Origin of the sequence: Citrobacter sp. Cb080, from assembly GCF_030334745.1 — a bacterium.
GTDB lineage: Bacteria > Pseudomonadota > Gammaproteobacteria > Enterobacterales > Enterobacteriaceae > Citrobacter > Citrobacter braakii.
This window is the reverse complement of the sequence record NZ_JAOWDG010000032.1, coordinates 1-41,390: the sequence shown is the minus strand read 5'-3', so window position 1 is coordinate 41,390 and position 41,390 is coordinate 1. Positions and strand designations below refer to the sequence as shown.

General features: G+C 53.9%; 32 protein-coding genes and 2 pseudogenes. 16 read left to right on the top strand and 18 right to left on the bottom strand.

The genetic code is table 11. The features are described from left to right. Positions 1–126: 126 nt before the first annotated feature. From cstA to entC, 6 genes are all read right to left on the bottom strand, one after another. Positions 127–2,232 (bottom strand): pyruvate/proton symporter CstA, encoded by a 2,106-nt coding sequence (gene cstA, locus OGV38_RS06625; RefSeq protein ID WP_016152202.1) that lies wholly within the window; start codon positions 2,230–2,232, stop codon positions 127–129. A 185-nt stretch (positions 2,233–2,417) separates the two neighbouring features. Then, on the bottom strand, positions 2,418–2,831 hold the full coding sequence (gene entH / locus OGV38_RS06620) for a proofreading thioesterase EntH (protein ID WP_029139447.1): 414 nt from the start codon (positions 2,829–2,831) through the stop codon (positions 2,418–2,420). Positions 2,832–2,833: 2 nt separating this feature from the next. After that, positions 2,834–3,589, bottom strand: coding sequence for a 2,3-dihydro-2,3-dihydroxybenzoate dehydrogenase EntA (entA, locus tag OGV38_RS06615; protein WP_016155947.1), 756 nt, complete (start codon positions 3,587–3,589; stop codon positions 2,834–2,836). Beyond that, the gene (locus OGV38_RS06610) at positions 3,589–4,446 is read right to left on the bottom strand and encodes an isochorismatase (RefSeq protein ID WP_286473078.1); all 858 of its coding nucleotides are present in this window, start codon (positions 4,444–4,446) and stop codon (positions 3,589–3,591) included. Before OGV38_RS06610 ends, entA begins: the two co-directional genes overlap by 1 nt. Before the next feature lie 13 nt (positions 4,447–4,459). After that, complete coding sequence (gene entE, locus OGV38_RS06605; RefSeq protein ID WP_269518563.1) at positions 4,460–6,070, bottom strand: (2,3-dihydroxybenzoyl)adenylate synthase EntE; 1,611 nt, start codon at positions 6,068–6,070, stop codon at positions 4,460–4,462. A 33-nt stretch (positions 6,071–6,103) separates the two neighbouring features. Beyond that, on the bottom strand, positions 6,104–7,279 hold the full coding sequence (gene entC / locus OGV38_RS06600) for an isochorismate synthase EntC (RefSeq protein ID WP_016152197.1): 1,176 nt from the start codon (positions 7,277–7,279) through the stop codon (positions 6,104–6,106). Between the two features lie 187 nt (positions 7,280–7,466). On the opposite strand from entC, the gene fepB reads away from it, so the two are divergent. After that, entirely contained in the window at positions 7,467–8,423 is a 957-nt protein-coding gene (fepB, locus tag OGV38_RS06595) for a Fe2+-enterobactin ABC transporter substrate-binding protein (protein WP_016152196.1), read from the top strand. A gap of 58 nt (positions 8,424–8,481) precedes the next feature. Here fepB and entS read toward each other — a convergent pair whose 3' ends face one another. Then, a complete protein-coding gene (gene entS, locus OGV38_RS06590; protein WP_016152195.1) occupies positions 8,482–9,720 on the bottom strand; it encodes an enterobactin transporter EntS in 1,239 nt (412 codons plus the stop codon). Positions 9,721–9,829: 109 nt separating this feature from the next. On the opposite strand from entS, the gene fepD reads away from it, so the two are divergent. From fepD to fepC, 3 genes are read left to right on the top strand one after another with little or no spacing between them, the layout of a single operon-like run. After that, positions 9,830–10,837: a Fe(3+)-siderophore ABC transporter permease gene (gene fepD / locus OGV38_RS06585; protein ID WP_103283605.1), complete on the top strand. Its 1,008-nt coding sequence runs from the start codon at positions 9,830–9,832 to the stop codon at positions 10,835–10,837. Beyond that, entirely contained in the window at positions 10,834–11,826 is a 993-nt protein-coding gene (fepG, locus tag OGV38_RS06580) for an iron-enterobactin ABC transporter permease (RefSeq protein WP_286473077.1), read from the top strand. The genes fepD and fepG overlap by 4 nt, the downstream gene beginning before the upstream one ends. Beyond that, a complete protein-coding gene (fepC, locus tag OGV38_RS06575; RefSeq protein WP_016152192.1) occupies positions 11,823–12,644 on the top strand; it encodes an iron-enterobactin ABC transporter ATP-binding protein in 822 nt (273 codons plus the stop codon). Before fepG ends, fepC begins: the two co-directional genes overlap by 4 nt. Positions 12,645–12,689: 45 nt before the next feature. On the opposite strand, the gene entF is transcribed toward fepC, so the two are convergent. The 3 genes from entF to fes are packed head-to-tail and all read right to left on the bottom strand — an operon-like array spanning position 12,690 to position 18,043. Next, positions 12,690–16,580, bottom strand: coding sequence for an enterobactin non-ribosomal peptide synthetase EntF (entF, locus tag OGV38_RS06570; protein WP_269518568.1), 3,891 nt, complete (start codon positions 16,578–16,580; stop codon positions 12,690–12,692). Then, positions 16,577–16,795 carry an MbtH family protein gene (locus OGV38_RS06565; RefSeq protein WP_286473075.1) on the bottom strand — a complete coding sequence of 73 codons (219 nt, stop codon included), beginning with the start codon at positions 16,793–16,795 and terminating at the stop codon, positions 16,577–16,579. Before OGV38_RS06565 ends, entF begins: the two co-directional genes overlap by 4 nt. Positions 16,796–16,825: 30 nt before the next feature. After that, positions 16,826–18,043, bottom strand: a complete 1,218-nt coding sequence (gene fes, locus OGV38_RS06560) for an enterochelin esterase (RefSeq protein WP_269518570.1) — start codon at positions 18,041–18,043, stop codon at positions 16,826–16,828. Between the two features lie 253 nt (positions 18,044–18,296). On the opposite strand from fes, the gene OGV38_RS06555 reads away from it, so the two are divergent. Together OGV38_RS06555 and entD are read left to right on the top strand one after the other, a co-directional pair. Further along, on the top strand, positions 18,297–20,570 hold the full coding sequence (locus OGV38_RS06555; protein WP_286473074.1) for a TonB-dependent siderophore receptor: 2,274 nt from the start codon (positions 18,297–18,299) through the stop codon (positions 20,568–20,570). Between the two features lie 50 nt (positions 20,571–20,620). Next, the gene (gene entD, locus OGV38_RS06550; protein WP_269518572.1) at positions 20,621–21,298 is read left to right on the top strand and encodes an enterobactin synthase subunit EntD; all 678 of its coding nucleotides are present in this window, start codon (positions 20,621–20,623) and stop codon (positions 21,296–21,298) included. On the opposite strand, the gene OGV38_RS06545 is transcribed toward entD, so the two are convergent. Next, entirely contained in the window at positions 21,278–22,021 is a 744-nt protein-coding gene (locus OGV38_RS06545; RefSeq protein ID WP_232585112.1) for a GNAT family N-acetyltransferase, read from the bottom strand. The genes entD and OGV38_RS06545 overlap by 21 nt on opposite strands. 169 nt (positions 22,022–22,190) lie before the next feature. On the opposite strand from OGV38_RS06545, the gene OGV38_RS06540 reads away from it, so the two are divergent. Continuing rightward, entirely contained in the window at positions 22,191–23,309 is a 1,119-nt protein-coding gene (locus OGV38_RS06540) for a YbdK family carboxylate-amine ligase (protein WP_137367285.1), read from the top strand. A 66-nt stretch (positions 23,310–23,375) separates the two neighbouring features. Continuing rightward, positions 23,376–23,624: a DUF1158 domain-containing protein gene (locus tag OGV38_RS06535; RefSeq protein WP_016152175.1), complete on the top strand. Its 249-nt coding sequence runs from the start codon at positions 23,376–23,378 to the stop codon at positions 23,622–23,624. A gap of 21 nt (positions 23,625–23,645) precedes the next feature. Here the strand turns inward: OGV38_RS06535 and OGV38_RS06530 are convergent, their stop codons facing one another. After that, positions 23,646–23,987, bottom strand: a complete 342-nt coding sequence (locus OGV38_RS06530) for a RamA family antibiotic efflux transcriptional regulator (protein WP_003021996.1) — start codon at positions 23,985–23,987, stop codon at positions 23,646–23,648. A 17-nt stretch (positions 23,988–24,004) separates the two neighbouring features. Beyond that, positions 24,005–25,117, bottom strand: a pseudogene (locus tag OGV38_RS06525) (MBL fold metallo-hydrolase). Positions 25,118–25,306: 189 nt separating this feature from the next. Here OGV38_RS06525 and OGV38_RS06520 point away from each other — a divergent pair. The 4 genes from OGV38_RS06520 to OGV38_RS06505 all read left to right on the top strand — a co-directional run bounded on the left by OGV38_RS06520 (position 25,307) and on the right by OGV38_RS06505 (position 28,338). After that, entirely contained in the window at positions 25,307–25,888 is a 582-nt protein-coding gene (locus tag OGV38_RS06520) for a TetR/AcrR family transcriptional regulator (RefSeq protein WP_286473072.1), read from the top strand. Beyond that, complete coding sequence (locus tag OGV38_RS06515; RefSeq protein ID WP_016152172.1) at positions 25,888–26,256, top strand: MmcQ/YjbR family DNA-binding protein; 369 nt, start codon at positions 25,888–25,890, stop codon at positions 26,254–26,256. The genes OGV38_RS06520 and OGV38_RS06515 overlap by 1 nt, the downstream gene beginning before the upstream one ends. Positions 26,257–26,375: 119 nt before the next feature. Further along, on the top strand, positions 26,376–27,029 hold the full coding sequence (nfsB, locus tag OGV38_RS06510; protein WP_016152171.1) for an oxygen-insensitive NAD(P)H nitroreductase: 654 nt from the start codon (positions 26,376–26,378) through the stop codon (positions 27,027–27,029). Positions 27,030–27,093: 64 nt separating this feature from the next. After that, a complete protein-coding gene (locus OGV38_RS06505; protein ID WP_016152170.1) occupies positions 27,094–28,338 on the top strand; it encodes a mechanosensitive ion channel family protein in 1,245 nt (414 codons plus the stop codon). 3 nt (positions 28,339–28,341) lie between these two features. On the opposite strand, the gene OGV38_RS06500 is transcribed toward OGV38_RS06505, so the two are convergent. From OGV38_RS06500 to pheP, 5 genes are all read right to left on the bottom strand, one after another. After that, complete coding sequence (locus OGV38_RS06500) at positions 28,342–29,322, bottom strand: LacI family DNA-binding transcriptional regulator (RefSeq protein WP_016155936.1); 981 nt, start codon at positions 29,320–29,322, stop codon at positions 28,342–28,344. Between the two features lie 77 nt (positions 29,323–29,399). Beyond that, positions 29,400–30,551, bottom strand: a complete 1,152-nt coding sequence (locus OGV38_RS06495; protein WP_016155935.1) for a Gfo/Idh/MocA family protein — start codon at positions 30,549–30,551, stop codon at positions 29,400–29,402. Beyond that, a complete protein-coding gene (locus OGV38_RS06490) occupies positions 30,548–31,576 on the bottom strand; it encodes a sugar phosphate isomerase/epimerase family protein (RefSeq protein ID WP_019076229.1) in 1,029 nt (342 codons plus the stop codon). Before OGV38_RS06490 ends, OGV38_RS06495 begins: the two co-directional genes overlap by 4 nt. Positions 31,577–31,591: 15 nt before the next feature. Continuing rightward, on the bottom strand, positions 31,592–32,833 hold the full coding sequence (locus OGV38_RS06485; protein ID WP_016155933.1) for an MFS transporter: 1,242 nt from the start codon (positions 32,831–32,833) through the stop codon (positions 31,592–31,594). Between the two features lie 165 nt (positions 32,834–32,998). Then, the gene (gene pheP, locus OGV38_RS06480; RefSeq protein WP_286473071.1) at positions 32,999–34,393 is read right to left on the bottom strand and encodes a phenylalanine transporter; all 1,395 of its coding nucleotides are present in this window, start codon (positions 34,391–34,393) and stop codon (positions 32,999–33,001) included. Positions 34,394–34,639: 246 nt separating this feature from the next. On the opposite strand from pheP, the gene OGV38_RS06475 reads away from it, so the two are divergent. The 4 genes and pseudogenes from OGV38_RS06475 to OGV38_RS06460 all read left to right on the top strand — a co-directional run bounded on the left by OGV38_RS06475 (position 34,640) and on the right by OGV38_RS06460 (position 41,383). Beyond that, positions 34,640–35,815, top strand: a complete 1,176-nt coding sequence (locus OGV38_RS06475; RefSeq protein WP_046275128.1) for a coiled-coil domain-containing protein — start codon at positions 34,640–34,642, stop codon at positions 35,813–35,815. A 618-nt stretch (positions 35,816–36,433) separates the two neighbouring features. Further along, the gene (locus OGV38_RS06470) at positions 36,434–37,012 is read left to right on the top strand and encodes a helix-turn-helix transcriptional regulator (protein WP_269518586.1); all 579 of its coding nucleotides are present in this window, start codon (positions 36,434–36,436) and stop codon (positions 37,010–37,012) included. Between the two features lie 196 nt (positions 37,013–37,208). Beyond that, positions 37,209–40,217, top strand: a pseudogene (locus tag OGV38_RS06465) (ESPR-type extended signal peptide-containing protein); the annotation flags it as partial. A 14-nt stretch (positions 40,218–40,231) separates the two neighbouring features. Beyond that, the gene (locus OGV38_RS06460) at positions 40,232–41,383 is read left to right on the top strand and encodes an IS30-like element IS30 family transposase (RefSeq protein WP_286473067.1); all 1,152 of its coding nucleotides are present in this window, start codon (positions 40,232–40,234) and stop codon (positions 41,381–41,383) included. Positions 41,384–41,390: the final 7 nt, after the last annotated feature.

Here is a 41,390-nt window from a genome sequence, read left to right as displayed (position 1 = left end):
TCAAAAGGGGTTTTAATAACTGGCCCAAAGCTGAAAGCTTTCCGGAACCCCCAGCCTAGCTGGGGGTTTTCTGTGCACAACAAACGCCCTCCCCATTCAGGAGAGGGCTCGTTGGTTAAGAGAATATTAGTGCGCGCCTTTCGCCTGCGCCACGATCTCTTCGACATTCTCAGGCATCGGTTCGTATGGCGTTTCTTTCGACGTAGGTTTGTCCTCTTTCAGTGCTGCCAGTGCAGTTTTGATGGAGAACAGACCCAGCACCACAACGACTACCATGAAGAAGATAGTGAGACCCGCATCCAGGCGGTTGTTAAACACCAACTGCGTCAGCTGCGACTGAGTGTACTGCGCCGGAATATTACCGCTGTCGATCATCGCCTGGAACTTGTTAGCGATGGCGAGGAAGCCAATTTTCGCATCCGGGCTAAACGCTTTCTGCCAGCCGGCGGTCAGGGTACAAATCAGCAGCCAGGCCGTTGGCACCAGCGCCACCCACGCGTAGCGTTGACGTTTCATCTTGAACAGCACCACCGCGCAAAGCATCAACGCCATACCGGCCAGCATCTGGTTGGCGATACCAAACAGTGGCCACAGGGTATTAATACCACCCAATGGATCCACCACGCCCTGGTGCAAGAAGTAACCCCAGGCCAGCACACACAGCGCCGTTGCCAGCAGGTTCGCAGGCAGCGAATCGGTACGTTTCAGACCCGGTGACACCACGCCCAGCAGATCCTGCAGCATAAAGCGTGCGGCACGCGTACCGGCGTCTACCGCCGTCAGAATAAACAGGGCTTCAAACAGAATGGCGAAGTGATACCAGAACGCCACATCCATCATGCCGCCCAGCGCACCGTGCAGAATATACGCCATACCCACCGCCAGCGTCGGCGCACCGCCTGCGCGGGAGATAATGGATTGTTCGCCGACATCGTTCGCAATCTGATGCAGCGTATCAGGCGTGATAACAAAGCCCCAACTGCTCACAACCTGTGCCGCTGACGCAACCACATCGGTGGTTCCGGCAGGTGCCAGTACAGCCATCGGGCTGTTCATCGCAAAGTAGACGCCCGGGTCGATAACGCAGGCCGCCACCAGCGCCATAATGGCGACAAAGGATTCCATCAGCATCCCGCCGTAGCCAATAAAACAGGCCTGACCTTCATTCGCCAGCATCTTCGGCGTGGTGCCGGAGGCAATCAGCGCGTGGAAACCAGAGACCGCACCGCAGGCGATGGTAATAAACAGGAACGGGAACAGGTTACCGCTCCAGACCGGGCCTGTACCGTCAACAAACTTGGTCAGCGCAGGCATGGTCAGCGTCGGACGCATGATCAGAATCCCTACCGCCAGACCAACAATGGTACCGATTTTCAGGAAGGTAGAGAGATAATCACGCGGTGCCAGCAGCAGCCACACCGGCAACACAGCGGCGACAAAGCCGTATCCCACCAGCATCCAGGTCAACTGTACGCCGGTAAAGTCAAAGTACGGTGCCCAGGTCGGGCTTTCAGCCACCCAGCCGCCGGAAATAATAGCAAACACCAGGAATACCAGACCGATGACCGACACTTCACCAATGCGGCCCGGGCGCAGATAACGCAGGTAAATCCCCATGAAGATCGCCAGCGGGATAGTAAAGGCGACGGTGTAGGTTCCCCACGGGCTGTGGGTCAGCGCTTTCACGACGATCATCGCCAGTACCGCGAGGATAATCACCATGATCATAAAACAGGCCACCAGAGCAATGACGCCCGCCGTTGGGCCCATTTCTTCTTTCACCAGTTCGCCAAGGGAACGACCATCGCGACGGGTAGAAACAAACAGCACCATAAAGTCCTGCACCGCCCCCGCCAGTACCACCCCGGCAAGCAGCCAGATCATACCCGGCAGATAGCCCATTTGCGCCGCCAGCACCGGTCCAACTAATGGACCCGCTCCAGCAATCGCCGCGAAATGGTGGCCAAACAGCACTTTTTTATCGGTAGGAACATAGTCCAGACCATCGTTATGACGCACAGCTGGCGTCATACGCGTCGGGTCCAGCGCCAGTACATTTTTCGCGATGTACAGGCCGTAGAAACGGTAAGCGATAAGGTAGACACAGACCGACGCCACGACTATCCACAACGCGTTGATCTGTTCGCCACGATTTAATGCGATATAGCCGAGGGCAAATGCTCCCATAACGGAGAGCACTGTCCAGACGAGGTACTTCCCTGATTTATTCATACTTGGTTTTCCGTTGTCCTGGTCAGAGAGATGTTACATTTTGTTTCTATAACATCTTTTCTGAATTTAACAACCTGACAACCATGTAAACCCGAAGTATCACTGAGTATTTACATTGCATTGTTAACTGGATCACTTCATTTAGCCGTTAACCCTGCAATTTCATTTTACTTTGTCGGGCGACTTCACCCCATCACCGCAGTGCCTAAACGACAGGTGCAACAGCGTCGTCCCTGCTCATCAAAGATGACGATTTCCCAGCTTTGACTCTGACGCCCGAGGTGCAGCGGCTGGCAAACGCCGCGCACTTTCCCCTGCGCAACCGCCCGATGGTGCGTGGCGTTCAGTTCCGTACCCACCACACACTGCCCGTCGCGAGTCATCAGATAACCCGCCATCGAACCCAATGTTTCCGCCAGGGCCGCCGACGCGCCGCCGTGCAGCAGACCAAACGGCTGATGCGTCCGGCTATCCACCGGCATTTCGGCTTCCAGCACATCATCCCCCAGTCGTGTATAGACCATGCCTAAATGCGCCACCATCGTGTTCTGACTGGTGGCATTCAGTTCATCCAGCGTTAAATGACGTTTCCAGATCATCGTCATGCCCCCAGCGTGGAGCCGCCGTCCACCACGATATCCTGAAGCGTAATGTGGCTCGCCAGATCGGAAGCGAGGAATAAAATCGTGTTAGCGATTTCCTGTGGACGAGCGATTTTTCCCAGTGGAATGCCGAGCTTAAACTGCTCGCCAAACCCACGAATGCGCTGTTGCTCCGCATCATCGCTGACCCACAACGTACGCTGCATGTCGGTATCGGTCGAGCCTGGCGAAACCACATTGCAACGCACACCGCTGCCTGCCAGTTCAAGTCCGACGGTCAGTGCCAGGTTTTTCAGCGCGGCTTTTGACGCACCGTATGCGCTCATACCGATACGCGGCGTGTGCGCCGCATCCGACGCGACGGTCACGATTGCCCCGCCCTGCTGGCGACGAAACTGCGCCATCGTCTGCTGAAACAGATTGAACGCCCCACCAACGTTAACCGCAAACGTCTGCTGCCACTCCTCAATGCTCAGCGCATCGGTGGCCCCCATACGCAAAATACCCGCCGCATTGACCAACACATCCAACCGCTCGCGCGTTTGCAGGACGCGCTGACACACCTCAGCCACCTGTTCAGCATTCGCCACATCCAGCACTTCGGTGGCAAACGGGTAGTTATTCTGAGAAAATTCACGATCGAATCCTGTCACCTCAGCACCCGCTTTCACAAACGCCAGCGCCGTGGTGTAACCAATCCCTTTTCCCGCGCCGGTTACCCAGACGGTTTTCCCTGCGAAGTCAAATCCAGACATTACTTCACCTCGCGAGAGAGCAGCGTCCACCAGGCGTCAATGGTCGGGTTTTTCGCCAGCATCACGAAGTCAATATCGCTATGAACCTTACGCCAGCGCGCCGCCAGCGCCATCATGCGCACAGAATCCAGTCCGTAGTCGAGCAGGTTTTCGTCATCCATCGGCTCTTCGGACTCATCGAGCAGCGGCAGAATAATGCTGCGTAACGCATCTTTGCTGGCCGGTACCGGCGTCGGTAATAATTCCTGAGTCATCACCACACGCCCGGAGCGTCCCGCCACGTATTTCAGCGACATCAGATGTTCGTCACGGCTAAAGTCTGCCAACGCATCGGCAACCATAAACGGCTTGATGTCGCGCATAAAGGCGTCCGTTGCGGTGGTCATACAGCCAATATGCGCATACACGCCGGTAATGATCAGTTGATTACGTCCGGTTTCCTCAAGCATCTGTTCCAGCGGGGAGCGATGAAATGCGCTGTAACGCCATTTCACCAGAATGGTATCCGCTTCATCCGGCGCCAGCGCCTCTACGATTTTTTGCTGTTCCGGCGAACGCGTCAGTCCCGGTCCCCACATATCATTGAGCAGAGCGCGGTCTTCATCACTCTGTTCTTTCGGCTGAGCGGTGTAATACACCGGAATGTTATGCTCTTTGCAGTACTGACGCAGTGCGGCGATGTTAGCGACGACCTGCTCCATCATCGGGCAGTTATCGCCCCAAAAACCGATAAAATAGTCCTGCATGTCGTGGATCAGCAGTGCGGCGCGTTCGGGGTCAAACGCCCAGTCCACTTTGTTCACCGGAACATCAAGCGCCGTGGGTAGCGCATAAGCCTGCAGTTTAGGAATTGCCATCTCTTATTCTCCTTCAGGCCAGTGAACGTGATGCCAGCCACTGACGTAATTGTTTTTTATCTACTTTCCCAACCGGAGTCAGCGGTAACGACTCAACGCACTCAACGCGGTCAGGTAATTTAAATTCCGCTACGCCCTGTTCGCGTAGAAAACGACGCACCTGCACCGCTCGCAGCGGCTCTTTTACCACCAACCAGGCACAGCTTTTCTCGCCCATCAGTTCGTCATCCATACTGACCAGCGCGGCATGGATCACCATCGGGTGGCGCAGCAGCAGGTTTTCAATCTCTTCTGCAGCGATCTTCTCTCCACCGCGGTTGATCTGATCCTTCTCACGTCCCTGGACGGTGATGTAGCCATCTCGATCGATGGCGATCAGATCGCCAGAGCAGTAAAAACCGTTGGCGTCAAAGGCGCTGGCATTGTGCTCAGGACTGTTGAAGTAGCCGCGGAAGGTGTATGGGCCACGCGTCATCAGGCGCCCGGTTTCTCCCTCGGCTAAAGGGTTGCCGTCAGCGTCTGCTATCCAGACTTCATCATCGGGACACATCGGGCGGCCCTGGGTATTGATGATGCGTTCAGGGCTGTCGTCCAGACGGGTGTAGTTCACCAGCCCTTCCGCCATGCCGAAGACCTGCTGCAGCTGGCAGCCAATCTCCGCCGGAATACGCGCCGCAAGCGAGGCGGAAAGCCGTGCCCCACCGACCTGTAGCAGCGTCAGCGAAGCCAATTGCGCATTGCTCCCCCACTCCGCAACTGCCTGCAGCCACAGGCTCACCGCTGGCGGCACCAGCGCCGTGACGTTAACCTGATGCTGTTCAATCAGAGGGAAGCACAGGGTGGCGCTCGGGTCAGCCGCCAGCACGACGGTGCCGCCAGCCAGGAATACCCCCAACGCGCCAGGCGAACTCATCGCGTAGTTATGCGCCGCCGGGATCGCGCATAAATAACGCGTTTCCCCGGTGAAGCGGCAAATCTCATTGCTGCGACGCACGCTGTAGTAGTAATCGTTATGGGTACGAGGAATCAGCTTTGGCGTCCCGGTAGTCCCGCCTGAAAGCTGGAAATAGGCCACCTCATCAGCAGGCGATGGCGTGGCGGAAAAATTAGTCGCAGGCTGGCTTATCGCCGTTTGCAGATTGTGTTCGCCTTCATCATTGCGCAGTTGCACCACGCGCACTGAATTGTGTTCAGCCACAAAAGCGTTAAGAAAATCGTCCCCGCTAAACAACGCATGCTGACGATCGGCAATCAGCAGCGCAGGTTCGATCTGTTTGGCATAGGCGTTAAGTTCGTTTCGCTGATGGCTGAATAATGCCAGCACCGGGGCTACACCCAGCTTGAGCAGCGCAAAGAAAGTGATATACAACTCAGCCACGTTGCCCAGTTGCACCAGCGCGGTTTCGCCGGGTTTGATCCCCTGACGGCGCAGGCTGCAGGCGAGATTGTCAGTGGCCTGATTCAGTTGGCGATAGCTCAGGTGGCGTTCGCCATCGATCACCGCCGTATGGTCGCTGTCGGCGTGACGGGTCAGAATGTCGGTCAGCGGCAAATCCTGCCAGTAACCTTTTTCACGATAGCGGCGGGCAAACTCCTCCGGCCAACGGGTGAAAGGAATACTCATTATCGCTCCTTAGAGGCCTGGTCAATAAGGCTCTTAATGCAGTCCAAAAACATTCAACATCGTGGAGAGTTTGGCTCCCGTTTCACGCCATTCCGCAACCGGGGACGAAGCCGGAACAATCCCGGCACCGGCAAAGAAACGTACCTGATTACGCAGCAGCTTCGCACAACGGATCGTCACCACCCATTCGCCGTTGCCTTGGGCATCACACCAGCCGACAATGCCACCGAACAGTTCGCGATCGAACGGCTCCAGCTCGGCGATAAGTTTGCGCGCAACCTGATGCGGGAAGCCGCTCAGCGCAGGCGTCGGATGCAGCAGGCACGCGAGCGTCAGGGCGTTTTCTTGCGCGTTGGCTTTACCCTCAAACGGCGTGCCGAGGTGCCAGAGCGTAGGCGTGGTGACCAGTTGCGGAGAAGAAGGGAGTTGCAGTTCACGGCTTCGATCGCGCAGGACATTTTTCATGGCCTGCGTCACCAGTTCGTGCTCATGGCGATCCTTTTCGGACGCCAGCAGGCGGATGCCCGCCTCCCGGTCCAGCACATCGTCCGGTTGACGTCGTGCCGAGCCTGCCAGCGGTAATGAGCTGAAACGATCGCCTTCTTTGCGTAACAGCAGTTCCGGACTGGCGCCAATCAATACGCCACCGTCTTCAAGGGGAACGTGAAAGTTGTAGCTCGCCGGATTTTGCGCCACCAGGCGCTCCAGCAGCGCCCCGCTGTCAATATTGGCATCAGCGGTGATATCGATCAGGCGTGACAACACCACTTTGTCGACTTCAGGGGTTGCCGTCAGCGCAGCCGCGCGAGCGACCATATCTTCAAAGAAGTTCTGTTCCGGGATCGATTTACGTTCAACAACGTTCAGCGACTGATGCGCGTTAAAGTAACGAGATGATTGCTGCTTCGCCGTTCGGGAGAACGTCTGCCATGACTGGGGAATAAACAGCGATGACGGCTGGCGGGTGTCAAAAGGAATCGCCCCGACCATGATGGGGTTAGCGATACCCTGCGCTTTGGCATCAGCAAACAGTGCATGCATTTTTTGTTGGAAAGGGCTGTCTGGCGAATCGCCATCAATTGCCGGTTCCGCATAGCGGGCGAAGCATCCTGACGTCGTAAAACTACGGTACGGCGACATAAAGAAAAAACTGTCGGGAGCGAGCGTCGGCATAGTCTGCGTTTTTTCCTCGGCCAGTGACGTTTCCATATCATCCTCCAAAAATGATAAAAGCTCTAATAATGATTATCATTTATATTTTCGGTCGCTAACCTAAAAGCAAAGCGGCGGTATGTCAACTCTTGTGGCAGCACAATGTGCGACTTTGGCTTGCATCCTTGCCCACTAACAATGAAAATGAGAAGCATTACTTATACTGATAACAGGATGCTGATTCGTGAGTCTCCCCTCTTTTTGCCGCACCGTGCTCTTACTGGCAGGTTTGTCTATTTCAGGAATTTCTTCAGGTTATGCCGCCGACTGGCCGCGTCAGGTTACCGACAGTCGTGGTACGCATACGCTGGAACATAAGCCGCAGCGAATTGTCTCCACCAGCGTCACCCTCACCGGCTCGCTGCTGGCAATTGATGCCCCGGTCATCGCCAGCGGCGCTACTACGCCGAACAATCGCATCGGCGATGCACAGGGCTTTTTACGCCAGTGGAGCGAAGTGGCAAAGGCGCGCAAACTGAGCCGCCTGTATATCGGCGAACCGAGCGCTGAGGCCGTGGCAGCGCAAATGCCGGATCTGATTCTGATCAGCGCCACCGGGGGAGATTCAGCCCTCGCGCTATACGATCAGCTGTCCACCATTGCGCCAACGCTAATCATTAATTACGACGACAAAAGCTGGCAGTCTCTGCTGACGCAGTTAGGTGAAATTACCGGTCAGGAGCAACAGGCGGCTGCGCGTATTGCCGAGTTTGATAAGCAACTGCAGGCGGTAAAGCAGCGTATTACCCTGCCGCCGCAACCGGTCAGCGCGCTGGTGTACACCGCTGCAGCGCACAGCGCCAACCTGTGGACGCCTGAGTCGGCGCAGGGCAAGCTGATGGAGCAGTTAGGTTTCACCCTGGCACCGCTGCCTGCCGGATTGCACACCAGCCAGAGTCAGGGCAAACGCCACGATATCATCCAGCTTGGCGGTGAGAACCTGGCGGCTGGCCTGAACGGCGAAGCGCTGTTCCTGTTCGCTGGCGACAACAAAGATGCCGACGCCATTTATGCTAATCCGCTGCTGGCACATCTGCCTGCCGTGCAGAATAAACGTGTTTACGCCCTGGGTACGGAAACCTTCCGTCTCGACTACTACAGCGCGACCCTGCTGCTGCAACGTCTGTCGGCACTCTTTTAATCGCCAGCGCCGGATACGGCTAACGCCTTATCCGGCCTATAAACCGTAGAGGACAACGCTATCCGGCATTCACAGGCATTTGTCGGAATCGGCGCACTTCTCCCAGCAACAGCAGCAGTAGCAGACCGACAATCACCAGCCCAAACCCACTTACGCTTGCCGAAGCAACCGGTGTCATCATCGCCCCCAATCCCCCTAACAGCGCCGCGCCGATCGCATCTCCTGTAACGTTCTGCGCAGTCCACAAACCGTTAATTCGCCCGAGCATCGCTTCTGGTGTCTGCGTCTGTAACAGGGTGTACTGCAACAAAGAGCTGACCGCACTCAGCCAGCCGAACAGCGCCAGGCAGACAACGCCAAGCTCCCAGACCGGCATCAACCCAAACAGACCGATAGCCAGGAACGAAGCCACGGTCGATACCAGCATGATCAGTCCCGGACGAACGCTGTGCGCCAGTTGTCCGCTGGTCAACGCGCCCACCGCCGCGCCAAGAGGAATGGCCGCATACAGCAGACCTATTTGCGCACTCGACATTTGCCAGTTAATCGCCAACGCGGGATACAACACGCGCACGGCGCTCGCCATAGTCAACAGACCGCCAAGCAGCGCAATGCCGCCAATCAGCGGGCTGGCAAGCAGAAAGCGAAATGCTGCCAGCAGCGATTTTAGCGGATGCTCGCGCGGCTGCGGCGGAGGCGGCAGCGCGGGAAGGCTCAGCAACGGCAGCAAGGTAATGAAAGTGCCCGCCGCCGCCAGACCGTAGTTCCACGCCACGCCACCGGTCGCGAGCAATACCCCGCCAAGCATCGGCGAAATAACCGAACCCAGGCGTACCGTCAGCATGGTAATCGCCCCGGCCTGCATCAAATTCTCCCGCCCAACCAGCGCCGGTGTAGCCGCCAGCAACGCGGTCACGCCCAGCGAGGCAAAGAAACCGTCCCATAAGCCAAGCAAATAAATCGCCAGTAACGACGGTTCGGGCAGCAGCGCATTCAGACACAGACCAATAAAGCCGATTCCGCAGGTTCCACGAGCCAACAGGATCACTTTTTTACGCTCATAGCGGTCGGCCAGCACCCCGCCCACCATCAGACCAATAAACATTGCGCTGCCGGTCAACGTCACTGACAAACCTACCTGCCAGGTCGACTGGGTCATCATCTGGATCTGTACCGGAACCGCCACGCCGAGTAGCCCCAGAGAGACAATGGAAATAAAACGGGCGAGGAAGACGGCGCGAAATGCAGGGTGGGTCTTTAACAGGCTGAGATTGAGCAGCCAGGATTGTCGATTCATTACAGAGCCTTACCAGGTACTTTTTCAATATCCATTCGATGGCTGCACATGCTAACATATCCAAATAAGATCGATAACGATAATTACTATCATTATCAGGGAAGTTGATATGTCATGCTCTGTTTCCGCGACACGTGCCTTCGCCGTGCCCGGACTATTGTTATTACTTGTTCTCACCACGGTATTAAGTCTGGTTATTGGCGCCAAGTCGCTACCTGCCTCCGTGGTGCTGGATGCACTTACCGGCAGTTGTCAAAGCGCTGATTGCACCATCGTGCTGGACGCGCGACTGCCGCGCACGCTGGCGGGGCTGCTCGCCGGTGGGGCGCTGGGTCTGGCTGGTGCATTAATGCAAACGCTCACGCGTAACCCTCTCGCCGATCCCGGCATTCTGGGCGTTAACTCCGGTGCCAGCTTCGCTATTGTGCTGGGAGCCGCGCTGTTCGGTTTTTCCTCTGCGCAAGAGCAACTGCTGATGGCCTTTTCCGGGGCGCTGGTCGCGTCGCTTATAGTGGCCTTTACCGGCAGCCAGGGCGGCGGGCAGTTAAGCCCGGTACGCCTGACGCTGGCGGGCGTTGCGCTGGGCGCGGTGCTGGAAGGATTATCCACCGGAATCGCCCTGCTCAACCCGGATGTCTACGATCAGTTGCGTTTCTGGCAGGCCGGTTCATTGGATATCCGCAGCCTGCAAACGCTGAAGGTCGTCCTGGTGCCGGTACTGATTGCCGCGGCTGTCGCGTTGTTCCTTAGCCGCGCCCTGAATAGCCTGAGCCTCGGGAGCGACACCGCCACCGCGCTTGGCAGCAAAGTCGCTCGCACGCAGTTTATTGGCCTGCTGGTGATTACCGTACTGTGCGGCAGTGCGACCGCGATTGTCGGCCCTATCGCCTTTATCGGCCTGATGATGCCGCATATGGCGCGCTGGCTGGTGGGGGCAGATCACCGTTGGTCGCTGCCCGTTACCCTGCTGGCAACCCCCTCTCTGTTGTTAATTGCCGATATCATCGGTCGCCTGATTGTCCCCGGTGAACTGCGCGTTTCAGTGGTCAGCGCATTTATCGGCGCGCCGGTGCTTATCTTTCTGGTACGCCGGAAACCGCGCGGGGGTGGCGCATGATGCACCTCTCCCGCCGCCTGATAGTCAGCAGCCTGCTGCTGGTTGTAGGTTGTCTCGCCGTTGGCTTGTGGAGCCTGCGTAGCGGCGTCGTGACGCTGGAAACCCAGCAAATTATTGCCGCTCTGCTTGGCGATGCGCCGCGCAGTATTACGCTGGTGGTGACCGAATGGCGTTTGCCACGCGTGCTGATGGCGCTATTGATTGGCGCGGCGCTCGGCGTGAGCGGTGCAATATTCCAGTCGCTGATGCGCAACCCGCTGGGCAGCCCGGATGTGATGGGTTTCAATACCGGTGCCTGGAGCGGTGTGCTGGTGGCAATGGTGCTGTTCGGACAGCATCTCACCGCTATCGCGCTTGCGGCCATGGTTGGCGGGGTCCTGACGTCTCTGGTGGTCTGGGCGCTCGCCTGGCGCAATGGTATCGACACCTTTCGGCTGATTATTATTGGGATCGGCATACGCGCCATGCTGGTTGCGTTCTACACCTGGCTACTGCTGAAGGCATCATTAGAAACCGCGCTGACCGCCGGACTGTGGAACGCCGGATCGCTCAATGGCCTGACCTGGGCCAAAACCTGGCCTTCTGCCCCACTGATTATCCTTATGCTGGTGTGCGCCACGCTGCTGGTGCGCCGGATGCGTTTACTGGAAATGGGTGATGACAGCGCCTGTGCGCTTGGCGTCAGCGTAGAGCGCTCACGCCTGATGATGATGCTGGTTGCGGTTGTACTGACCGCTGCCGCCACCGCACTGGCTGGCCCTATCTCGTTTATTGCCCTTGTCGCCCCACATATCGCGCGGCGGATTAGCGGCACATCGCGCTGGGGATTAACCCTGTCGGCGCTGTGTGGCGCGTTGCTGCTGTTGATGGCGGATTTATGCGCCCAACAGCTGTTTATGCCTTATCAGCTTCCGGTGGGCGTTGTCACCGTAAGCCTCGGCGGTATTTATCTTATCGTCTTGTTAATTCAGGAGTCCCGCAAAAAATGATCGAATCAGTAGCCCGTTTGCGTGGCGACCAGTTAACGCTGGGTTATGGCAAATTTACCGTAGCGGAAAACCTCAATGTGTCGATTCCAGACGGTCACTTCACCGCAATTATCGGGCCAAACGGCTGCGGAAAATCAACGCTACTGCGCACGCTTAGTCGTCTGATGACGCCCGCGCACGGTAAGGTCTGGCTCGACGGCGAGCATATCCAGCACTATGCCAGCAAAGAGGTTGCTCGCAGAATAGGTTTGTTGGCGCAGAACGCCACCACGCCGGGTGATATTACGGTACAGGAGCTGGTTGCCCGTGGGCGCTACCCGCATCAGCCATTGTTTACCCGCTGGCGAAATGAGGATGAAATCGCGGTCTCAAACGCAATGCAGGCGACGGGAATCACTCATCTTGCGTCACAAAGTGTGGATACCCTTTCCGGTGGACAACGCCAGCGCGCATGGATTGCGATGGTGCTGGCGCAGGAAACGTCGATTATGCTGCTCGACGAACCTACCACCTGGCTGGATATCAGCCATCAGATCGATCTGCTGGAGCTGCTGAGTGAGCTAAACCGGGAGAAAGGGTATACGCTGGCCGCCGTTCTGCACGATCTTAATCAGGCGTGTCGCTATGCAACGCATCTGATTGCGCTGCGTGACGGAAAAATTGTTGCCGAGGGTGCGCCGAAGGAGATCGTCACCGCGCAGCTTATTGAAAAAATCTATGGTCTGCGCTGTATGATTATCGACGATCCGGTTGCCGGAACGCCGTTAGTGGTGCCGCTTGGGCGTACACCGAAAATTCATACCCAGTCATCTCTATAGGGATGACTACACGGGTCAGCGTTTAACACGCTGACCCGATGACGTTTATTGGATATTTTGGAGCAGGTCACGCATGACAGGCCCAATCTTCTCAAACGCTTCAGGGGTTATGATATCGACATGCGCGCAGTCCTGACGATATACATCCAGACTGGATATCCACGGTGACCAACTGCGTTCAGGACTGACCCCCGGCACTAAGGTGCGCTCAGCAACGAACAGCGTGGCGTGACCAGCAAACGGCACGCTGTGTGCCGTGGTGAGCAGGCGAACCGCATCGGCGTAGTTACCTTCGATAGCATTAAATAAGGCCTCTGACGCATTCCCCTGCTGCGCTGCCAGAAACGCTTCACGTTCACGCTCGATCTCGGCCAGTACCGCGGGATCCAACCCATTAGCCTCCTTTTCCTGCCAGTTTTGCGTTTCCGGCGGCCAGGTATCCAGCAGCCCCAGGAATGCAACTGTCTCTCCTCTGGCATGTAAGCGTGCGGCGATTCCCTGCGCCAACGTCCCCCCCAGCGAGTAGCCTAATAAATAATAGGGACCATGAGGCTGCTGGCTGAGCAGCGTTGCCAGGTGATGTTCGCATACCGCATCAAGGTTTTCCGCCGTCTGCATAGGGCCATCCGGTCGCGGCGACTGAATGCCAATAATCGACCACTGCGGGCTGAGGTAACGCGACAGCACACTAAACTGCCAGGCGAAACCCGACGCCGGATGGAAGCAAAACAGCGTTGGGCCATGACTTTCACGCAGCGGCAGCAGCGTCTCGAATCCCAGACGCTGCGACTGTTCATCATCATTGCTCTCCAGCAGTGCACTCAGTTGTTCAACAGTAGAAGCCACCATTATTTGCCCAGGCGTTACCTGACGCTCAAAAATCCGGCTCAACTGCGCTGCCAGCTTCATCGCCAGCAGCGAATGTCCGCCAAGCGCAAAGAAGTCAGCCTCTACGTCATTAACCTCGCAATCCAGCAAAGCCGCAAAAGACTGCGCGATGGCGGTTTCAGTCCCTGCTCGCGGCGCACGTCCTGACGTACGCGACGTCAACTGCGGCATCGGCAGCGCTTTACGATCCAGTTTACCGTTTGCACTCAGCGGCAGCTCCGCCAGTTGCAACAATACCGTCGGCACCATATGCGCAGGCAGTTTTTCACGCAGAGTTTCCCGCAATGCAGACGTATCCAGCGGTAACCCCGATTGCGACACCAGATACCCCACCAACTGTCGTGCATCGCCGCCTGTCGCCGCCGCCTGGTTGAATACGCAGGCGTGGGCTACGGCATGTTCGACATCTGGCAGCTGCTGCATCACCCGATCAATCTCACCGAGCTCAATGCGCTGTCCGCGAATTTTAAGCTGGTCATCGCTGCGCCCGAGGTATTCCACTGCGCCATTCTCCAGCCAGCGCGCCACATCCCCGGTACGGTACATGCGTTCACCAGGGTTAAACGGATCGGCGATAAAGCGGCTCGCGGTTAGATCCGCTCGCCCCAGGTATCCTTGCGCCAGTTGGATCCCCGTCAGATAGAGATCACCTGCCACGCCAAAAGGCACCGGGCGCATCATGGCGTCCAGGATCCGTAAACCGGTATTCCATACCGGATAGCCAATCGGCACGCTATTGCCCGTTACGGCAGCGAGATCGTCCCCCCAGGCCGGATACCAGCTCACATCGACCGCCGCTTCCGTTGGCCCGTATAAATTGTGCAGTGGCGCATGAGTCAACTGTTCCCATTCGCGGCATAAATCTGCAGGTAAGGCTTCGCCGCTGCAGAATACCCGTTTCAGCGAGGCACAGCTCTCCCGCGCGGTTTCCGGCGTCAGTGAAGCAACAAAAGCGGCCAGCATAGAGGGAACAAAGTGCGTGGTCGTCACCCCTGACTGCGCAAAGAACTGCTGCATCGCCAGCGGATCGCGGTGCGCTTCGGGTTCTGCCATGACCAGTTTAGCCCCGGCAATAAACGGCCAGAAAAACTCCCATACCGAGACGTCAAAACTGCACGGCGTTTTTTGCGCCACCACATCATCCGCGGTCAGAGGATAGTGATTTTGCATCCACAGCAAACGGTTAACGATGGCTGTTTGCCCAACCATCACCCCTTTTGGTCTGCCGGTAGAACCGGAAGTAAAAATAATATAGGCCGTATGATTAGGTTGAGATAGCGCCAGCGGTGCAGCATCCTCTTCTGGCAGCGGCGCGTTGTAGCACAGACTTTCCAGCTCCGGAATATCGCTAAAGCGCGCCAGTTGCTCTTCGGTCGCGATCAACAATTTTGGCTTCGCGTCTTCGAGCATCATCCGCAGGCGATCGTCCGGGTATCCGGTATCCAATGGCAGCCAGGCGGCTCCCGCCTCAACAATACCGTGCAGCGCCAGCGTGAGGAACACGGAACGCGGTAATGCCACGGCAACGCTGTCACCAGGCTGTACGCCACGTTCGCGCAGGCGGCGCGCCAGCGCCACAACCTGTTGGCGCATTTCACGATAGCTAAACTGATAGCGGGCATCAGCGAGCGCCGGGGCATCCGGCGTTTTATCGGCCTGCTGTGCCACCAGCGCGCTCAGCGTGGTGGACGGGATCGCCACGGTCGTGTCGTTAATCTTCGCCAGCCGCTCATGTTCTGTCGGCAACAGCATCCCGGCATCGCCGCAGCATAGCGACGGATTGTCGGCAAACTGCGCGATAAGCGCGGTTAAACGTGATGCATGTTGCGCCAGCGTCGCGGCATCGTAGCGCTGTTTATTGGCCAGGATTTCAATACTCAGCCCGCCGTTTTCATCCGGGAACAGCGCCAGCTCCAGATCGTTCACCGGGCCTGTCGCCAACGTATGGGTTTGCGCCTGAACGCCAGGAATATTCAGCTGATAGTCGAATATTTTCACGTTCAGTACCGGGCCAAACAGCGGTTCGGCACCGGCTGCGCGCCCGCTGTCGCGAACAATTTGCTCAGCATCATATCGCTGATGTCGGCGCATTTTCTTCAACTGTGCGGCCAGTCGTTGGGCAAGTGCAGGCAAGCTTTCTGCCGCATTCAACTGCACGCCAAATGGCAGGACGTTTAAAACCGGTCCGGTGGACGTGAGCGCCGCCGACCCCATACGCCGCATAAAGATAAACCCGGCGGCATATTCCATTCGGCTGCATAAACGTCCGAGCCACAGCGCCACCAGCGCAAGGGCCAGATCCGCACGCTGAACGTCTGGCATACGTGCCGCAAGCCGGCGAAACTCCCCTTCAGGCGCGGTTAACTTCAGACGAATAATACCCGCGCTGGCCGACCGCCCTGGCAGGGTTTTGTTAGACAGCGAAGCCGGAGGTGGGAGTTGCTTTCGCTGCTCGGTCCAGAAGGCGCCGTCGCGTTGCCAGGCATCGCTTTGCCGATACTGTTGATACTCTTCCACCACCTCAGAAAATGGCGTAAAAGGTGATTCCGGCGTGGACTCGCCATGCAGCCATGCGCGATAAATCGCGGCTATCTGGCGGGTAATGGCCGGGAAACTGAAGCCATCAACCAGCAGATGATGGTAACGCTGATACCAATACCAACGCTTTTCTCCCACCTGAATGAGCAGGTGAAAAACCAGCGGCTTAGTGCCATCAGCACGGATGTCCTGCTGCAGGTCAGCCTGCATCAAGGCGCGCGCTGCCGCATGCGGATCGGATTTTTCGCGCAGATCGATAATTTCTGGTGGCGCAAAGGCAAGCGCAGAGTCTACCCATTGCCAGACCTCGCCGTTATCTTCGCTAAACCGCATCCTTAGAGTATCGGCCTGCTGCAGACCCGCCACTACCGCTTTCGCCAGCAACGGTGCGTCCAGTTCGCCGGTTAATTCTACGTAGTGCGCCACGCTCCACGCTGAGGGCAATGTGGAGAGTTTTTCCGCCATCCAGATCCCCGGCTGAGCCGCAACTAACGGTAAACGTTGAGTCATGGAGCCTCCTGCACATCGACGTAGTTCGCTGGCGTTAGCTTGGTCCAGTTGGCATCCAGCCATTGCTGGCAGGCTTCCTGTGATTGGGGTTCGCACGCGACCGTCCAGCCAGCAGGAAGTGAGCATTGCTGCGGCCAAAGGCTAAACTGACGTTGGGGATTTTGCAGAATGTAAAACTGGCCCTGCGGATTATCGAAGGGGTTACTGAATTCCATACTCAACTCCTGTCGTGGAACATCGTCCGGTTAAATCGTGTCGGTAAGCGGTTGCCAGAGCGTGATCAGCCCTTGCATCAGTCCGCCGCGCCAGCAAAGCGCATCGTGTCCACCATCAACCTGACGCCAGAAAATAGACTGTGGTGCAGAAGGTAACTGGGCATATAGCGCCTGATTTGCGCGATAAATAATGGGCTCGCGGATCCCGGCTTCCAGCACAATACGCAGCCCCTGGGCGCTTATCTTTCCGCTCTTCAGTTGCTCAACGATCGCCCCATCCTGATGACCACCACGATGCGGCCACCAATAAGAGCCCGACTGGCTGAGCACACAGCCAAAGCGCGCGGGCCAGTTCAGCCCGGCATACAGCGATGACAGCCCGCCAAAACTTTGCCCGGCGACGACGGTACGCTGCGGGTCGTCACTGAACGCGGTCGTGGTCTTCACCAGCGGCAATAACTCCTGCTGTACCGCCAACCAAAAATCCGCATTACACGGCAATTCGCGGCTGCGGTGAGCCGTGTCGATGGTATCAATCAGGAGATAAACGGCGGGCGGGAGGTGTCCGCGATGGGTGAGTGAAGTCAGCGCAGGCCAGACCGGCATACTCTGTGCCCAAAACTGTCCGTCCAGCAGGATGGCCAGCGGACGCGCTTCCGGTTGGGCTTCACCAGTGGTAAACACCCACACGCGGCGTGTATTGCCGAGTCTGGCGCTACGCCATTGCAGGCAAACTGCGGGCGAGTCGGGGTTTTCAGGTCGATCCCATCCCGGTTGTACGGGTGCATCAGGCATTTCCAGCGCAGACACCGCATGGCCACGACCGCCCTGCCAGCTCTGCGGATTGAGGGGATCGGCAATAGCCTGCGGCAACAATTGCCGCCAGCCTTCACGCAGCACGGTTCGGTCAGGGGCTTCGCCCGGCGTCTGCGCGGCAAAAATATCATTTCGTACTGTTGGGATAAAACAGTAACTGCCGCGCCAGTTGGCGCTGAGGGAAACACTCCAGCACCAAACATTTGTTCCGTCAATGCGTTGCATCGACTGCGGGGTGGCATTTTGATGGTGGTCGGTGACGCCGGTGATATAGACCCATACGCGATGAATGGCTGACTCTTTTTCCGTTCCCTGCGGGTCGCGCCACCAGAAGGTTACCCGATAATTTCCGTTGTCTTCACGCTCCCACTCCGGGCCTTTTTTTGACTGCCACCACGCCTCGCTTCCCATCTTTAACGTCGTCACCGCCATAACCCCATGTTTATTGTCGAATTTTATGATCTAGCGTGAAATATATTGATAATATTATTGATAACTATTTGCATTTGCAATAGCGTATTGTCGCGCTGTGGGAAGCGCGCACAGTTTTTCACCACTTATAAACCGGCCTGGCGCTGCGTACTTTTTCTGGAATGGAGGGTTTACGCGGATGCGGGCGACATCAGACCAAATGCCGCACCACGGCACATTGGTACTCGTGGCTAAAAGAACAGCAGGACATACAATGAACAACAAGATTCATTCACTGGCCTTATTGGTCAATTTAGGGATTTACGGGGTAGCCCTGCCAGCGATGGCAGAAGATCAAACCGATAGCGCCGCTGTCTCTCATGAAGACACCATCGTGGTTACCGCCGCCCAGCAGAACCTGCAGGCACCGGGCGTTTCAACCATTACCGCTGATGAAATTCGTAAGAATCCTCCCGCTCGCGATGTGTCGGAAATCATCCGTACCATGCCAGGCGTCAACCTGACCGGTAACTCAACCAGCGGTCAACGCGGCAACAACCGCCAAATCGATATTCGCGGCATGGGGCCGGAAAACACCCTGATTCTGATCGACGGCAAACCGGTAACCAGCCGTAACTCTGTGCGTCAGGGCTGGCGCGGCGAGCGTGATACCCGCGGCGATACCGCCTGGGTGCCACCAGAAATGATCGAACGTATTGAAGTGCTGCGTGGTCCTGCCGCGGCACGCTATGGCAACGGTGCGGCTGGCGGCGTGGTGAATATCATCACCAAAAAAGGCAGCAACGAATGGCACGGCTCCTGGGATACCTATTTCAACGCCCCGGAGCATAAAGACGAAGGTTCGACCAAACGCACCAACTTTAGCCTGAACGGTCCGCTGGGTGGGGATTTCAGCTTCCGTTTGTACGGTAATCTCGATAAAACCCAGGCCGACGCGTGGGATATCAACCAGGGTCATCAGTCAGAACGTACCGGCACGTATTCAAATACTTTACCGGCTGGTCGTGAAGGGGTGATCAACAAAGACATTAACGGCGTGGTTCGCTGGGATTTCGCCCCGCTCCAGTCACTGGAACTGGAAGCTGGCTATAGCCGTCAGGGCAACCTGTATGCGGGCGACACCCAAAACACCAACACCAACCAACTGGTGAAAGATAACTACGGGAAAGAGACCAACCGTCTTTACCGCCAGAACTACTCTCTGACCTGGAACGGCGGCTGGGATAACGGCGTCACTACCAGTAACTGGGTGCAGTATGAACATACGCGTAACTCCCGTACGCCGGAGGGCCTGGCGGGGGGTACCGAAGGGATTTTCGACCCGAATGCGTCACAAAAATACCTCGACGCCGACCTGAGTGACGTCATGCTGCACAGTGTAATCAGCATTCCGTTAGATCTGCTGGTTAACCAAAATCTGACGCTCGGTACTGAATGGAACCAGCAGCGCATGAAGGACATGTTGTCCAATTCGCAGACCTTTATGGGCGGTGATATTCCAGGGTCCAGCAGCACCAACCGCAGCCCGTACTCAGACGCAGAGATTTTCTCTCTGTTTGCTGAAAACAACATGGAACTGACCGACAGCACCATGCTGACGCCAGGTTTGCGTTTCGATCATCACAGCATTGTGGGCGATAACTGGAGTCCGTCCCTGAACCTGTCCCAAGGTCTGGGCGATGATTTCACCCTGAAGATGGGGATTGCGCGCGCCTATAAAGCGCCAAGCCTGTATCAGCTCAACCCGAACTACATTCTGTACAGTAAAGGTCAGGGTTGCTACGCCACCGGCTCCGCGACCGGTATTGGTTGCTACATGATGGGCAACGATGATCTGAAGGCCGAAACCAGTATCAACAAAGAGATTGGTCTGGAGTTCAAACGCGACGGCTGGCTGGCTGGGGTAACCTGGTTCCGCAACGATTACCGTAACAAGATTGAAGCAGGTACGGTCCCGTTCGACAGAACGTCTATCACCAACAAAGGGAAAACGACTTATACCGATATCTATCAGTGGGAAAACATTCCAAAAGCGGTAGTTGAAGGTCTGGAAGGGACGTTGAACGTGCCGGTTAGCGAAACCGTTAACTGGACTAACAACATCACCTACATGCTGCAAAGTAAGAATAAAGAGACCGGCGAGCGTCTGTCGATTATTCCTGAATACACGCTGAACTCGACCCTGAGCTGGCAGGCACGTGAAGATCTGTCATTGCAATCCACCTTCACTTGGTACGGCAAACAGCAGCCGAAAAAATACGATTACCAGGGTAAACCCGTTACCGGTAGCTCGGCCAGTGAAGTCAGCCCATACAGCATCGTAGGCCTGAGTGCGACCTGGGATGTGACGAAAAACGTCAGCCTGACCGGCGGCGTGGATAACGTCTTTGACAAACGTCTGTGGCGTGAAGGGAATGCCCAGACCACGGGCGATATCGTGACCGGGAACTATATGGCGGGCGCAGGCGCGCACACCTATAACGAACCGGGCCGGACGTGGTTCATGAGCGTTAACACACACTTCTGATAACGTTTTTCCCTCTCCTCGCTGCGGGGAGAGGGAAACCGTAAGAAATCATGCACACAACGCACATCCCGCTCCCTTTCGCAGATCATACGCTGCACATTGTCGAATTTGATCCCGACACTTTCCATGAGCACGACCTGCTCTGGCTCCCCCACCACACTCAGCTCCACTCCAGTGGGCGTAAGCGTAAAGCTGAGCACTTAGCGGGGCGTATTGCTGCAGTCCACGCACTGCGTGAATTTGGCCACAAAACCGTGCCCGGCATCGGTGTGCAACGCCAACCATTGTGGCCGCAGGATCTGTTTGGCAGCATCAGCCACAGCGCAACAACGGCGCTGGCGGTCGTATCAACTCATCCCATTGGGCTAGATATAGAAGCTATTTTTACACCACAAACCGCAGTTGAGCTGGCTGATGGCATTATTGATAACCACGAACATCAGATTTTGCAGCATGCCTGCCTGCCCTTTCCGCTCGCCTTAACCCTGGTATTCAGCGCAAAGGAGAGCCTGTATAAGGCGTTTTCAATTCAGGCATCGGGGCTACCAGGTTTCACCAGCGCAAAAATCACCGCACTCACGACTCAACAATTAACATTACAAATCATGCCGTCATTTTCGCAAGGCCTCGCCGGACTGAGCGTTAACATTAGCTGGTTTCAGCGTGAAGAAAACATCATCACCCTGTGCGCTAGCCCGGCATCATGCTCACGAGCCTTTTCTCTCTGAGTGGTTAGGGAAAACGCAATATGCATGTTGACACGCCGCCAGCGATCGGCGTTGCTGCCCTTTTTCATCGAAGTTGTCGGCAGCCAGCCAGCGCTGCAAAACAGCGTCGCACTGGGGCCATTCACTATCAATCATCGATAACCAGTCGCTGTCGCGATTACGCCCCTTGCGCACAATCTTCTGGCGAAAACGTCCTTCGAAGATAAACCCAAGGCGCTCCGCCGCCCGACGGGAAGCCGTGTTCAGAGAGTCACATTTCCACTCCACGCGACGATAGCCCAACGCAAACGCCTGGCGCAGCAACAGCCAGATGCTTTCGGTGCCGAGTACCGTATTTTTCATGCGCGGTGACCAGGTTACATGACCAATTTCAACCGAACCATGCTCCCGTTCGATCGCCATAAAGCACACCAGTCCCACCGCACGACCGGAACCCTGTTCAATGACAGCATAGGGAACCAGAGAGGCATCCGTGGATTTGCCCTCTACCCAGCAAGCTGTGGCCTCAACGCTCATGGGGCGAGAACTTGCAAGCCAGGTCCAGTCGCGATCGTCTGGCGCCTGCGCGTAAGCATCAAACAGATCGGCGGCATGGCTGTCGGCATCCAGGGGAACCAGTCGACAATATTGCCCTGCAAGTTCTTCCCGCGGCAGTACGGCGGCACCATTCCAGTCAGGCACAATATCGCCGACGGTCTGTCCATAAAGATTAATTTCCGGCACGATTCAACCCCTGTTGCGAAGTAAAAAATAGTTATAACACCGGCCATTTCGCCTTCAAAGCATCGCGGGGGGATTTCTGACAACGAACAGAAAATCAGCGGCCCTTCTATATGCAGCTTGCAAGATGACGCGTCTATACTGATTAAAAATCAACGCTGAAGAGAACACTATGTCCCTACCCGATTTTCATGTTTCAGACCCTTTTACGTTAGGCATTGAACTGGAAATGCAGGTGGTCAATCCTCCGGGCTACGACCTGAGCCAGGACTCTTCCCGACTGATTGACGCCGTAAAGCCGCAGCTCACCGCCGGAGAAGTAAAGCACGATATCACTGAAAGTATGCTGGAGATGGCGACCGGGGTTTGTCGCAATATCGACCAGGCGAGTGCTGAATTATCCGCCATGCAGCAGATAATCTCACGGGTTGCTGCCGAGCATCACCTCGCCATCTGTGGCGGCGGTACGCATCCGTTTCAAAAATGGCAACGTCAGGAAGTCTGCGATGACGAACGCTATCGGCGCAACCTGGAAAATTTTGGCTATCTTATTCAGCAGGCGACGGTATTCGGCCAACATGTGCATATCGGCTGCGCAAACGGCGATGATGCTATTTACCTCCTGCACGGCCTGTCGCGATTTGTTCCCCATTTTATTGCGCTCTCTGCCGCCTCACCTTATATGCAAACGTCCGACACGCGGTTTGCCTGCGCGCGGCTGAATATTTTCTCTGGATTTCCCGATAATGGCCCGATGCCGTGGGTGAATAACTGGCAGGAATTTGAGGGGTTATTTCGTCGACTGGCTTACACCAGCATGATTGATAGCATTAAAGATTTACACTGGGATATCCGCCCCAGCCCGCACTTTGGTACGGTAGAGGTTCGCGTCATGGACACTCCGCTAACCCTTGAACACGCAGTCAATATGGCGGGACTTATTCAGGCTACCGCCCACTGGTTGCTCACTAAACGGCCATTCAAGCACCAGGAGCGTGATTACCTGCTGTATAAATTTAACCGTTTTCAGGCCTGCCGCTTTGGCATGGCGGGAATCATCACCGACGTCAATACTGGCGATGGGCACCGCCTGTCAGATGACACGCTACGGCTACTGGAGAATGTCGCCGCTTCTGCGGACAAAGTGGGCGCGACCAGCGCGATTAAATCCTTACGTCTGCAGGTTAAAAATGGTCATGATGAAGCGCAGAGCATGCGTGATTTCGTCGCCGACGGCGGATCACTAAGCGGTCTGGTGAAAAAACATTGTGAGATTTGGGCCGGGCTGTAAGCGTGGCGTTTGCGTTGCCCACAGAGATCCCTGACAATGGCTTTTTAACTCAAGTTTAACAATGCCATGAAACACCCGCTTGAATCACTGATGACCGCCGCAGGGATCCTGCTGCTGGCTTTTTTGTCTTGCCTGCTGCTGCCCGCCCCCTCACTGGGCATTGTGCTGGCGCAAAAACTCGTCGCCACCTTTCATCTAATGGATCTCAACCAATTTTATACTTTGCTGTTTTGTCTGTGGTTTTTACTGCTGGGGGTGATTGAATATTTTGTACTGCGTTTTATCTGGCGGCGCTGGTTCTCGCTGGCGGATTAGACCCGCGAGAACCCTTTGCCGTTAATGCGTTCGGCTATGATTTTCTTTGCGATACGCGCCCGGCGGCTGGCTGAACGTACGGGTGAAAATTCGCGTAAAGGTCTGCTGCGAATCGAATCCGTATTTCAAACAGATGTCATACACTTTCTGGTCGGTATCGCGTAGATCGCGCGCCGCCAGTAGCAGCTTACGCTCGCGGATGTAGCGCCCGAGGCTTTCACCTTTGTACTGCATAAAAAGACGCTGCAGGTGCCATTTGGAATATCCCGCATGGCGTGCAATATCATCAATGCGCAATGGCTGATTCAAATTATCATCAATCCATTCAACAATCGTATCAATGACCTGAGCAGAAATCGTCATCATGCTCTCCCCTGTATTCATTGAGTCGCCTGTTGCCACCAGGCCGTAAACGGTTGGTCCGGTTCGGACAGAATTACCGGTTCACCCAGCATTGGCGTCAGTAGTCGGTAATCCTGACGACGGCTGGCAAGCGCCAGTCGTTTGTAGGGATCATCCCAGGTATGTTTCGCCAGAACGAAACGGCCGGCATGCCCTGGCAACACGGCTTTCGCATGCAGATCGGCCGCGGCCTGCGCCGTCTCTTCTGGCATCATGTGAATAAACTTCCAGTCCTGGTCATATTGACCGTTCTCCATAATCGCCAAATCAACCGAGCCAAACTGCTCACCGATGGCTTTAAAATGCGGTCCATAGCCGGAATCTCCGCTGTAATAAACGTTCTGCTCCGGCGTTTCGAACATAAAGCTCGCCCATAGCGTCTGGTTGCGCTTGATACCGCGCCCCGAAAAATGACGAGCAGGCAGCACATGAACGATCAGCGAATCCGTCACTCTGACGGACTGATTCCAGTCCCGCTCTTCGATTATCTCGCTGCGCATCCCCCAGTAACGCAGATGCGACCCTACGCCGAGCGGCGTAATCACTCGCTTAATTTTCGGCATTAACGCCTTGATAGTGGCGAGATCCAGATGGTCATAGTGATCGTGCGAGATAATGAGCAGATCGATCTCCGGCATCGTCTGCGCAGTCCACGGATAATCCCCGGCAAAGGCTTTGTTCAGGAATGAAAACGGTGCGGCATAATTGCTAAATACCGGATCAATCAGGATACGTTGACCCGCCAGCTGCAAATACCATGAGGAGTGGCCCAGTCAGACCAGAGTATCCTGCTGTGGCGAAAGTCCGGCGAGATCGGTTGCCACCAGCGGTAACGGCTGCGCCGGGCGCGCATTATCACGCTTAGCGACCAGAAATTCCCACCAGGCCGCCAGCATGCCTTTGTTGCCGGTATAGCCCGGTGTCGGCACCTGGTTATGAAACTGTCCATCACGATAGTGAGGTGACTGTTCAACCAAACTCAGTTGTGCCCCTTGCGGAGCCTGACCAAACCCGGCATTGAGTACAAACGGTAAACTTGCAGCTGCGGCAATTAGCATAATAACAACCACACAAACTGTGAGACGCTTCATATCCTGACCTTAAACGCGCCCCTTTCCGCTGGTTTGCGCGACTGACTCTTGATTATGAGTGAGTAAGCACTCATTATAGAAATCGAAAGTTCGCCGTCAAGATGATTTTCAATCTTTGACATTCGCCGTTGCGGTGCTGCAAAGGCCGTGATTCAATCATGTTTTTTACAGACTTAAGGGTAAAGTGTAGTGGCTCGTCCGAAGAGTGAAGACAAAAAACTGGCATTACTGGAAGCTGCAACCACAGCATTTGCACAATCAGGCATTGCGGCATCTACCGCCGTGATAGCCCGCAATGCAGGGGTTGCGGAGGGGACGTTGTTTCGCTATTTCGCGACCAAAGATGATTTGATCAACGAGCTTTACCTCTTTTTGAAGCAAGACCTTTGTCAGTCGATGATGGCAAATTTGGATCGATCGGTGACCGATGCCAAAACCATGACTCACTACATCTGGAACAGCTACATTAGCTGGGGCCTGAACCATACCTGCGGGCATCGCACGATTCGTCAGTTGGCCGTCAGCAAGAAAATCAGTAAAGAAACGGAACAGCAGGCTGACGATATGTTCCCGGAACTGCGCGATCTTTGTCATCGCTCCGTACGACCTGAGTTTATGTCTGACGAGTATCGCGCCTTTGGCGACGCGCCGTTTCTTTCTCTGGCAGAGACCACCATGGAGTTCGCCGCCCGCGACGCGGCTCGCGCAAAAGAATATATTTCGATGGGATTTGAGGCGATGTGGCGCGCACTCACCCGTGAGGAAAAATAATGGACGGCCAGACTTTACATGCCTGTGCAAAGCGCCTTGCGCTCGAACTGCCTTTTACCGAGCACTGCTGGCCATTCGGCCCGGAATACGATGTCTTCAAAGTCGGCGGCAAAATTTTTATGCTGGTCTCAGAGCTTCGCGGACGCCCGCTGGTTAACCTGAAAGCCGATCCGCAAAAGTCACTGTTAAATCAGCAGATCTACCCCAGCATTGAACCCGGCTATCACATGAATAAAAAGCACTGGATATCGGTCTACCCAGGCGACGACATTACCGAGTCATTACTGACGGAGTTGGTAAATGATTCATGGCATCGCGTCGTAGACGGCCTGGCGAAGCGGGATCAAAAACGCCTGCGTCCAGGTTGATTTATCGTTAACTCCGATAAGTGTTTTTGCATTTTCCTGTCTTATCTTTTTCTTGCTAACCCTGTACCCTGCTGAAACAAAACGCACCCGCAGGGTATGAAAAATCACCAGGAGTAGTTATGGATATTGTTTCTGTCGCCTTAAAACGTTACTCCACTAAGGCATTCGATCCGAATAAAAAACTGACCGCTGAGCAGGCCGAAAAATTAAAAACGCTGCTGCAGTTTAGTCCGTCCAGCACCAACTCTCAGCCGTGGCACTTTATCGTTGCCAGCACTGACGAAGGTAAAGCGCGCGTGGCGAAATCCGCAGCCGGCGGTTTTGTATTCAACGAACGTAAAATGCTGGATGCTTCCCACGTCGTGGTGTTCTGCGCCAAAACGGCGATGGACGATGCCTGGCTGGAGCGCGTGGTGGATCAAGAAGAGCGCGATGGCCGTTTCGCCACCCCTGAAGCCAAAGCCGCAAACCACAAAGGCCGCACCTTCTTTGCCGACATGCATCGCAAAGAGCTGAAAGATGACAACCACTGGATGGCAAAACAGGTGTATCTGAACGTCGGTAACTTCCTGCTGGGCGTGGCGGCGATGGGTCTGGATGCGGTGCCGATCGAAGGCTTCGATGCGGCGGTGATGGATGCAGAATTTGGCCTGAAAGAAAAAGGTTTCACCAGCGTAGTTGTGGTCCCGGTGGGTCATCACAGCGTAGAAGATTTCAACGCCGCGCTGCCAAAATCTCGTCTGCCGCTGGAAACAACACTGACGGAAGTTTAATCCCCGCATTTGCATAAGCTCTACACAGCGGTCATCATAGACCGCTGTTTATTAAGGAGACGTTATGCAGGAATTGATATCTCAGGTAGAAGAACTCGGCATTGAAATAAATCACACCACCTCACTGGTGATGATTTTTGGCATTATTTTTATCACCGCCATTATTGTTCACGTTATTTTGCACTGGGTGGTATTACGCGCATTTGAAAAGCGCGCCAACGCCAGCTCCCGCCTGTGGCTACAAATCATCACGCAGAACAAGTTATTTCATCGGCTGGCATTCACCCTGCAGGGTATCATTGTCAATATACAGGCCGCACTCTGGTTACAGAAAGGCAGTGAAGCAGCAGAAATATTAGTAACCTGCGCACAGCTGTGGATCATGATGTACGCCCTGTTGTCCTTGTTTTCCCTGCTGGACGTCATTCTCAATCTGTCGCAAAAATTCCCTGCCGCATCGCAATTGCCGCTAAAAGGCATATTTCAGGGCATCAAGCTCATCAGCGCTATTGTCGTCGGAATATTGATGATTTCCCTGCTGATTGGTCAGTCACCGGCAATATTGATAAGCGGTCTGGGTGCCATGGCCGCCGTGTTAATGCTGGTGTTTAAAGATCCGATCCTCGGGCTGGTGGCCGGAATACAGCTTTCAGCCAACGATATGTTGAAGTTGGGTGACTGGCTGGAAATGCCTAAATACGGCGCAGATGGCGCGGTGATTGATATTGGCTTAACCACCGTAAAAGTGCGCAACTGGGATAACACCATCACCACTATCCCAACCTGGTCACTGGTATCGGACTCTTTTAAAAACTGGAGTGGGATGTCGGCTTCCGGTGGGCGACGCATTAAACGCAGCATCAGCATTGATGCCACCAGCATTCATTTTCTTGATGAGGATGAGCGTCAGCGGCTGCATAAAGCGCACCTGCTGAAACCGTATTTGACCACGCGCCATCAGGAAATTGACGAGTGGAATCAACAGTTAGATGCGCCTGAATCGGTATTAAACCACCGTCGGATGACGAATATTGGCACCTTCCGCGCCTATCTGAACGAATATTTGCGTCATCATCCGCGGATTCGCAAAGATATGACGTTAATGGTGCGCCAGCTTGCGCCAGACGATCACGGCTTACCGATCGAAATTTATGCCTTTACCAATACGGTGGTCTGGCTGGAATATGAAAGTATTCAGGCTGATATTTTCGACCATATATTCGCCGTGATCGAAGAATTTGGCTTGCGCATTCATCAGTCACCCACCGGAAATGATATTCGCGCGCTGTCAGGCGCGTTTCAACGCTAACGCTCAGGTACTGGCGCGTGAAATATAGCGCCAGTCCATCATCACCCTTTCCGTCTGCGCGTCAGGATTTTCTATTTTATTCAGCAGCAATCCTACCGCTTTGCGGCCTATATCCCGCGAGGGCTGCTCAATGGTCGAAAGCTGTGGGGAAACCATTTCTGCCAGTTCCGTACCGTCGAAGCCCACGACGGCGATATCCTGCGGGATCTGTAATCCGGCATTGAAAATAGCACGCATCGCCCCAGCGGCAAGCGTGTCCGATACGGCAAACACCGCGTCGGGTTTCACCTCTGCGGCAAGCAATGTTTTCATCGCCGCAATTCCTGCACTGGAACTTAACTCGCTGGCGTATTCTACGGCCTGATACTCAAGCGACAGCGCATGCAGCGCCGCTTTATAGCCACGTTCGCGCAACCGGGCGTATTTATAACTCAGATCATGATTGATTAGCGCAATGCGTCGATAGCCCTTTTCCACCAGGTGAGATATTACCGACTGCGCAGCGTCAACATCGTTAATCCCTACGCAGGAAACCGCGCCTTTATCAGCATATTCCGCGCACTGAACCCAGGGAGCGTCGCCAATCAGCGTGGTCAGTTCCGGTAATTTTGAGAATGCATCCATGGTGATAATGCCATCAACGATTTTCCCCGACAGCAGCTTTAATGCCGATTTTGAGCGGGCGGTATCCGAGCCGGAATTACACAGCAAAATGCGATAGCCATTCTTTTCCGCCTCTTCTTCAATGCCTTTAACAACCTCTGCACAAAAAGGGTTGGCAATGTTGGAAACCATCACCAGAATCATCGAACTGCGTGCCGTACGCAGCTGACGAGCCAGCAGGTTGGGCTGATAATTGCTTTCTTTAATAGCCTGAAGCACGCGCTCGCGATTTTTGGCTTTGACGGTATCACTGTGATTCAGCACACGCGATACCGTCGCCACCGACACACCGGCAAGCTGGGCGATTTTTTGAATAGACATAACGACGACAAATCCTGCGGTTTAGGCTTTACGTTGAGGCTACCATAAAATCACTGCCCGGCGAACCGGGTGCGTGTTTAGCGCTGCACTGATACCCAGCGCTGCTGCTGATGGCTTTTTATAATCGCATCAATGATATACATCACATCCGCACCATCAGAAAATGACGCAAATCGACGCTCCGCCGTCGCGGGCATTTTGCCTGCCTGCACCGCCTGATAGAACTGCTGCATCATATTCTTGAACGCATCCGGCCAGCCCTCAATATGCCCACCCGGAAAGTGCGCACTGGCAGCAACATCCGCATTCATCAATCCTGGGTCATCCGTCAGGATCTGGTTCGCCTGCTGACGGTGCCCGATCCAAAGCTGTTGCGGCGTTTCCTGATCCCAGTGCAGTGAACTCTGGCTACCGTTAATTTCAAAGCTCAGGTGATTCTTGCGCCCGGCACTCACCTGTGAAACGCTAAAGCAGCCTTTGCTACCATCGTCAAAACGTACCAGCACCGATCCACAATCTTCCGTCGTCACCGCTTTATTCTCAAATTGCAGGTCAGCCGTTTGCTGGCCAAACGTAGCGTTACTGGCGATGCTGGCTTTTCGTACCGGCCAGACGATAGCCAGATCGGCCATCACCTCGACAATACGTTTTCCAGTGACGAATTGCACCGTGTCACACCAGTGGGAACCGATATCCGCAACCGCCCGTGAGTTGCCGCCTTGTTTGGCATCGACCCGCCAGTTGTAGTCAGTTTCCAGCAGCATCCAGTCCTGCAAATAGCTCCCCTGGACGGCAAACAGACGCCCCACGCTACCGCGCCTGACCATGCTGGCAGCCTGTTGTACCATCGCAAACTGACGATAGACAAAGCTCACGCCGTGCACCACTCCTACCTGCTCCGCCAGCGTTTCCAGTTCACGAGCCTCATCAGGCGTCATACACAGCGGCTTTTCTGAAAACACGTGCAGACCCGCGCGTAAAATCTGCCGGTTGATGTCGGCATGCAGATGATTCGGCGTACAGTTATGCACCACCTGCAGTCCGGGATGCGCCAGCAGCGCCTCAACGCTGCCGTACGCCTGAGGAATATGAAGAGCATCTGCACGTTCCTGGGCAACCGCCAGCGAGCTATCACAGAGCGCCACCACGTTCACACCGCCGAGTCGACGCAACGCCTCGATATGTGCAGGCCCAATAAAACCGCTGCCAATAATGCCAACCTGTATCATTTGCGTACCTCATCGCCAGCGGCGAAATCATCAAATGCGCGTGAAGAAACCGGAATAATGTGGCGGCGTATAAAATCGCTCCCCTCACGCGCCCCGGTTTGCGCGTCTTTCAGGCAACACTCCCATTCCAGTACCGCCCAGCCAGGGAAATCATATTGCGTGAGCTTGCTGAAGATGGTTTTGAAATCGACCTGACCGTCCCCCAGGGAACGGAAACGCCCAGCGCGATCGAGCCACGGCTGATAACCGCCATAGACACCACTGCGGCTACTGGCGTGGTACTCAGCGTCCTTGACGTGAAACGCTTTAATGCGCGAGTGGTAAACATCGATAAACCCAAGGTAATCCATCTGCTGCAATAACAGATGGCTCGGGTCATAGAGAATGTTGCAGCGAGGATGATGATTAACCAGCGCCAGAAAGCGCTCAAACGTTACGCCATCGTGCAGATCTTCACCGGGATGGATTTCAAAGCAAACATCCACCCCATGATGATCAAAGCGATCGAGAATGGGCCTCCAGCGGCGTGCCAGTTCCAGAAAAGCCTCTTCAAAGCGCTGACGGTTATGCGGTGGCCACGGATAAAAGAAGGGCCAGGCGAGCGAACCTGAAAACGTAGCATGCGCCGTCAGCCCCAGCCTTTGCGAAGCCGCAGCGGCCTGGTGGAGGGTTTCGATGGCCCACGCCTGCCTGGCCTGCGGATTAGCGCGTACAGATGGCGGAGCAAATCCGTCAAAAGCGTCATCGTAAGCCGGATGGACGGCAACCAGTTGGCCTTCAAGATGGGTAGATAGTTCGCTAATCACCAGCCCATGCCCGGCCAGCATCCCATGAATATCATCACAATAGGCCTGACTTCTGGCTGCTTGTTCGACATCAAACAAAGACTTGTGATTACACGGGATTTGTAATGCCTTATAGCCCAGCTCCGCCGCCCACTTTGCCACGCCTTCCAGGGTGTTAAATGGGGGACGATCCCCGATAAATTGCGCCAGAAAAATGCCAGGCCCCTTGATGGTTTTCATAACCCCTCCTGAAAATTACGCCTGCTCTTTGTCGTCATACTTGAAAGAGAAAAGGAAAATCACGGCAATCACTGCGGCAGCCACTGCCGGGATCCACCAGAATGTGGTCCACGCCTGAGGCACCGTTTGCCCCGCCACCAGACGGTTGTAAAGTGCGCCTGAAATTTGCGAACCAAGCAGCATACCGATCCCATAGGTAAACATAACGATCATGCTTTGCGCCTGACCTTTTACTTTCTCCCCGGCGATACGATCGGTGTAAATAAAGCCGACCACGAAGAAGAAGTCGTAGCACACGCCGTGCAGCAGAATGCCGAGATACAGTAGGAATCGGCCCTCTTCGCTGATGCCGAGGGCAAAGAATGCGTAGCGCACAAACCAGGCACACATCCCGATTAACAACATGTATTTCACGCCCAGACGCCTGAACAGGAACGGGATCACCAGCATGAAGAAAATTTCAGACATCTGACCAAACGACATCGCCGTACTGACATCGCCAACGCCCGCATCAGCCAGAAACGACGCGGTATATGCGTAATAGGTTCCCAACGGTACAGAAATAAGCGTCGCGCAGAGCGAGAAGACAAAAAAGTGACGAACCTTGAGTAAGGCGAAAGCATCCGCACAAAACAGATCGCGCACTTTTACCGGCAGTCCTTTCGCCGGTGCGGGCGTGTTGGGCAACGTCAGGCTGTAGAGCGCCAGAATCACAGAAATAACCGCCGCCAGCGTAAAGATGCCGGTAGTATCCGAGATTCCGGTTACGCCGATAAAAATCCCCGCGACAATCCAGCCAATGGTGCCAAACACCCGCACCACCGGGAAAGTTTTGTCTTTATCCGACAGGCTATGAAAAGCAATGTTGTTGGTAAGCGCCAGCGTTGGCATGTAGCACAACGTGTAGCCAAACAGCAGACCAATCAACAGCGCACCGTTTTGCGCCACCAATGCCTGCGGAACAAACCAGAGGATCGCCGCGCCTGCAAGGTGCATCACCGCCATCACCTTTTGCGAGGCAAAGAAGCGGTCTACCAGCATCCCTAAGACGAACGGCGACAGAATAGAGGCAATGGGCCCGGCTGAAAACGCATCGCCAATCAGCAGCGACATGTTGTGCTGGCTCATCACCAGCCCCAGCGTGACAGACCAACTTCCCCAGATAAAGAACTGTAAGAACATCATTAGCGACAGCCGGGGTACCAGCAGCCGGTACTGTACGTTCTGTTTTCCACTACTTTCGGTTGTTGACACCATTTTTTGCCTCACCTTTAAAAAGTAATCGATTACAAAATAGATTCAATAGAAAAGTAATCGATTACAAAATAAAGATCCTGCCAGCAAAGGCAAAATTGCGAGAGCGGTCACGATAAACATTGAGAGAAGATCCGATCCCATCCTGACGATGGGATCGGTAGAAACTTAGCGGGACTTACGACACAGCAGTTTGAAGGCAACGAACAGGAACAGGATCCACACCGGCAGGAGGATAGCTGACAGGCGCATATCGTCCATCGTACACATCAGCACCAGAATCATGCCAAGGAAAGCAATACACAGGTAGTTCCCTGCCGGGTACAGCAGCGCTTTGAACTGCGTGTCACGTCCCTTACGACGCATCGCCGCCCGGAATCGCAGATGGGCCAGGCAGATCATAATCCAGTTCAACAACAGCGTCACCACAACCAGCGCCATTAGCAGGCTAAAGGCCTTTTGTGGCAGGACATAGTTGATCAGTACGACCAGAGACGTAATAGCACCGGAGAGGATCAGTGAATTCACCGGTACGCCGCGACGGCTGACGCGGGTTAAGAACTTCGGCGCGTTCCCCTGGACAGAGAGACCAAACAGCATACGGCTGTTAGAGTAGACGCCACTGTTATATACCGACAGCGAAGCCACCAGAATGACAAAGTTCAGCGCTGAAGCCACCACGTTGCTATCAAGATTATGGAAGATCATCACAAACGGGCTGCTGTTGGATTTCACTTCCACCCACGGGTACAGCGCCAGCAGCACCACCAGAGAACCGATGTAAAACAGCAGAATACGGTACACCACCTGGTTTACCGCCTTTGGAATGCTTTTCTGCGGATCCTGCGCTTCTGCGGCAGTAATCCCGATAAGCTCAAGTCCGCCAAAGGAGAACATAATCACCGCCAGCGACAGGATCAACCCGTTCCAGCCGGTGGCAAAAAAGCCGTTGTAACGCCACAGGTTATCAATGCTTGCATGTTCCCCGCCGTGACCGGAAAACAGCATCCACACGCCAAAACCAATCATGCCGATAATGGCCAGCACTTTAATCAGCGCAAACCAGAATTCCGTTTCGCCATACAGACGTACGTTGACCAGGTTAACCGCGTTGATGATCACGAAGAATGCCGCGGCCCAAATCCAGGTCGGGACATCGGGCAGCCAGTACTGCATGTAGATCCCAGCCGCGGTCAGTTCCGCCATGCCAACCAGCACAAACATCACCCAGTAGTTCCAGCCGGACAGAAAACCCGCGAACGGTCCCCAGTATTTATAGGCAAAATGGGCAAACGATCCCGAAACGGGTTCTTCCACCACCATTTCGCCCAGTTGACGCATAATCAAAAAAGCGATGATCCCGGCAACGCCGTAACCCAGTAACACCGCAGGTCCCGCCATCTGAATAGCCGGGCCAATGCCCAAAAACAGGCCGGTACCAATTGCGCCGCCCAGCGCAATTAATTGAATATGGCGGTTTTGCAACCCCCGCTGAAGCGTCGGCTCATTCGTTGACGCGGCATCAGACACGCTGGTGTCAGATGCAGTTGACGCGTTTTTCACGCCCTTCCCCTGTGTCGTTTTTATTGAAGGGGCTTCTTTTAACATTTCAACCTGGTTGTCGCAAGGCGCAATAAGGACCCGCTGTGCCCGTGGCATTGCGTTTGTTCATAATTACAGTGAATTATTCTGGACGAAAAGGCATCGCAGGCCACAGAATGCGCTTTACTGTTTTTCTAACATTTTCAAACGGGTGAACCCGCTGTATTTCAGCCACTCGTTTTTGAGCCAGGCCAGGCAACGACTGTCATGAATAAGATCATCAAACGACTGGAAATCGTCAAAAGCGCTATTGAACTGGAAGATGAGGAGATTATTTTCCAGCAGGTAGATCATCTGAAAAATGAGCCTATGTCAGTCTTGCCAGGCGCCATCGTTCAGGCGCTCGAAGCACGGCGCTTTAGTGACGCCCTACGTGAAATCACGGCCTGGCTGCAATCTCAACGGGCAGTCTCAACGTGGCAGGATCCTGCCATTGCCGCCAGTAAACTGGAACTAAAAGCGCTCGAAACACAGCTGCGTGACCTGATCGATAAGCGCAACACGCGCATTCAAATCCTCGATGATTTCAACGATCTGTATCATCTTCGCCTTGGGCCGCTGATGAGCCGGATCCTCGAGTTGCGTAAACAGCTCGCCGCCAGCGCCCAGCGCAAACAGGAAGCGGAGCGAAAACGCCGGGAACAAGACTATCAATCCTGCCAGCACTATATTTCCCAGGCTGTTGATCAACTGGCCAGGCTTAAGCAGCTCTGGATGAACCAGAATTCAGATTCGCACGAATCGGTGGAAACACGTCAACGAATTCAGCAACAAACGGAGCTTATTACCGCCCTGCTGGCGGAGATTCGTGAGCTGGAAAACGACTTTTCTCGCCAGGACGACAGCGCAGCCCGTCAGGCACAGGAAGAAGCCAGCCATGAATATGATGAATATCAGGAGCAGCAGCAGGATGCGCAACATCGTTTTAGCCGTGACCAACGGCTTTCTTCTGAAGAGCGTAATGAGTTAAAACGCCTGTGGCGTCAGGCCAGCCGTCTTTGTCATCCGGACGTGGTGGCGGACGATCTGAAAGAGAAAGCGCATCAGATGATGGTGCAGCTTAACCAGGCGCGCCAAAATGCCGACCTTGCTGCCGTTCGGGCGCTACTGACTCAATTGCAAAGCGGCCTCGAACCGATGATGGCGAGTGACCGATTGAACGATCTGCAGCATTTACGCAGCAAAATACAGCAGCTCAGAGAACAAATTAACGCTCTGCTCAAAGAGATTACCGAACTGGAAGCTGAGAACGCCTGGCGCCTTGCCACCTCCGTGACGGATAAAGAGGCTTACTTCTCCGATCAACAACGGGCGCTTACGGAAATCCGCAATACGCTGGAACAACAGGTGCAACAGGTTGAGCAGGAGCTGTTGGCGGGGTAAGCGCTATCAGCGATAGCAAGCAGAAAATACAACATCTTCAAGGGAGGTTTGAAGATTAAGCACCAAATGATAAAAATAGCACAAAATGCTTAGTTATTAAGATAGGTCAGAGTTATCACCTTAAATGCTCGAATTTTAGGTCGATAACTGCAAATAAGACAATATTTCTCTCTCCCACCGCTCTCCCTCTCTCTTTATCCTGGCCTTGATTAAGAATTCTCCTACCTGCCAATAGTCCCATTAAGAAGAATGGTTATCTGTTTGAAATATAAGATTTTTCATATAAATCCCCTCCAGTACAAATAGGAATACCCTGTCTTTATAGAAATGGCTGAAACATTATTCGCGTGATCCATAAGCGAAATCTATCAATCATTTACTCAGAGCTGAAATAAACGATTTACCTTAAATTTTAACAAAGTGTAATATCTACTTTAAGAATAGTTAATGATTCAAATTAATACAGAAAATACCTGTTGAATCTGCAATAAATAAGGATGCGTTCACACCAAAGAACGTCATACGAGATTTAATTAACATTTCATGCGTCGCAAGAAACTCTTTTTTTAGCCTAAAAAAAGAGGCGACCGCCTGCACCAAAATTTCAAGGAGATCGTTATGTCTAAGGCTATTTTTTTGGGTGAATCAATTTATCCCTGGCTAGGCATGCGAGAAATCCTACGTGGTTCATCATTATATATTGATATCGCGTACTACTCCTCTCAGACGCTTTCTGCCGTCAACATAATCCCTTATGAAATGGATTTCATCATTATTAATCCTGACAACTCAGATTTTTTAAAATATGCCAGGATTATCCGCAACATGGCTTTACGCCCTGCCACAAAAATTATTGTTTTGGCAGATGAAGCTACTTTTTCTATTTTTCAAACCGTTTGCGGGAGGAACATGCTGTTCCTCGATCAAGACGCCAGCCTTGATCGGTTACTGCATGCCGTGACGTACATATCACAAAACAAAAAACCAATTAATATCAAAGAAATAAATAACAAAATCACAGCAAACGAATTTAACGTAATGATGATGCTTGCTCGGGGTTGGTCATTGACTCAAATCGCTGGGGCATCACAAAAAAGTGAAAAAACCATCGGGGCGTACAAAAGCAACATTGCCAGAAAACTCGGGAAAAATAACTCCCGACTCAAGTACACCATTTCTCACTATAGCCAGCCGTAACTGACTTATTTAAGGACAATTATCAAGGTTATTATTTAAAAGATTTTCTTTCGGCTCACTTTTTAATTCCGCATCGCACGGAAGGAAATCCTATTTCCAAAAATCTATTACCGGGTAGCACATCCGCGTGCCAACCATAGCCAACAACTCAATGTATTAACAATACACATAACAGGAATGTAGACGAGGGTTATATATGAACAAAGTTTACAGCATTATTTGGAACGCGGCGCTCGGTATCTGGGTGGTCGTTTCCGAATTAACCAAAGGAAAGAAAAAAAGCAGCTCACGTAAAACTGTCGCCGTACTGGCGGCCGGCGCATTAAGCGCTGCTTCAATGCAAGCTTCAGCAACTCCGATCATCGACATCGGTGAACATAATATTTTCGCCGACTACCAGACAGGTATTTCTGTTGGGGATTATGAGGGTGTCCACGACTACGGATTCTTATATGAAGATATCACTGCTGGTCAGGCGCTCAATATCAGCGGCGCGATCCCAACCATCAGTCCGGGTCAAAGTGGCGTTGTTGAATCAACGACCATCAGAGAGCTACTGCAAACCGGCAAAATCACCCTGCAGGCCACCAGCCCTGACCAGGGCGTAAAAACGATTACTACCGCCGAGGAGCTGGCGGAATACCTGACTTATAACCAATCATCAACGCCTTCGCAGAGCACAGAATTTGAGATTAACGACCCGGCGTTCCCCGGCGAAAAAACAACCATTAAAGTCTTTGATACCAACGCGTTAAGTAACTTTCTTACCGAATCACAGATTGGCGATTCGGCATTAAACACTTACGATCCGACGCAGTCTAAAATCTACAAACAATTTGGCATCGCGCTGGCGACAAACGGCTCCACGGCCAATCTGAATTTGGGCGACGACACGCTCAATGTACGCGCCAAAGCCAATACCATCGAATTACTGGCCAAAGACTCCTCCTTACTGGAGGCTCAGGACGCGGGTAGCCAGGTTTACTGGCAATCCGATAACTTTATAAAATTTAACGCCGCCCCGGTTATTCCTGAAAAAACCTTCGCCGGCTCAGCGCAAACCTCCGTGTTTGGCGATGATGTCACGCTCATGACCTACGGCTATGATACGGACGGCAAAGTCGTCGAAACGGGTGAGCGCACATTTAACATCACCAACACGCAGGAGTTGGCCGAATTTAACGACTGGCTGTTGGGCAATAGCAGCGACGCGGCGGAAAACCCGGAAGGCGAAAAAGTCAGCCAAATCCAACTGTGGCTGGAAGCGAATGAAGTCACTACCGTCACCGCAGCACAAACGAAGTATGCCGAGCTGATTGATGGTCTGATCAATTCCAGCAAGCCCTCTGACGTGCTCAGTTGGGATTACGACGTCTGGACAGACGGCTTATCGCATGTCAATAACGCGACCGCTGGCCGCGGTGAGCTGCATGCTATTTACGCCAACGGCGCAGGCACCTCCGGCACCCTGAACAAAGATGCGATTCTTGCCGTTGACGGCAGTATTAATGGCGTCATGAAAGCCGTTGATGGCGGGGTTATCACAAACTTTGGCGAACTGAACGCATTACGAACGTCTACCGGGCAGAGCCTGGCGATTGGCATGCTGGCAAAAGACGCGACGGCAACCAACAACGGGATGATCAACTCAGGGCTGTTTATCGATAAAGACAGCAACCAAAACGTCAACAGCTATGGCGCATTTGGTATGCAAGGTCAAGGCACCAGCCAGATCGCTAACAACGGCATCATCAACCAGGCGATCACCACCGATAACTTTGGTACCGCTTCGGCAGCCGATCCCTGGAGCAAAGACGTCCCCGCTTCTTCGCTGACGCTGGCGATTGGTATGCAATTGTCTGACGATGCGCAAGGGGTCAACAACGGCGATATTAACGTCGTAGACGGACGTAAAAGCGGTACATCCTTTGCCAGCGGCACCGCTTATGGCGTAGAAGTCGCCGGGAATGCCACCTTTACCAACGCTCAGAATGCCTCTATTTATCTTGGTCGCGACGCAAGCGATCCGGCTAAAGATGTCACCATGGCAGGCGGTTCCAGCCTGAGCGCCGGTATTATGATCAAGAGCGCCAAAGAGGTGATTAACAACGGCCTTATCACGCTGGGAACCGGCGTCCGTAACGCCGCAGGGATTTTGGTCGGAAATGCCACGGGCAACGTCCTCAATACCGGCAATATCGTGATCAATGGCGGTTCTAAAGGGGGCAGCAGTAAAAACTACGGCATCTCCGTACACGACAGCGGCGCAGAAAATAATCAGGAAATCCGTAACGACGGCAAGATTAACGTGAATGGCACCAACAACGTAGGGATCCACGTTAGCGCCAATAACAAAAATGCCGAAGTCACCACCAGCGCTGCAGGCTCTATCGTGGTGGACGGTGAAGGCGGCGTCGGTAATCGTAACTACGCCATCTGGGCGGAAGGTGGCGCCAACGGTCAGGCAGTAGTCAACGTCTACTCTAATATTACGCTGGATAAAGCCGGTAACATCGGCGTCCACGTGCGTGATAACGCCATCGCTAACGTTGACAGCTTAAGTAGCCCCTCATTTAACAGCACCGATCAGATTGGTTATTACCTGTATGGTAAGGGCGCTACCGCCAATATTGGTCAGGCGGTGATGAATGACAACGGTCAGGATCGCACCACCATTTTCCGTATCGCCAATGGCGCATTGCTGGCCGGTAATACCACTAACCCGAAAGATCAGTCCACCTCCAACCTGGATTTGACTCTCAGCGGTAACAATTCCGTGGGCGTACTCGCCACCGGCGCAGGCAGTAACGTAGATACCGGTGAAGCAACGTTTACCGTTAAGGGCACTGACTCTGCGGCGCTGGTTATCGAAGGCGGCGCGAAAGGGACCATCAGCGATAAAACCACCATCAATTTAACCGGTGAAAGAACCGTTGCCGGGGTTGTGGATGGTCAGGCGCATCAGTTGAATGGTAATACGCAGGGCAATGCCACGAGCACGCCCCTCACCTCAAACGCGAAGATCACCTCTGAAGCCAGCGGCAACAAAGTAATCGCCTATGTGGCGAGGAATCTGGGCAACCTGATCCTCGATACCAAATCGATTATCGATCTGGCCAGCGTCGACAGCATCGGTGTCGATGTTCAAAAAGGCGGTTGTAGATTCAATTGGTCAACGCAACAGTTATGTGAAAACATGGGGTTGCGGAGGTTTTTTGAATGAGACGAACATTTACAGCAGAGGAAAAAGCCTCTGTTTTTGAACTATGGAAGAACGGAACAGGCTTCAGTGAAATAGCGAATATCCTGGGTTCAAAACCCGGAACGATCTTCACTATGTTAAGGGATACTGGCGGCATAAAACCCCATGAGCGTAAGCGGGCTGTAGCTCACCTGACACTGTCTGAGCGCGAGGAGATACGAGCTGGTTTGTCAGCCAAAATGAGCATTCGTGCGATAGCTACTGCGCTGAATCGCAGTCCTTCGACGATCTCACGTGAAGTTCAGCGTAATCGGGGCAGACGCTATTACAAAGCTGTTGATGCTAATAACCGAGCCAACAGAATGGCGAAAAGGCCAAAACCGTGCTTACTGGATCAAAATTTACCATTGCGAAAGCTTGTTCTGGAAAAGCTGGAGATGAAATGGTCTCCAGAGCAAATATCAGGATGGTTAAGGCGAACAAAACCACGTCAAAAAACGCTGCGAATATCACCTGAGACAATTTATAAAACGCTGTACTTTCGTAGCCGTGAAGCGCTACACCACCTGAATATACAGCATCTGCGACGGTCGCATAGCCTTCGCCATGGCAGGCGTCATACCCGCAAAGGCGAAAGAGGTACGATTAACATAGTGAACGGAACACCAATTCACGAACGTTCCCGAAATATCGATAACAGACGCTCTCTGGGGCATTGGGAGGGCGATTTAGTCTCAGGTACAAAAAACTCTCATATAGTCACACTTGTAGACCGAAAATCACGTTATACGATCATCCTTAGACTCAGGGGCAAAGATTCTGTCTCAGTAAATCAGGCTCTTACCGACAAATTCCTGAGTTTACCGTCAGAACTCAGAAAATCACTGACATGGGACAGAGGAATGGAACTGGCCAGACATCTAGAATTTACTGTCAGCACCGGCGTTAAAGTTTACTTCTGCGATCCTCAGAGTCCTTGGCAGCGGGGAACAAATGAGAACACAAATGGGCTAATTCGGCAGTACTTTCCTAAAAAGACATGTCTTGCCCAATATACTCAACATGAACTAGATCTGGTTGCTGCTCAGCTAAACAACAGACCGAGAAAGACACTGAAGTTCAAAACACCGAAAGAGATAATTGAAAGGGGTGTTGCATTGACAGATTGAATCTACA

Excerpts from the sequence above, each read along its gene's own strand:
- cstA (WP_016152202.1), bottom strand. The coding sequence starts at position 2,232 with ATGAATAAATCAGGGAAGTACCTCGTCTGGACAGTGCTCTCCGTTATG.
- entH (WP_029139447.1), bottom strand. The coding sequence starts at position 2,831 with ATGATCTGGAAACGTCATTTAACGCTGGATGAACTGAATGCCACCAGT.
- entA (WP_016155947.1), bottom strand. The coding sequence starts at position 3,589 with ATGTCTGGATTTGACTTCGCAGGGAAAACCGTCTGGGTAACCGGCGCG.
- OGV38_RS06610 (WP_286473078.1), bottom strand. The coding sequence starts at position 4,446 with ATGGCAATTCCTAAACTGCAGGCTTATGCGCTACCCACGGCGCTTGAT.
- entE (WP_269518563.1), bottom strand. The coding sequence starts at position 6,070 with ATGAGTATTCCTTTCACCCGTTGGCCGGAGGAGTTTGCCCGCCGCTAT.
- entC (WP_016152197.1), bottom strand. The coding sequence starts at position 7,279 with ATGGAAACGTCACTGGCCGAGGAAAAAACGCAGACTATGCCGACGCTC.
- entS (WP_016152195.1), bottom strand. The coding sequence starts at position 9,720 with ATGAATCGACAATCCTGGCTGCTCAATCTCAGCCTGTTAAAGACCCAC.
- fepD (WP_103283605.1), top strand. The coding sequence starts at position 9,830 with ATGTCATGCTCTGTTTCCGCGACACGTGCCTTCGCCGTGCCCGGACTA.
- fepG (WP_286473077.1), top strand. The coding sequence starts at position 10,834 with ATGATGCACCTCTCCCGCCGCCTGATAGTCAGCAGCCTGCTGCTGGTT.
- fepC (WP_016152192.1), top strand. The coding sequence starts at position 11,823 with ATGATCGAATCAGTAGCCCGTTTGCGTGGCGACCAGTTAACGCTGGGT.
- entF (WP_269518568.1), bottom strand. The coding sequence starts at position 16,580 with ATGACTCAACGTTTACCGTTAGTTGCGGCTCAGCCGGGGATCTGGATG.
- OGV38_RS06565 (WP_286473075.1), bottom strand. The coding sequence starts at position 16,795 with ATGGAATTCAGTAACCCCTTCGATAATCCGCAGGGCCAGTTTTACATT.
- fes (WP_269518570.1), bottom strand. The coding sequence starts at position 18,043 with ATGGCGGTGACGACGTTAAAGATGGGAAGCGAGGCGTGGTGGCAGTCA.
- OGV38_RS06555 (WP_286473074.1), top strand. The coding sequence starts at position 18,297 with ATGAACAACAAGATTCATTCACTGGCCTTATTGGTCAATTTAGGGATT.
- entD (WP_269518572.1), top strand. The coding sequence starts at position 20,621 with ATGCACACAACGCACATCCCGCTCCCTTTCGCAGATCATACGCTGCAC.
- OGV38_RS06540 (WP_137367285.1), top strand. The coding sequence starts at position 22,191 with ATGTCCCTACCCGATTTTCATGTTTCAGACCCTTTTACGTTAGGCATT.
- OGV38_RS06535 (WP_016152175.1), top strand. The coding sequence starts at position 23,376 with ATGAAACACCCGCTTGAATCACTGATGACCGCCGCAGGGATCCTGCTG.
- OGV38_RS06530 (WP_003021996.1), bottom strand. The coding sequence starts at position 23,987 with ATGACGATTTCTGCTCAGGTCATTGATACGATTGTTGAATGGATTGAT.
- OGV38_RS06515 (WP_016152172.1), top strand. The coding sequence starts at position 25,888 with ATGGACGGCCAGACTTTACATGCCTGTGCAAAGCGCCTTGCGCTCGAA.
- nfsB (WP_016152171.1), top strand. The coding sequence starts at position 26,376 with ATGGATATTGTTTCTGTCGCCTTAAAACGTTACTCCACTAAGGCATTC.
- OGV38_RS06505 (WP_016152170.1), top strand. The coding sequence starts at position 27,094 with ATGCAGGAATTGATATCTCAGGTAGAAGAACTCGGCATTGAAATAAAT.
- OGV38_RS06500 (WP_016155936.1), bottom strand. The coding sequence starts at position 29,322 with ATGTCTATTCAAAAAATCGCCCAGCTTGCCGGTGTGTCGGTGGCGACG.
- OGV38_RS06495 (WP_016155935.1), bottom strand. The coding sequence starts at position 30,551 with ATGATACAGGTTGGCATTATTGGCAGCGGTTTTATTGGGCCTGCACAT.
- OGV38_RS06490 (WP_019076229.1), bottom strand. The coding sequence starts at position 31,576 with ATGAAAACCATCAAGGGGCCTGGCATTTTTCTGGCGCAATTTATCGGG.
- OGV38_RS06485 (WP_016155933.1), bottom strand. The coding sequence starts at position 32,833 with ATGGTGTCAACAACCGAAAGTAGTGGAAAACAGAACGTACAGTACCGG.
- OGV38_RS06475 (WP_046275128.1), top strand. The coding sequence starts at position 34,640 with ATGAATAAGATCATCAAACGACTGGAAATCGTCAAAAGCGCTATTGAA.
- OGV38_RS06470 (WP_269518586.1), top strand. The coding sequence starts at position 36,434 with ATGTCTAAGGCTATTTTTTTGGGTGAATCAATTTATCCCTGGCTAGGC.
- OGV38_RS06460 (WP_286473067.1), top strand. The coding sequence starts at position 40,232 with ATGAGACGAACATTTACAGCAGAGGAAAAAGCCTCTGTTTTTGAACTA.